The organism is Prevotella conceptionensis 9403948, from assembly GCF_000312305.1.
GTDB classification, from domain to species: Bacteria; Bacteroidota; Bacteroidia; order Bacteroidales; family Bacteroidaceae; genus Prevotella; species Prevotella conceptionensis.
The window spans coordinates 374,423-432,093 of record NZ_HE999444.1; the positions used below are offsets into that span (position 1 = coordinate 374,423).

Sequence of the window (57,671 nt, forward strand, 5' to 3'; positions counted from 1 at the left end):
GTGCAAGGGGAACATCGCGCTCTTACCAGCACCGCCGATGAACATGAAGAACAGGGCTACGGGCATCATTACGGCCGAACCAGCCACCTGCTCGTGGAGCGAAGGCATGGCGTTGAGGTCGTAGTTGAACGTTCCGACGTAGAAACTGTAAATCAAAATGCCGATAAGGAAGAACAAGTCGGCAAAGCGGGTTACGATAAATGCCTTCTTCGATGCGGCAACGGCAGCCCCTTGGGGGTAGTAGAAACCGATGAGAAGATAGGACGACACACCCACAAGTTCCCAAAATAGGTACATCTGGAAGATGTTCGTGGCCACAACCAAGCCCAACATCGACATGGTGAAGAGCGAAAGGAAGGCGTAATAACGCTGGAAACCCTTTTCGCCGTGCATGTAACCGAACGAGTAGATGTGCACCATGAGGCTCACGGTGGTGATAACCACCAGCATCATCACCGAAATGGGGGTGAGACGGAAACCTAGGTTGAACGTCAGCAGTTCGGAAAACTTCAACCACGAGAAGTTAAACGCCGTAACGTGGGGGTAAAGTCCGTCGGCTCCACGGCCTTGTCCGATAAAGTATTCGTACGCCGTATAGATGGAAAGGCAAAAGATTGTGCCCAAAACCGCCGTACCGATGGAACCTGCCACCTTATGCGGCATCTTCATGCCTAATAGCCCTAGCACGAGGAACGATAGCGCAGGCAGAAGAAGTATCAAAAATACAAAATTGTATTCCATTGTCGTTTATAGTTTCATGTTTTCAATACTGTTCACCTGATCACTGTGGAACCTGCGGTAAACGTTAAGGATGATAGCGATGGCCACTGCCGTTTCGGCGGCGTTGATGCCGATGGAGAACAAGGAAAAGAAGAAACCTTCGAGTTCGCCAGGGTAAAGTATGCGGTTGAATACGGCAAAGTTGATGTCAACCGAGTTGAGCACCAGCTCGATGGAGATGAGCATCGCGATGAGGTTACGCCGCGTTACAAATCCGAAAAAGCCAATGAAGAAGAGCAAAGTGCTCAGTCCCAATAACAATTCTACGGGTATCATTTCTTATCCTCCTTTCTTGCAATCATTATTCCGCCGATGATACATGCCAAGAGAAATACGGAAATGAACTCGAAAGGCAGCACGTACTGATACTTGCCTGCACCGACGAGCTTCTCTCCGATAACCGACATGGGCACTTCGGCATCGACCATGCTGGCCGACATGTCTATAAATTGGTTCTTAAGCAACACCAATGCCACGGTAACCAGTCCGATAAGGGCTACCAATGCCCCAGCAACAACGGTCTTTCCGCGTTGTCTTTCTTGCAAACCTTGCAAGGTGCGCTTGGACACTAGCTGGATGGCGAAGATGTAAAGCATCGTCAATCCGCCGGCGTAGATGGCAATTTGTGCCGTGCCTAAGAAGGTATAGTCTAACAGGAAGTAAACACCTGCCACGCCAAAGAGCACGAACAGCAGGAAAGTAGCCGCCCGCATAATTCTCTTTGTGAATACGCATACGATGGCCGAGCCGATAATTACCACGGCCAAGATGCAAAACATGATGATATTTGCCATAAAGATGTCTACTCCTATTTTTTTGTTTTAGTGTTGAAAGTTCCGATTTCACTTTCCGCACCGCCGTCAATGATGTTGGGCAAGGAGCTTTGGTAGTGTTCCTTGTCTAGCTCAATGACAAGCTTGTCGCGGTTGAATACGGCGTTCTCGAAGTCGTTGGTGAACTCGATGGCGTCGAAGTTGCAGGCGTTTGTGCACAGTTCGCAGAACATGCAGTCGCCCAAGTCGTAGTCGTACTTCACCAATTGGCGTTTCTTCTTGCCCTCCTCGTTGGTCACCATTTCAGAAACAATGCGAATGGTACCATTGGGACATGCTTTTTCGCACATCAGGCAGGCCACACATTTCACCACATCGTTCTCGTCGCGCTTCATAACGAGCCTTCCGCGCGAACGCTTTGCCACGTGCAAAGTGGTCTTTCTGTTTTCGGGGTATTGTTCGGTTACCTTCGGCGTAAAGTACTCGCGCAGCGTGACACGTAGGCCAGTGGCGAGCGACTTGATGCCATCTCGTATACCGCCAAAATATGATTTCTTGTTATCTTCCATGTCTTTTTCGTTATTTAATGTACCAGCCAAAGGCCACGACAATTGTCATGATCACGAGGTTGAGCAAGGACAGGGGCATCAGGTATTTCCATTCCAACTTCAATATCTGGTCGATGCGAAGGCGGGGGAACGTCCAGCGTATCCACATGAGTACCCAAACCAGGGCGAATGCCTTGCCTAAGAACCAAACGATGCCTGGAATATAGTCCATCACCTTATCAAAACCTTCCACGCCAATGTGTATCGGCATCCACCCTCCAAGGAAAACCATCGAGGCAACACCTGCTACAATGAAGAGGTTTAGATACTCGGCCAAGTAGAAGAAACCGAAACCCATACCCGAATACTCGGTGTGATAGCCTGCGGTAAGTTCGCTTTCGGCCTCGGCCAAGTCGAACGGACCACGGTTTGCCTCGGCATTTCCTGTGATGAGGAACACCACGAAGGCGATAATGGCGGGGATATGGCCTTGGAAGATAAGCCACCCAAAGGGGCCGCTCTGTGCTTCCACGATGCCGCTAACCTGCATTGTGCCCGTAAGAACCACGGCTGCGATGAGGCAAAGGCCCAACGACATCTCGTAAGAAATCATCTGCACCGCACCACGCATGGCCGAAATAACACTGTATTTGTTGTTGGAGCTCCATCCGGCGATGAAGATTCCAATAACGCCGATACTCGAAATGGCCGTCATCAGGAAGATGCCGACGTTGAAATCCAAGATTGTTGCGCCTTTGTTCCACGGCATGAACGAGAATGCACCTACCGAACCAATCAGCACCAGTATGGGAGCGATGGAGTAGAGCAGCTTGTCGGCCTTGTCGACTGCGAAGATTTCTTTGATAAGCATCTTCAAAACGTCGGCGATAACTTGGAAAATACCCCACGGACCAACACGCATCGGGCCAAGACGGCATTGGAAAGCCGCACACACCTTGCGTTCCATGAAGATAAGTAGGATAGCTAATATGGCGTAGGCAGCCAGTATGAATACACCCACGAGCACACATTCGATGAGTATGGCCCAAAAGCTGCTCAGTCCGCAAGTGTCTCGCAGCAGACTGTCAAACCACGTCGTAACGATTGAAAAGTCAAACATAATTATCTGTCAATATCGGGTATAACATAATCTAACGATGCGCCGACGGCGATAAGGTCGGCTATCTTCTCGCCACGTAGCATGGTGTCTAAGGCCGAAACCAAAGGAAGACCCATCGGACGGAACTTCAAACGATAGGGGCTCTTGTCGCCTTTGCTGTCAAGGAACACGCCAATCTCGCCGCGCGAACCTTCGCATGAGAAGTACCATTGGCCTTCGGGAACCTTGATGATGGGCTTTTGCTTGATATAGAAGTCGCCTTCGGGGATGTTGTCGATAAGCGTTTCCATGATATGAACGCTCTGTTCCATCTCCTTCATGCGCACCATATAGCGGTCGTAGCTGTCTCCGTTGTTGTAGGTAATCTCTTTAAAGTCTACCTTATCGTACACGCCGTAGCTGTGGTGCTTGCGAACATCGTTCTGCCAGCCCGTTGCACGACCTGTTCCGCCCGTACAACCATAGCTGATAGCATCCTCACGAGATAGCACACCCACACCTTTGAAACGGTTTTCGAGAATAACGTTGCCCGTAAACACATCTTGATATTCTTTGAACATCGGCTTGATGTAGGCGCAAGGTTTCTTTACGTTCTGCACAAAGTTGGGGTCGATGTCTGCTTGGCAACCGCCAATGCGATAGTAGTTCATGATGAGTCGGCCACCAGTGGTCTCTTCCATCACGTTGATAACCTGCTCGCGGTCGCGCATTCCATATATAAATGCTGTCAAAGCGCCAAGGTCTTGCGCACAGCAGCTGTAAAACAGCAGGTGCGAGTTAAGGCGTTGCAGCTCGTCCATGATGGTACGGATATATTTAATGCGGTCGGTAAGCTCCACGCCCTTAGCCTCTTCAATCACGCCCACCAGTGCATGGCGGTTCATTGTTGCGCTGAGATAGTCCAAACGGTCGGTAAATGCCAGTGTCTGGGGATAGACATAGCTTTCCGAAATCTTCTCCACGCCGCGGTGAATGTAGCCCAAGTGCGGGTAAATCTTCCTAATCACCTCGCCGTCTAGTATCGTTTGCAGGCGCAACACGCCGTGTGTGGCCGGGTGCTGCGGTCCGATGTTCACCACATAGTCGTCATCTCCGAACAGTTTATGGCGTGTTTCCACCAAATTCCCGTCTTTATCTAGGCTATATTGCAAGGTATAGTCGGGTTCGGGGTCGTCGTACATGTGAGCCTTGTTCTTCTCGGGGTCCATGTCGTAGTCTTTTCTTAGGGGGTAGCCCGTGAAATCGCTACGCAGATAGAGCCTTCGCATGTCGGGATGTCCGATGAACTTGATGCCGAAGAAGTCGTAAACCTCGCGTTCCAGCAGGTCGGCAGCCTTCCAAAGGCTAGTCACCGACGGCAAGTAAGGGTTCTCGCGGTCGGCGGCAACGACTTTAACCGAGATGCGTTCGTAGGTTTGAGTGTTCTCCAGAATATAGATACACCCGAAACCTTCCTCTCCAAAGTCTTCACCAACGATGGTGACGAGGAAGTCGAAATGTTTTTCATTTCTTAATTTTGCCATCTCGTTGGCAAAATCGTTCGCGTTTAATTCAATGTTATTTAGTTTCATAATAGCGTCTCATTCCTTGTCTTTATCGAAATCCTTTGGAACATCCATGATAACCAGGGGTTTCTTTTCCTTGCGGTTTGCTCCGCCAAAGAATTTCTCAACCTTCACTTTACGTTGCAGCTGCATCATTCCGTAGAGAATGGCCTCTGGTCTTGGAGGACATCCGGGAATGAAAACGTCTACGGGAACAATCTCTTCGATGCCTCGCACCACGTGGTAGCTCGACTTGAAAGGTCCGCCGCTGATGGCGCATCCGCCAACGGCGATAACGTATTTCGGGTCGGCCATTTCGTCGTATAGGCGTTTCATAACGGGCGCCATCTTGTTGGTGATGGTTCCTGCGCACATGATGAGGTCGGCCTGACGAGGCGAGTTGCGCGTTACTTCAAAGCCAAAGCGTGCGAAGTCGTAGCGGGCACATCCCACCGACATGAATTCGATACCGCAACAGCTTGTTGCGAAGGTGAGCGACCACAGCGAATTGCTGCGCCCCCAGTTGATGGCTTGGTCTAGCGAACCAACAACAACGTTCACGCCACCTTCGTGTAGTTCGTTCATGATTTGTTCGAGCGTGTCGTTGTCTTTAAATTCCGCGTAGGGAATACTCTTGATATGGGGTTGTTTCACTTCCATTCCAATGCTCCTTTCCGCCAAGCATAGGCCAGGCCAAATACAAGTACCACCAAAAAGAAACCAATGCTCGCCAGAGCCAAAGCTCCAAACTGCTTGACAACCACTGCCCACGGATAGAGGAATACGGTCTCTACGTCGAACATGAGGAAAAGGATGGCAAAGAGATAGTAACCGATGTGCACGGGAATCCACGAGGAACCGCGCGTCGGGATACCACTCTCGAATGGCTCACCTTTCACCGCATTGTACGACCGAGGCCCTATCGCCTTGGCTATGGCAAATGCCGCCACAACCAAAAGGACAGCCGTTATCAGAACGGTAATAAATAAAATAAAAGACATATAACGTTATTATATAATTGTTTGTATTCAGCTAAATATGCTGCAAAGGTAATAATAAATATGAAAATGGTTACATGTTTTCTCTAAAAAATGTAATCTCCATGTTGCAAAATATGGGTATAAGGGTCATCATTATTGAGTAGGGGCGGGTTCTTATCCCTGTCGACAAACTAGTAACAGACTCTTTTTTGCGTTTGTGGATGTGTAAGGCTTAAACCAAGCGTTTATGTTTCTTTATGTTCTTTCAATGTTAAATGTATAAGAAACATAAAAAGGTTACAGACCTAGTTTTAAGATACTTTGAGCACAGTTGCGCTGTCTTTTGAAACGATAAGAACGTGGTGGTTTAGGAAGAGTAATTTATCTATGGCTTTATTGTTCATGTTGTTTTTATTTAGAACGGAGAAACTCCCTTGATATTTGCCTTTGCATAAGTCGTATTTGTCTATTATATAATGAGCATGAGTGGAAATACGATAGGAAAGTACAAATAATGAATTACCTTTTGCAAATGCACCTACGTTAGAATTAAAAGTTTTACCCCTTTCAAAGATGTAGAAATCACCATACCTGATGATTGAAGGAGCCGGTACGTTATCTAGCGTTTTGACAATTCTAGTTAGTTTTCCTGTTTTGTCAAACACGTATATGTATGGAATATGCGTAAATGTGTATGTTATTGCCTCATTTGTATTAAGGAAATGGCCATCGTAAGCTAATACTTGTTCTTGATAAGTTTTGTATTTGTTATTTTCTGGCAAGTAACCTCCCTTTCCTAGCTGAGTGAATTGTTTTGTTTTCACATTTAGTATTCCAAAGCTCGTTCCATTATTATTGGTTATGGAATCATTTTTTATTACGAGTAATGTACTGTCATTAATTGGCGTTGCATTGATAAGTAGCTGGGATAACTTCACCTTATTAAATCTAAGTTGTTCAGTTGTGTCTGAAAGAAATAGAGAAGAGCGTGAAATATAATATATTTGATTGCCGAGTTGCCCGAAAATCTGTGTGTCAAATTTGGCAGATTTGTAGATTCTAGCTATTATCCCATTCCTTTTGAGTTGTTTTATTATCGTGTTTTTATCTGTTTTATATTGTACTAGGATGTTTTCTGGGTCACAACAGACTCCATTCGGTTTTGAAAAATCAATTCCTTTGCATGGGTTTGTACATTGTTTGAATGGATTTTTTATGTAGAACCTTTGAAAGGAGTAATTGTATTCTGCAGACTTACCTCTTATGGATAATAGTAAAAAGGACAATATACAGCATAGCAACAACAGGATTGTAGCTATGCTGTATATATGCTTTTCTTTTGTGTTCTTAAATTGTTTCATTTTTCTTTAGTAGATAGGTCAGTATGATAATAATACCTATGTTTATAGCCAGGTGCGTAGTAAAGGATAATCCATTGAGAATCCCGCCACATCCGCAAATTTCATATCTATTTAATAGGTGAAGGATAACAATATAAATGGAAAAAGTAGCCATCATACTTAACGATAGCCAAAGGCCCACTCTTTCTTTCACAAGTAAGCCTACAATAGAGACGCATTCAAAAGCCAAAGCTCCATATGCAACGTACTTAATGTGCATGGGGTGGAATAACCCCGTTTTTGCAATATTGAGTTCGAACGAAATTAGGTTAAGCAGCTTGTTGGCAAGTGTGTATGCGAAAAACAGAACGATTCCACACACAAGTACCCGATATGTAATGTTGCATTTCATGTTTATTGTTCTTTCGTTTTTGTGTCATCGTTGTTGATGTTTGTGCCAACTCGCCGTGTTCTGAAACTCTTACCAAAAGTAATGTTGGCAGAGAGTGATATTGATGAGGTGGATAGCTTGGACGTAATGGTTCGAAACCCTGTCTTGAAATGGTAGATTGTGGTGGTGCGTTGGTTCCACCCAAACACATCTTGGTAGTTGAGTGACAGCTCCAATAGGTCTTTAAGAAAGTTTCTTTTGACAAGAATAGAAAGCGAGGGGCGATGTGTAGTGCTGCTATTTAGGTCGAAAGACTTATTTATATAGTTTCCGTTTAGGTTGAAATACCATCCCTTAGGCGCAGAAAAGCTTAGGTTTAAGGCACTGTTGACAGTCCATCCGCTTTGTTGTATGTTTCTCATGAGCGTTTTCTCTGCAAAGCGGTTATAGAGTTTATATTGCTCATGGTTTACGCTCATGTTGAAGTTAATGTTGAGTTTGTGGCTCAACATGGGCAGATAGATGCCTGCTCCCATCCTGTAAATGTTGGCTCGTGCTGCATTTTCGTATGTGGAGCAGTCAAGATTATCACTGAATACCAATTCTATCAAATTTGTTGTGTGTGCGTATGTGGCGAAAGCATTGAGGTAGCTATTACGCAATTGTTTCCTAATTTGTAGTGAAAAGTTGTTGGTGTATTGTGGAGCGAGGTTGATGTTTCCTTGAAACTGTTCATGTTCGCTCACATAAAATGTTTCTGGATTGAGGTAATCCACGCTTGGCCTATTGATTTTGCGACTGTAAGAGGCAGAGATACTGCCTATTTTGCTGTTGGCATTTAGAACCAGTGTGGGTAGAAGTGTGTGATAATTGCTGTGTTTTGTTTCCATTCTGTTAGCGGTCCATTCATTCCTAACGGCCACGTATGCGTCAAACGGACCACCTAAGCTAAAACTTTCCGTAAGGAACAGGTTGTGTATGTTGGTATAGAATTTTCGTGTATAGGCACTCAGCAAGTGTTGCCTGTAAATGTTTTTGTAACCCATTTGCAGGTCGTTTCCTTTTCCGATAAAGTGCAAGTTGTTAGCTTGGTATGAAAGTTCCCCTGTAAGCTCGTTCATGCCTGTTTCGTATATTAAGGAGACAGGCTGGTCGTTCTCGTTGGTTGACTTGTATTTGCGAAAGCGGGCTTTCAAGTTTAGTAGTTTGTTCTTGCTTATTTCGTAGCAAGACACAATGTTTATGTTGTGGCTGCCGTATCCTTCGGTGATTTTTTGTTTACCAGAGAATCCTGCTTTACTCTCTGTCTGGGCGTTTATCTTGCTGTTGAAACCAAAGAAGGTATAGGCTATTGATGCTTTAAATTTCGGAGTGGCAAAAATGCTTAGTTTTGCATTTGCTGTGCATTGCCCCACTTTTGCGCTTTTGTCTGAATGATAGTTCTGTTCTTCGTTCCATGCTATAGTCTGCCACGAGTGTTGATTGGAGAGGTGTCCCGATAGGAATGCGGTGAACTCTATGCTTTGTGTACGTAGTGTTATTTGAGGGAACGTGCCGTATCGTTCTTGCGAAAAATTAGCTGCGCTTAGGCTCATCTGCCCCTTTACTAAGGACGGCAAGTGTTTTTTCTTGATGACATTTATCACTCCACCATCCGATGCTTCGTCTGTTCCGTGCCTTAGTACCTCAACTCTCTCTATATCTTTCAGGTCTAGAGTCATCAGTTCTTTTATGTCTACCTCCCTATCGTCTATGCGTAGGCTTGTAGGCTTGTTGTTCCCAGGAAGTGAAAAGGAATCTCCGCTTTTCATCACACCTGGTAAACGGCTCAATGCCATATCGGCCTTGGCATTCACAGGAAATCCTCTTCGATCAATGTCGAATGTTGTTTTGTTGGCACTAGTGCTGGCAATACGTTTGTATCCTGTTACTTTCACCTCTTGCAGCTCCAAGTGATTGAGGCGTATCTCGTGGATTTTGGTTTGCGAAAGAGTTAGTGTCGTATCCTTGGACTGGTACATAAAGGCGTGAATGCTCACCTTACACGTGTCTGTGTCTGGTACAGGAACAATTTGTGCAACAAAGATGCCATCCTCGTTCGTTTTGCCAATTGTCTTATTGTTGGCATAGTCTATGCTTACATTAATGTCGTTGAGTGACAATCCATTGTCTATTGTTATGTGAATTTTTAGATTTTGGGGTTGCTGTGCATGTACAAAAGATGAAGAAACTAACAGTAATACGGAGATAAGGCTTAATAATTTACGGCAGACAGATGTGCCTGCCGTAAAAAATGATAGTGAAACGGTAATCATTCTGCTACGTTTAAATTTCCACCCACTTTCCAACAAGTTGGGTCCCTTTCGTTGTTATTCCACAAGTGCCTTCCTCACCGAGACATCCACTGAATCCTGGCCCATAATCGACAGGTGGATTTGAGGGGTCTTCTACTTTTGCAGTTGTTGTACTAAACAAACTTGCTAGCACAATACCTGTGCAAATCATAGTTAATTTAAAAATTGTTTTCATGTTATTTTGTTTTTAGTTGTTATTTGCTGATGCCAGAAAAAGGCGCAGCAATTTTGATTAATTCTCATGGCAAATTTACAAATAAAATGCTTTATTGTCTTCTTTTTGGTGGTTAAAAAAGGTTAATGCCTATGTGCCTGTATGCATATTACTAAAAACCGAGGTGCTATCGGCCACCTTCCAGCGCTTACTGAAAGCGTTTCTTGATGGCTCCTATATAAATAAGGAGTGGGGGAGAAGGGGGCGAGTGCCTAACTTCCCATTATCAAACTGCCCACTTGATATACCGCGGCACTAACAACCCACGCCAGGCCTGTGGTGTAAAAGGCGGCGAACAATGCCCAACGCCACGAGCCGCTTTCGTTGCGAATGGCGGCAACCGTGGCAATACAGGGGAAGTAAAGCAACACGAAAATGAGGTAGGCATAGGCCGAGATGGGCGAAATGCCGTCGTTCAGCATTTGTCTACGCAAGCGTGTGTATTTCTCGGTGTCGTCGCCAGAGCTGTTGTCGTCGCTAAAACTGTCGTCGTCGGCATACAGCACGCCCATCGTTGAGGCCACAATCTCTTTTGCGCCAACGCCTGCAAGCAAACTGACGTCTAGTTTCCAATCGAAACCTTGCAGACGGAATGCCGGCTCAATGGCCTTACCCATCCTGCCGATGATGCTTTGTTCTTGTTGCTGTTGCTTGTCTAGCTCGTCGTTGTGTGGGAAATATCCCAATGCCCAAACAATGATACTGGCCACAAGGATGATGCCGCCCATCTTCTGCAAATATTGTTTGCCTTTCTCCCATGTGTGTCGGGCGATGGCTTTTTTTGTGGGGAAACGATACGGCGGCAACTCCATCACGAAGGGCGTATCTTCGCCTTTCACCAAGAAACGACTGAAAATCTTGCTCATTATCACGGCCATGAGTATGCCCACAACGTAAAGCGAAATCATAATTGCCGAGCGATACTTCAAGGCGAAGAACGTTCCCGTTATCATGATGTAGATAGGCAGGCGCGCCGAACAACTCATCATGGGCAGGATAAGCATGGTTATCAGTCGGCTACGCCTGCTTTCGATGGTGCGTGTGGCCATTACCGCAGGCACATTGCAGCCAAAACCCATGATAAGGGGTATGAACGATTTGCCGTGCAGCCCCATCTTGTGCATCAACTTGTCCATGATAAAGGCCGCGCGAGCCATGTATCCGCTGTCTTCCATGAACGAGATGAAGAAGTAGAGGATGAGAATTTGCGGCAGAAACACGATAACCGCGCCCACGCCGGCAATAATTCCATCGGCCAACATGGCCTTTACTGGCCCATTGGGCAGGGTCTGCTTTACCCATTCTCCCAGCCAATTTACGCCTTGGTCTATCCAATCCATAGGATATTGCCCCACGGTGAACGTTACCTGAAACATGATGTAGAGCAGCAAGAAGAAGATGGGGAACCCCCAAAACTTATGGGTAATGATGGCATCTAGCTTGTGGGTAAGCTTGTAGGTGTCGGTGGCTTTGCCCTCCTTGTAGCCTGCCTTGGCCAAAACGCCATGAATAAAGGCGTATTTGGCATCCATAATGGCTGTTTCGCAGTCCTCGTTAAGTTGTGTTTTTATGCTTTGTGCCTCCTTGTCGCGCGTGGCCAATATGGCCTTGGCGTTGCTTAACGAGGCCACTTCGCGTTCTGTTTCGGCATCGTTCTCCAACAGTTTGATGGCCAGGTATCGCGTATGGAACTTGTGCCTAACCTCTGGGTTCTGCTCAATTTGCAGTTTCAGGCGGTTGATACATAGTTCCAGCCTTGGGCCATGATTGATATGTACGTGTCTCGATACCTTGTTGTGCGGCTTAGCATCGGTTGTGGCAAAGTCTTCTTGGTGCTCGGTGGGCACGTCGTTCTTATAGTCCTCGTGCCACTTTTGCAGGTCGGCAGCCACTTCGGGGTTGATGTTGCCGTCCTTGTCGATAAAGTCCATTCCCTCATACATGTTGATGATGATGTGGAAAAGCAGCTGCACGCCGCGCCCAGTCTTAAATACGGTGGGTATCATGGGCACACCCAATTGCTTGCCCAGCATTTCAAGGTTTATGGTGTCGCCGCGTTTCTCAAACTCGTCGTACATGTTTAGGGCGCACACCATACGCAAGTTCATGTCTACGAGTTGGGTGGTGAGGTAAAGGTTACGTTCCAAATTACTGGCATCTAGCACGTTGATAACCACGTCGGGCGTTTTTTCAACGATCTGTTTGCGCACATATAGCTCCTCCGGACTATATGCCGAGAGCGAGTAAGTGCCTGGCAGGTCTACCAAATGAAACTCATAGCCCTCGAAACGTGCGACACCTTCCTTGGCATCGACGGTTACGCCCGAATAATTTCCCACCTTTTCGTGTGCTCCCGATGCGAAGTTGAACAGCGATGTCTTTCCGCAGTTGGGGTTTCCCACCAGTGCCACGTTTATCACGCGGCGCTTGTGGCGTGCCGCTTGTTGCATCTTTTCTTCGCTAACGGGCATGTCGGTTGCCGTTGGCTGCGGCATGTCGTCCCTTTCGGCGTTCGTGCCCAATGTGTTTTCGGTGTCTTTCGTTTCGTCGTTGGGCGTGTCGATAAGCTTGGCTTCTTCTTCCGAAACCACTTCAATCATTTGCGCCTCGTCGCGGCGGAGCGAAATTTCGTAACCAAGTATCTTGTATTTCACGGGGTCTTGAAGGGGCGCATTGAGCAACACCTCCACGGTTTTACCCTTAATAAAGCCCATCTCTACAATGCGTTTTCTAAAACCGCCGTGGCCCAAAACTTTCACCACAACGGCTTTTTCTCCCGTTCTTAGTTCCGATAATCTCATTTCCTATTTGTCTGTGTTACGTGTTTATGCCTACACAAAGTTATAACATTTCCGTTTGAGGGGTGGCAAATGGCGCGTTATCCTTTTTTAAAATACCTATAAATGGGTAGTGTTGGGCGTGCGCTTGCCACTTGGTTTACCTATTATTGATGATTTTTTCTGCCTTATATTTTGCTTTTCTCTTGTGCTGGTTAATGTAAGTAGTGCAGTTGTTGCACAGCATGTCACGGCATTTACACCCAAGCGGACTAATGCGCGATATGGGTTAAAATACGAATGTACCCATTTTAAGTGTCCATTTTACTCTCTTTTTACAATGGTAAGTATAACTATGATTTGTTAAATGGGTAATAATGTTTTACAAAGCACACTCTTTGTGGCACCACCTTCTAGACGAAAATGAGGTGAAAACATATATAAAACGCACCGAAAAAAATCAATTTTGCACACCGCTCCAACGCGTTTTCTCCGCCATTTTTTGCAATCTCATATAACATTGCATCTCTCTTTGCTGAAAATAATCGCCCACTTTGCACCCTCAATAACACGAAAATGTATGAATATCTCTCGCTAATATGTGGTAAATATGCAGCAAAACCTACTGCAATATGCACCAAAACGGACTGCGTTTAGCATCAAAACGCGCTGTATTTAGCACCAAAACACACTGCATTTAGCACCAAAACGCAATTCAATATGCTGCAAATTACCATATTTTGGTGTTGATTTGTGGTCTATATCCGGGATAAAATGGTTTAGAATGTATATTTGACGGCAGGTAGTGACAAAGAAATGAAAAATAGCTTGATGAGTGTTTGGCTGACCCTTTAACCGTATAAATATTCTGCTTGCCGACCATTAATGTGGGTGTTTTGCCTGATATTGGTGTAATATGCAATAAGTCAGGTTGTTACAAGTTTGCGGAATACGAGCGAAAATTCGCCTAATGTCCAGATTTTTTGCGGTGAGGGCACTCATAATGTTAAAAAATGGTACGATATTTTTACAATGTTTGTAGGGCAGCTAGTGGCAAGTAAACTCGTATTAGTGGTTCGCCAGCTGGTGCCTATGGCTTATAAACACGATGTGTTAGTGTCTATAAATACCAGTTTATCCGACTTATACACCTTTGTAGTTGGCATCGCTAGACCAGCAAAAGTTTGTGAAGAGGTACTTAAAGAATGGCTTGCCTTTGGTTAAGACTTATATAGTGAAGTGGGCAATGTGGGTGCGAGCAGTGTCACAGCGTGTTGCAACTATCTCCAAAGCATTTGAACAATCTGTGCTTCGGTATATTCAAAGTATTCGCCTTTATCGTTTATATTCCTTTCAAACAGCTTAGGGTCGTACGTATTAAAGTTTCTTTCCAAGAACAGCTTATAATACTCGTCTAGATGATATTTAAAAAGCTCTTTCAACGAACCATCTTCAGAGGATGTGTAGATGTCGGTTTTAAGCCTTTTTACAACCTCATAAAGTTCGTCCATAGTGATATTGTGTACGCATTGAGGTTCGGGCAGCACAATTTTGAAGGCCAAAACCTCGGCACCTTCTTCTTCCCACCATTCCCAAAGATTAAATTGCGACATGTCTTTCCCCGTAAGCTGATGAAGATAGTCGGCCAATTTGTTATATTCCACCAAATCTTCGTCCCCGTTTTCATCGCAATATGCTGTATAACTCATTATTGCTTTAAGGGCTATTGGGTAGCGTTTCTCAACCGTTTCGAAGTCGGGTTCTATCTCTTTTCTTAGTCGCATGTTCGCAATTGTGTTTATGTACGTCCTTTCTTATAGTGGGGCGTTTATCGCATATCTAGGTGCTTAAAGCCACGCCGTGCTTGGGAAAAACATTTTTGTAGAGGCTATTGGGCAGCGAAATAGTTTTCCAATTCGCGTATGGCAGCCGTATCAACAGTTTTGAAGTCGTTGATGATGAGGCCTTTTTCTAGTAAAACGATGCGTGTGGAAATGTCGATGGTGTGTTGTAGGTTATGGCTCGACACGATAACCGTTGTGCCTTCGCGTTGTCCAAACTTAGAAAGTATGGCCTTTAAGGCATTTTGGCTGGTAGGGTCGAGAAAGTTAAAGGGTTCGTCGAGAATAAGAAATTGCGGGTGTGCAAGCATGGCGGCAATGATGCCCACCTTTTGTTTGTTGCCTGCCGAGAGGTCGCGTATAAGTTTCTTTTGGCCAAGTATTTCGCCAGCCATAAAGTTTTCAAACTGCTGCAACGTTTGTTCTAGGCTTTCATTGTCCATGCCCGATATGCTTGCAACGAAGTCGAAATACTCTTCGGGCGTTAGGTAGTCGATGAGAAAGCCCTCGTCGAGGTACACGCCCGTGTGTTGTTTCCACGACTCGCTTTGCGTAGGGTCCACACCATTGAGGCTCACTTCGCCCGTGTTGGCTTTAACCAAGTCGGTAAGAAGTCTGAAAAAGGTGGTTTTTCCAGAGCCGTTGTTTCCCACTAGTCCTACAATTTCGTTGTCTGACATAGAAAAAACGGGGATAGAAACTGCCGTTTTATCCCCGTATTTTTTTGTAAGGTTGTTGATGTTTACTTGCATCTTGTGCTTGTTTATGGCGGGTTATGCAATGCCATAGGCTCAACTTAACCCGCTTTGTTGGTGTGTATTTTCCTCCCCACAAAAGCGTTTTGCAGGGAGAAAAATGTTGTTGCGATGTTGTATAGGCATGTTCTATAAATCCCCCACAAGGGGTCAATTGACGTTCGTTGTATTGCTCTTCACTGTCTTTTTGCTTTTATCTGGCATCTTTCGCTTACGCTTTCAGAAAGCATAGTTCACAATGCTCCATCAAGAAGTAAGCAAAACCTGCTGAGCTAAAAGCTAAAAATATAGCAAAGGTAATTTTTAGAACCAGCCTATAACTCTGTTAGTGGCTTACACGATGCCCCTTCCGTGGCAGTCTTTAAACTTCTTTCCGCTACCGCAAGGACATGGGTCGTTCCTTCTGGGCATGTGTTCCTTCATCACGGGCGTACGGTTTTGCGGTGCAGCACTCTCGCGTGTGTCTTGCTGCCTAGCAGCTCTTTGCGCCTGCTCGTCGAGGTCTTCCTTGCTCTCGGTGTACTGTTGTTGCTGGCGTACTTCGGGTGCGGCCTCTTGAACTTGTTGCTCAACGTGCAGTTGTGCGCGCATGAGCAAGCTTGTTATGCGGTCGTTCATCTCGTTAACCATATTGTCGAACAGTTTCACACTTTCGAGTTTAAACACCAAAAGCGGGTCTTTTTGCTCGTACGATGCGTTTTGTACGCTGTGGCGCAGTTCGTCTAGTTGGCGCAGGTTCTCTTTCCAGCAGTCGTCGATGATGTGTAACATCACATTTTTCTCGAACTGCTTAATCACCGATTTGGCCTCCGTTTCGTAAGCCTCTTTCAGGTCGCACACAATCTGTACGATGCGTTTGCCGTCGGTTATGGGCACAACAATGCGTTCAAAGCGGTCGCCTTGTGTTTCGTACACCTCCTTAATGGTGGGGTAGGTTACCTCTTGCAGGCGGTCGGTTTTGCGTTTGAAGGTTCCCATAGCCATTTGGAAGGTTCTTTCTTCCAATACGTCGTGTGGGGTATTGATGAATTCCTCTTCGGTGAAGGGGCATTCCATCGCGAATATCTTAATGAACGCCTCTTTGCAACCTTCGTAATCGTTGGTTTGTATGATGTTGATAACGCGGTCCCAAATAATGTTGGTGATGTCCATGCCGATACGTTCGCCCAGCAAGGCGTGGCGTCGTTTCTCGTAAATCACGGTACGTTGCTTGTTCATCACGTCGTCGTATTCCAGCAGGTGCTTACGAATACCGAAGTTGTTTTCCTCTACTTTCTTCTGTGCACGCTCAATACTCTTCGAAATCATTGGGCTTTCGATGCGTTCGCCCTCTTTAAATCCAAGGCGGTCCATGATGCTTGCGATGCGTTCTGATGCGAAAAGGCGCATCAGCTTGTCTTCGAGCGAAACGTAGAATACAGAAGAGCCAGGGTCGCCTTGACGGCCGGCACGTCCGCGCAGCTGTCTGTCTACACGACGGCTTTCGTGCCTTTCGGTACCGATGATGGCCAAACCGCCTGCAGCTTTCACTTCGGGCGACAGCTTAATGTCGGTACCACGACCTGCCATGTTTGTGGCGATGGTCACTGCTCCCAGTCCGTTGGTAGACTGTCCGGCCTTTGCCACGATTGATGCCTCCTTTTGGTGTTGCTTGGCATTAAGCACTTCGTGGTCTATCTTGCGCATGTTGAGCATCTTGCTAAGCAACTCGGATATTTCAACCGACGTTGTACCAACGAGCACAGGGCGACCTTGCTTGCGCAGGTCTTCAATCTCGTCGATAACGGCAGCGTATTTTTCTCTGGCCGTTTTGTACACGCGGTCGTCCATGTCGTTACGTGCGATGGGGCGGTTGGTGGGAATTTCCACCACGTCTAGCTTGTAGATGTCCCAAAACTCGCCTGCCTCGGTAGATGCCGTACCCGTCATACCAGCCAGTTTGTGGTACATACGGAAATAGTTTTGCAGGGTAATGGTTGCGAACGTTTGCGTAGCGGCCTCTACTTTCACGTGTTCTTTAGCCTCAACAGCCTGATGCAGTCCGTCGCTCCAACGTCTTCCTTCCATAATACGGCCCGTTTGCTCGTCCACAATCTTCACTTCGCCGTCGATAACCACGTATTCGTCGTCTTTATTGAACATGGTATAGGCTTTGAGGAGTTGTTGGAGGGTGTGCACACGCTCGCTTTGCACGGCGTAGTGGTTAAGAAGTTCGTCCTTAAGGTCAATCTTCTGCTCGTCGCTCATGGTCTTATCGGCTTCAAGTGCCGAGAGTTGGGTAGCGATGTCGGGCAAAACGAAGAGCTTGGCGTCGTTAACCTGCTTGGCCAACCATTCTGTACCCTTGTCGGTAAGGTCGCACGAGTTTTGTTTTTCGTCAACAACGAAGTACAACGGTGCAACGGCCTCTGGCATTTTGCGGTTGTTGTTCTCCATATAAATCTCTTCGGTCTTCAGCATTCCTGCTTTGATGCCCTCTTCGGAGAGATATTTGATGAGCGGTTTGTTCTTTGGTAGCGACTTGAACGACCGATAGAGCGAGAGGAAACCCTCGTCTAGTTTCTTTTGGTCGTTCTGTTCCTGGCCTTCTGTTATCAGCTGTTTGGCCTCGGCAAGGTATTGTGTGGCCAGCTTGCGTTGTACGTCTACAAGGCGTTCTACCAAAGGTTGGTATTCTTCGAACATTTGGTCGTCGCCCTTGGGGATAGGACCTGCGATGATAAGTGGCGTACGGGCATCGTCGACAAGCACCGAGACGACCTCGTCGACTATGGCGTAGTTGTGTGCCCTTTGCACCAAGTCTTCGGGCGAGTTCGACATGTTGTCGCGCAGATAGTCGAAACCGAACTCGTTGTTTGTACCAAACGTAATGTCGGCCATGTATGCCTTGCGGCGTTCGGGCGAGTTGGGGCGATGCTTGTCGATACAATCAACCGACAGACCGTTGAACTCGTAGAGCGGACCCATCCACTCGGAGTCGCGCTTGGCAAGGTAATCGTTCACCGTAACAACGTGTACGCCGTTGCCAGTAAGCGCGTTTAGGAATACGGGGAGCGTGGCCACGAGGGTTTTTCCTTCACCCGTTGCCATCTCGGCAATCTTTCCTTGGTGCAAGGCAATACCGCCGAAGATTTGCACGTCGTAGTGAATCATGTCCCACTTGGTGTCGTTTCCGCCAGCAATCCAGTGGTTAGAATATATGGCATTGTCGCCTTCGATGCGCACGAAGTCTTTGGTGGCGGCCAAATCGCGGTCGAAATCGGTAGCCGTTACCACAATTTCTTCGTTCTCGGTAAAACGTCTGGCGGTGTCGTGCATAATGCCGAACGCCACGGGCATCACCTCGTTGAGGGCTACTTCGTAAACTTCGAGAGCCTCTTTCTCCAACTTGTCAATCTGATTGAACAGCGATTCGCGCTCGTCGATGGGCGTTTCTTCAATCTGTGCTTTCAGTTGGGCAATCTTTTCTTTTTGTTCTTTTGCCGCGTTTTGCACATGCGCCTGTATTTCTTTGGTTTTGGCGCGCAGCTGGTCGTTGCTAAGGGCCTTAATTTCATCGTAAGTGGCCTTTACCTTTTCAACAAGTGGCTGGATAAGTTTCATGTCGCGCGTCGACTTATTGCCGAAGAGCGATTGTAGGATTTTATTTAAATTCATTTTCGTTGTATTATCTGTGTTGTGTGATGAAAGTTTGCATCATTGGCGTAAGCCTATGGTGTGCATTGGCACACGTTGCTTTTGGCGTTGCGCCTAAATGTCTGCAAAATTACAAATAAATTGGTTTATTTGGCTCGAAATTAGCCAACAATCCGCCTTTATCGTAGAATTATTTAAGTGGGAGCGGCGGTACAACACAGGCATTGGGCGCCCTAATGCGGATAAAACGGGCAATGGTGGGCGCAATGCGGTTGGTGGTTACGGGCGTGGAAATGGTATTGGGTTTCACGCCAGCCCCGTAAATGATGATGGGGAAGGGCAGGCTGGCAGTAGCAGGCAGATGCTCTTCCCTGGTTTCTTCGTTGTAAATCTTCCATCCCGGAGCCACTTTCACGATGATGTCTCCGCTTACGGCGTGGTTGAAAGCGTTGCGCACTTTCGACGAAACGCCGTTGCGAGCAGCAGCTGGTCGGCTGTGTATACTTCTTTCACGCCCGAAATCTGCACAAGAAACTCGCGTGCGTGGCGCAAAACCTCGCTGATGTTGATTCGCTTTTGCTCTAAGATGGTTTTGTTGAGATATATCTCGTTGTTCAAAACGCCGTCTACCAATCGGTTAATGCCGTAAATGGCGTTGAGGTACATGTTCAGGAGATTGGCCGTTCGGTTGATGTAGAACGTGCCAGTGGGTACGTTGTACTTGGCGTAGTTTTGTATGTTGCTCTCCGAACGCCCCGTGGCGGTAAGCACAAAGAGCACGTTTTCTTTGCCCACCTTTTGCTCGATGTTCTGAATTAAGTCAGACAGGTTCTTGTCTAGTTCCCTATACGTGTTCTCTCTGGCGAGCAAAGGGTTGCTCTCGGCAGTTGAGTTGCTGGCCGAAAGGGTGACGAAAAGCAAGTCGGCATGTGCGTCGCGCCCCATAACATGGTCGCTAATGCAGTCTAATGCAAATTGGCAAGTGGCCTGATTGGGGCTCTTCTTCGCCACATCTAGCCCCGGCATGCGCAGGTAAGTGTCGAGCCACGTTTGCGCGGAGCGAGGATAGAAGGCCGACGTTTTCCAATTTTTTGTGGCCTCGTCAATCCAAAACACCCCGTCGGCAGCATGTCCACCCTGCAATACGGCCGCATCTTGGTTGGCAGCTACCGAAAACACCAATGCGTTTCCGTTGCTGGCCATCTTCATTTCGTCGCCGATGGTAGACGATTTCACGTTGTTTGGCGAGACGAAAAACTTCTTGTCGAAGGTGCATCCCACGGGTCGGAGCGTTTCGCGACTAACCCATCGCTCGGCCGTTATGCCGTTGTCTACAGGCGATGCGCCCGTGGCAATGGCTGTTGTGGCCGATGCCAAGTTGATGGGAGCGAAGTCGTATTGGGCGTTTTCGTACACCACGCCTTCTCGGAGCAGCTTTTTGAAACCGCCATTTCCGTAAAGTGCGGCGAACTGTTCCATGTCGTCGCTGTTCAGTTGGTCAACGGTAATGCCCACAACAAGGCGCGGAACGGCCACGTTAGGCTGCGCCTTGCATTCGATGTTGGCCAGTGTGGCCAACGCAAAGAGGGTTATGTACTTGTTCATGCCCTTTTATGTCGATATATTAAATATATGTATCTAATGAGCAAAGATAGTGCCAAAAACCTCACTCCTTCGGCATAGTGTTGGAAAAAGCCGCCAATGAGGAAGAGCGAAATAAGTATGCACCATATCTTTATGCCGCGCAAAAACTGCGTTTCCTTGCCTTTTTTAACGGCCTTATATATATATAATAAGGTGTAAGGGCAGAAAAAGAGTATTTGGAGGTTGATGCTGACGGTGGGATGTTGCGAGAAAATCATCACAAACAGCAGGATGCCGATTAGTCCGCAGATAAGAAACCAAAAGCCATCAAACCATCTGAAACGCGTGTTAAGCTTGCTTTCGATGGCTGTTGTGCCGAGAATTATCGCCGCAAGAATGAGCATGAGGGCCGTGGGCGATAGGGGAAACGAAGACGAGGAGGTTTGGACGCCTGGCTGAGCAACCCATCCCGAAGAGGCAACAAGCTTGCGTTTGGTGGGCGAACCGTTGTTTAGCGTGGCGCGTTCGAAGTCGTTCATGAGGTTTGCAGGCAAGAACTGGCGTTGCGCTCTGTTGATGGGCAGGTCGGCCTTAATGCCTAGCAGCATGTCGTTACCAAACCTTATCCAAGGCGTTTGGCTGGCGCATTGGTGCACAATCTGGCGATAAGAGGTGGCATTCTCCGCTTTTTCGTTGCCATATTCCACGCTAGCTTGCAGGTGGTTGGTAATCATGTCGCGTGCACGAGTGGTGCAATTGTCGTAGAAGTAGTTGTACCTGTACACGCGATTTTGTGGTTCGTAGTTGGTGTCGATGGCCTTGGCGATGGCTAGTTTCTCTTCGGGCGTGAGGTTAAGCACCTGCTCGTACACGCCACTTCCATACGAGGCGTATTCTGCGCAGAAAGCGTCGAACGACTCGATGCCCATTTCGTAGTCGGTAAGTCCGGACACGAAACGCAGCACGAAGTAGGGTTTGTGAAACGAGAACATACCATAGTTCACGGCTATGTCTGTTCCGCGTGCCACATCCTGATACCTGATGGCCGTGTGTCCGTAAATGCTATATACTTCTTCGTGGGGCTGACAAGTGAGCAAGGATATGCGCACGGCGTCCATATCCTTTAATTCAAGAGTGCCTTGAGCCTGTGCCGAGAGTTGGAAAGCACATAACAAAACTGCGGCAAGAAGGTGCCGCAAAAGCAACATAATTGGTTTCACGATGCAAAAATAACCTTATTTTTGAACATTTGATGCGATTATATCGTTTTTTTTCGATAATTTTGCCCCTAATTTGGCGTACCATAACAAGTCTGTATGTTTTTCGCCACATTTAAAAACGGATAAATGGAGCCCCCAGCTCCGCAATAAACATATAACTCATAATGAAGAAAGTAATAGGCATTGTCTTGGCGTCTACTGTCAGTATGGCGGCTTTTGCGCAGAGTGGAACTAATTCTCCTTATAGTCAGTTCGGTTTAGGTGTGCTCTCCGAGCAGTCCAGCGGATTTAACCGAGGCATGAATGGACTGGGATTAGGTTTCCATGAAGGCAATCAGGTGAACTACCTTAACCCCGCATCTTATGCTCGACTGGATACGCTTACATTCCTTTTCGATGCCGGCATATCGTTGCAACTCACCAATTTCTCGGAGAAAGGTGTGAAGCGTAACGCTAAAAACGCCAATATAGAATATGTGGTTGCAGGCTTTAAGGCCGCCCGTAGGCTGGGATTGAGCTTTGGTTTGATACCTTTCACAAACGTGGGGTATCAGTATTCGGCCGCTCAGGCATTGACAGATCAGCCGGATGCTACCATATTAACCAACACCTACACGGGTACGGGCGGCGTGCGCCAAGCTTATTTGGGCATTGGTTGGGAACCCATTAAGGGCTTGGCCTTGGGTGCTAACATGTCTTACATGTGGGGAGATTACGATCGCAGGCTCATCAACAGTTACAGCGACGGCTCCGTCAACAACCTCGTGCATCAGTACACGATGGATATCCGAAGTTATAAGGTAGACTTCGGCGTGCAGTACACAGCCAAAGTGTCGTCTAAAGACAACATCAACTTGGGCTTAACGTTTAGTCCTACGCACAAGATTGGCGGCAAACCCAAATTGCAAGAGATACTTACCAACTCGCAAACGAACGTGTCGGACACCACCTCTTATGGCGGAAACTTCGACTTAAACTTGCCGAACTTCTTCGGTGTGGGGCTTATGTGGGACCACAACGGCAAATGGAAGGTGGGCGCAGACTACACTTTGCAACAGTGGTCGACTGTGAAATTCCCCAGTTACGAAACCAATGGGGGTGTTTCTAGCTTTGCCTTACGCGACAATATGCTTACCGACAGGCACAAGTTAACCCTTGGCGGCGACTTCTGTCCTGCGCCATTTAGTCGCAATTTCTTCAATCGCATACACTATCGCGCAGGTGTTTCCTACGCCACTCCTTATATAAAGGTGTACGGCAACGATGGTCCAACGGAGATGAGTGCCAGCATTGGCTTTGGCATTCCCATCATCAACCCATACAACAACCGCTCGTTCCTCAACGTTAGCGCACAATGGGTGCGTTCAACAGCAAAGAACTATATTCAGGAGAATGTGTTCCGCATCAACGTGGGGCTAACTTTCAACGAACTATGGTTCAAGAAATGGAAGTTGGAATAAGCCCTTTATCGTAAAAATAAACTGCGCATGTACACCTTGTTAAGAACTTCGGGCTTAGCGTTTATGCTGTGTTGCATCGTGGCATTGACCGCTTGCGAACAGGCGGTGGAGCATACCGCACCTGCGGTAAACCCCAAAGACTCGGTGCCAACGATGGTAACTTATGGCGTAAATACGCTTATTTCTGACTCTGGTGTGGTGAAATACCGCATCGTTACAGAGCGATACGAGGTGAACCAAGTGAAGAACCCACCACGTTGGACCTTCGATAAGGGCGTTTTTCTCGAAGAATTCGACGAAAACTTTCATGTGCAACTCTACATTCAGTGCGATACGGCCTACTATTACGACCAACAACGCCTATGGGAACTGCGTGGAAGAGTGCGCGTAAAAACCAAAGACGGCGTGCGCTTTTATAGTGAAGAGCTGTTTCGTGATGAGAACAGACACGAGCTTTACTCCAATAAGTTCTCCCGACTTATCACTCCCGACCGCCAGTTGCAGGGCAATTACTTCCGTAGCGACGAGCGTATGACTAAGTATTACGTGTCTAACTCGAAGGGCTCGTTTGCACGAACCGACATCGCCGGCAAGAACGACAGCCTCAGTTCCGCACCCGATACCCTCAAAGAAACCATTCGCCCCTCGGCCATGCCCCAGCGCAAGTTGGGTGGTTAGTAGTCATAGCCTGCGCCAACGCACGGCTCAACACATCAAACCATAACAAAAAGACAACTCTAAGTTCTATATGGACGACCCTATTAGTATAAGCCTTGTACTCGGAATAATCGTCACGATGGTGTTTTCCGCGTTCTTTTCGGGCATGGAAATAGCCTTTGTCACCAGCAACCGCATGCTTGTTGAGATGGACAAGGAACGCAACGGCCTTTCGCAAAAGGTTCAGGCCATCTTCTATAAAAATCCCAACAACTTTGTAAGTACAATGCTTGTGGGTAACAACATCGCGCTTGTGGTATATGGTATACTTATCGCTAAATTCTTCGACAATACCATCTTTCGCGGCATGGATGCCAGTTTCACCGTGCCGGCCGATACCATCCTCTCAACGCTTATCGTGCTTTTTACGGGCGAATTTCTGCCAAAGACCTTCTTTAAGAGCAATCCCAACAGGCTGTTTTCTTTTTTCGCCGTGCCGGCTTACCTCTGTTACTTGCTGCTTTGGCCTTTCAGTCGGTTCTCAACGTTTCTGGCACGCGTGCTTATGCGTATCTTTGGCGTAAGGATTGAGAAGGAAAACGAGAACATTCTCTTTTCAAAGACCGACTTAGACTACCTCGTACAGAGCAGTTTAGACAGTGCCAAGAACGAAGATGACATCAACGATGAGGTGAAAATCTTTCAAAACGCCTTGGAATTTAGAGATACCAAGGTGCGCGATTGCATGGTGCCGCGAACCGAAATCAATTCGGTAGACCTCAACGACTGCACCATCGACGAGCTTACTCAGAAGTTTATCGAAAGCGGAAACTCTAAACTCATCGTCTATCAAGAAGACATCGACCACATCGTTGGCTATATACACTCCTCCGAACTGTTTCGTAATCCCGACCAATGGAAACAGCACATCCGCAAAATGCCATTCGTTCCCGAAACGATGGCGGCCCAAAAGCTGATGCAAACGTTCTTGATGCAGAAACGTAGCTTAGGAGTTGTGGTCGACGAGTTTGGCGGAACCAGCGGAATTGTTTCGCTCGAAGACATCGTTGAAGAGATATTCGGCGACATCGAAGACGAACACGACAACCAAAAGTATGTGGCCAAGCAAACAGCAGAAGGCGATTATGTGCTGTCCGCCCGCTTGGAGATTGATAAGGTGAACAATATGTTCGACTTAGCCCTGCCCGAAAGCGATGATTACATGACCATCGGCGGACTTATTTTGCACCATTATCAGAGTTTCCCGAAGATAAACGAGGAGGTGAACATTGGTCCCTACCAGTTTCGCATTCTCAAAAACACGATGAATAAAATCGAACTCGTGAAACTAAAAGTGCATCAATAAAGCACTTTTTGCACGAAACGTTAAAGAATATCATTTCTTTTTCGTATTTTTGTGCGCATTTTAAAGCTCATTAGCCCTAGCCAATTGCTTTTGCCATGCAAGCGTCTACGGCGTGATGACAGCTTGGGGCTCGCCCCAACCAAAGCTCGAATAATAAATTAAACAACTAAAATAATAATGGCAGTATTAGGAAAAATTAGAAGCCGTGGCATGATTCTCATCGGAATCATTGGTCTTGGCTTGTTGGCATTTATTGCCGAAGAGGCATTCCGTTCTTGCGAGGCCACACGCAACAACCAACGACAACAGGTTGGCGAGGTGAATGGCGAGAAAATCAGCGTTCAAGAATTCCAAAAGATGGTTGACGAGTACGCCGAGGCTATCAAAATGCAACAAGGACAGGATAACCTGAACGACGAGCAACTTAACCAAGTGAAGGACATGGTGTGGACTAGCTATGTGCAAAACAAGCTCGTTGAGAAGGAAGCCAAAGAGTTGGGGCTCACCGTTACCGACCAAGAGATGCAAAACGTCTTGAACCAAGGAACCAATCCCATGCTGATGCAGACACCCTTTGTTAATCAACAGACGGGGCGTTTCGATGCAAGCTCGCTTAAGAAGTTCTTGGCTGAATACAAGAACCAACAAACAACCAATCCCCAGATGGCCCAACAATACGAATCCATCTACAAGTTTTGGACATTTATCGAAAAACAGCTGCGCACACAGCTACTTGCACAAAAATATCAGAGCCTGCTGGCTCACTGCCTGCTCTCTAATCCCGTTGAGGCTAAGATGGCTTTCAAGGAAGAGAACGAAGAAAGCCAAATACAGTTGGCCGCTTTCCCTTATTCGAGCATCGAAGACAGCAAGGTACAAGTTTCCGAATCAGACCTCAAAGCCAAATACGAAGAGCTGAAACCGCGCTTTAAGCAATATGTTGAAACGCGCGACATCAAGTACATCGACATACAGGTAGAGGCGTCTCCTGAGGACAAGGCTGGCTTGAAAAAGCAGTTTGCCGACTACACGAAGGAACTGACCGAGGCTGCCGACCCAACTAACGTGGTACGCAAGAGCTCGTCGCTCGTAAACTATTTGGGCTTGCCCGTTGGCAAAGACGCTTATCCAAGCGACATCGCAGCACGTCTCGACTCGATGAGTGTAGGCTCGGTGTATGGTCCTGTTGAGAATAAGCAAGACAATACGCTCAACCTGGTTAAGCTTGTTGCCAAGGTTCAGCTGCCCGATTCTGTTGAATACCGCCAAATCCAAGTGGGTGGTGCAACGCCAGAGGCTGCACACAAAACCGCAGACTCTATCTACACCGCCCTCACCAACGGTGCCGACTTCGAGGCATTGGCCAAGAAATACGGACAAACTGGCGAGAAAACATGGATGACCACACGTCAATACCAAATGGCACCCTCGATGGATAAAGACACAAAAGACTATATCAACAGTCTGAACACGATGGGTGTGAACGACATTAAGAACATCACCTTGGCGCAAGGCAACATCATTTTGCAGGTGCTCAACCGCAAAGGCATGGTTACCAAGTACCAAGCAGCCGTGGTAAAGCGCACCATCGACTTCTCGAAAGAAACCTATCGCAAGGCTTACAATCAGTTCAGCTCTTTCGTTAGTGCCAATGCCACAGCCGATGCCGTGGTGAAGAATGCCGTAAAGAATGGCTATCGCCTGCAAGAGGCTAAGGACGTTACCACCTCTCAGCACAATTTGGCTGGCATACGCAGTACGCGCGAGGCATTGAAATGGCTCTTCGATGCTAAGGAAGGCAGCGTATCGCCCCTTTACGAGTGTGGCGACAACAACCACTTGCTGCTTGTAATTCTCGATCACATCAATCCTATGGGCTATCGTAGCCTTACCGACTCCCAAGTGAAAGAGATGGTGAAGGCCGAAGTGATAAAGGATAAGAAGGCCGAACAGATTTTGGCTAAGCTCAATGGCGTAACAAGCATTGCCGCAGCAAAGGCAAAAGGTGCGGTAGTAACACCCGTTAACCAGGTTACTTTTGCTTCGCCCGTGTTCCTTACCGCAACAGGCGCAAGCGAACCAGCACTTAGCGGTGCCGTTGCAGCCACTGCCAAGGGTGCTTTCGATAAGACTCCTGTTAAGGGTAACGCCGGTGTTTACATGTTCCAAGTAACAGGTCGCACCATGCGCCCCGTGAAGTTCAACGCTAAGGAAACCGAAATGCGCCTCCGTCAGCGTGCCATGCAATATGCGGGCAACTTCATGAACCAGCTGTACATCAACGGCAAGGTTGTAGACAACCGCTATTTGTTCTTCTAAATCATTGCTACAAACGGGGGCAAAAGCCGTTAAGTTGTTTTAATAACCCAAACAGCTTTTATACCCTGCGATATAATCGCGCTGTTGTGTGTCAACGCGATGCACACAGTAGCGAGTAACAATCAACCCAATGGCTCCGAACATGTTTCGGGGCCATTTTTTACTTTATAAACAATGAAAACAAAAGAAATCTATCTTTGGCGCACGCTCGCCTCTTTCCTAGTTGTGCTGTTTTCCATGCCCTTGGGTCATGCGCTGATGATTATCATGGAGCATACCATGAATCCTTCTGTCATGCACGTTGCAGGTTTCCTTTTGGGGCTTGTTGGCCTTGTTATGGTTATTGTTGGCGTGTTCGTTAAGGGCGATACGCGACAAACCATTTGGGGTTTGATAGGTGGCCTGCTCTTTTGGACAGGTTGGGTAGAGTTCCTTTTCCTTTATTATGCTCGCCGTTATGGTGTTCAGCCCGAAATAGAGAATGGCGAAGTTGTTACCAAACCCGAATATCTCATCATGCCTGCATCCTTTGGCTTGTGGATGATGGTGATGGTGATGTACATTTTCAGTACGCGCAACGGTTGCGATTTCATCACCTGGATACAAAAGGTTTGTTTCCGCAACCAGCGCAAAGTAATCGTTGCACAGCCCATGACACGACACACCAGCATCGTTACCTTTATGGAAGTAAACATGATGCTTTGGGGTTGTTATCTGCTTTTGATGTTCTGTTACGACAAGAATTTCCTTGGCGACCACCATCCCGTTACCTTCCTCGTTGGTCTAGGCTGCCTTGTTGGCTCGCTTTTCATGTTCAAGCGCCAGTTGTATTTGGCCTCATGGGGAGCCAACATCCGCATGGCCATCGCCACGGTTATCGTCTTTTGGACGCCCGTTGAGATATTGGGACGTATCAATTTCTTTAAGGAGTTTTGGACCGAACCCCAACATTACGTCTTCGAGTTGTCTTCCATCCTTGCCGTTTTCCTGCTCCTCCTTCTGTATCTTTGGATGAAAGGAGCCAAGAAAAAGAAGGGATAACACGCCGCTTGTCTTGCTCTATGTAGCATAGGCATGGCTATACAAAATAACGATAAGTGCGTTACACACTTGCTTGTTGGGTGCAGCTAGCGTGTAAACGCACTTATCATGTTCTACTTACAGGTAGCTGTGCCAAAATGCCATCGAATTTATAAAACCATTGCAAGTGCTTTTCACTGCTTATGCCATGTTACTTACATCACAATAATACATGCTTGCGTGAGAAAGGCTTTGCAATACCGCTTTCCTCTTGCTTTTAGTCCAACAAGCATTCTTTATGCTTTGGCAATAGAAATTTAGCTGTCGGCATCTTTAAGTGTAATACCATATAATACCATTCTATATGAATGCGATGAAAGCTTTTGTTTTAGCGATAGTTGCTCTTGTTGTAGCTGCTGGATGCGCTCATACTGGTAAGCCTCGCACTTTTGATCGTGAACAAGCGAAACTTTACCCTCGTGTACTTTACAAAGCCATTAACGACAATAAAGATTCTCTTGACTTTATCCTGTCATTAGAAGCGTTTTATGAGGAGTTTGGGAAAGATAAGAAACCTTATCAATTATCGGTTGATGAAATGAAAATGGCCAAAAAAATATTGGAAAAATATGTGGAGAATGGGGGAAACCACCTCGTTGCCGATCCTAAGGCGAGCGCGAAAACGGGGAAAGAGGGGTGCGACGTAATGGAGAACATAAAGCCCTTACCTCTGACACATTATTATAAGCAGTACCTTGGGTATGAGCAAAAGGGGCATCTAATTGTGGAAATAAACTTGCTTGCTTTTGTTTATGTGAACTATGGGGAAAGTGTGAGTGCTTACCTTCAACGTGTTTACAGCCTCCCGCATGACGGTGGAAAGCATTTTGGCAGAGTGTTGGTCGACCTTACAGAAAAGAAGGTGATACGTTTCTCTTTGAATGCAGTTTCGTAAGACCGCTCGTTTGACACTTACTTCTAGAATGTGACAGTTTCCGTTTATGTTAGAACACGATGCAATAACGTTTTTGTGTCGTTTTTGAGAAGTTCTTTCCATGTTCTTATCAATGTCTCTCTCATACACCATGATAATGCCTTTGATAAGTTAGTGTTTTTATTGGGCGACATCATTTTTTTCGTATTTGCTTGGATTTTCTTCGTTGTTCCATCGTCAAACGAGCATTAATATTACCAAAACTGTGGTTTGGCGTAAAGATAACTCGCCTAACGTACATTACCTCGTTAGTATGTTAACCACATTATCAACTTTCTAATTTAAGTCATTGTGTCTTACACAATAAGGCCGTTTTGACTTTTAATATTTCTATAAAATACGAGAAGTTTATTGTCTTTGTGCCGTAAAACCGAGATAAACGCTCCTATCATATACGAAGAGGTGGACAAACCAACTCACAGGCTTATAATCCCACAAAAAAACAACAACACCCTAATACATCAATTCATCAACTTGCAAAGCCAAAGACCCATCAACTCAAAATCTTAAATTGTTGTCTTTTATTTTACAATCACTCTTTGTTTTTCACTTCGTTCTAGCGAAAAAACAGGTTAAAAAGTAGGTAAAAAGCCACTATTTCTAGCTTTTCAAGCATCTCGTTTTGTCTATTTTTAAGGACAAAACCTGCATTTTGCACCATTTTGCCTTTCTAGATTGCTTGCCAACTCATTATTTCTCACGCCCAAAAAAACACTTTTAGCCCCTGAAATGCCACTTTTTAGTGTCTATTTTGCCCTTTCCAGCCATGTTTTTAATGGTTCTAAAAGGTTTTGTTTATACATTTGCGGTGTATTTTTATGCTTTTCACCTTTCATTTAGCAGCATTTTGCCCTGTATTTAGCACCATTTTACCTTGCATTTAGCACCAAAACGCACTGCATTTAGCATCAAAACGCATTGCGTTTAGCGGCATATTGCACTGCGTTTAGCAGCAAAACGCACTATATTTTGCTGCAAATCGCCAAAAAACGGGTGTTAGTGGCGGTCGGTTTAAATAAAAATTCATTTTGCTGGCATGTACAACTAACCCCTTTTTGCATCAAAACGAACCTTCGCGAGAATCGATTTTTTGCGGCAAGGTGGACGATTGTTGGCGAAAACTGCACTCATAATGTTAAATTTCTTACTAAAAATAAGACAAAACAGATTATGCTGCGTACACATGCAAAGGCAACGGCGACGGAAAGCATGTACGCTTACAACCGCCAACGCGAGCAGTTGCAGGGCATGCTGCCCACGGTCAACGGAGACGGCATCATGCAAACACAGAAATAACCAGCCATTGGCAACCAGTTTTCAACTTATAGCAAATACATTGAATAACTTCCGCAAGTAACCTTTTTGAGGTATAACCACGTTCTGCCACAGACAAAAGGCGCAGAATTTCAGATTTTATCGTTTACTTGTCCAGTACTTCGTACATGCGCGGAGTGTTTATCTTGGTTTTACGGCACAAAGATAATAAGCACCCCTCACTTTGTAGAAATATTAAAAGCCAAGGTGAACTCAATAAACAAATTACTCAAATTATTTTGATAAAATTGGCGTATAGTTTGAAATATTGATTATATTTGTAGCGAATATCAGAAGATTCACAAACTTAAAATAAGATAGCTTTGATAATACATTGATTTTAGCAGCAATACTTATAATAAACTAATCAACCTTGACTATTAGAGTGGGTTTGATTCAGTTTAATAAGATGTTGATATTGATCATTGAGTATGACAAGAGAAAAACAATAACAAACTAATAGTATAGATATTATGTTTACAAGTGATAATCCAACTTCATATCGTGTGGAATACAAGTTTATTGTAGTGTATGATAAGTTTACTAAGCCTGTAGCTAACTCTATAAAGAACAAGGCTCGCGCTCTGTCTATCAGTAGTACAGCTTGGAGTGAGAAACAGTATCTTAGTCAAGAACCAAGTCTGAGTAACGATAACCATGTTCTTTTTCTGTCAAAGTCATTGTTAAAGGAAAACTTATCAAATCCTCAACTTCAATTAAAGAAGTTAACTAATGGCACTAAATACAAGAGTCAGGGAAATGTAGCGGGTATTTTTGTTGAAAAGGTTGATTTTATTGAAGTTGCAAGGCAGCTTAGTGCTAGTTTGAACGAAAAATGGTTATATGTTGTTACAACTCTAATTTGTACAACAACTATAGGTCAATTATTAGCTGCATGGCAGTACATGTCTAAGAAAAAGAAAGCAGAGCTGTACTTACTTTACAAGGCAACTGACAAGTTTGCGAAAGATAATCTTAAATCTTTTGTGGCTGGTAAATTGAAGTAGTTATGAAGTTATCTTTTGAAAGAGGATATGAATCTTTTTCCAACATAGTTGGTGCTGTACATGGAGTGCATAGTGCGGCAGGTTATGTTGGCAAAGTATCTGATGCTTGTAATGAATTGCAATCTAACATTAATAAGTTTAAGGGATTTGAAACAGGCATTAAACAGTTGAAAGGTGATGTTTTTGAGTTTCGTTCATCTGGAAGTTTTAATATTAGTGCTGCAATTAATGAATCTCAATATTGTACGATAGTTGATAGAAATCACGGCTATGCATCAGCTGATATAACAACGAATTGGGGTGAAGATTATGGATTAAAGGCTTTATTTAACGGAGTAGCTTCTGCTAAAGCGCAGTCTGTAAGCCATTTTCAGAGGTTCATAGAGTATAGAGCTGCATCGGGGAGAGCTGATTTGACATTTGAAACGTTTGTTACTGAAAAGGGATTAGATCCATTAGTCGTATTGAAAACAGACCCAATCTATTTAGGTCAAAAGCGTTTGTTCCCTTCAGACCAGTTGAAAGAAGCAGTAATTTATTTGAAAAAACAAATAGCAAACAGAACGATTACCAATCCTGATGAAGTAAGAAGGTACCAGGAAACTCTTGAAAATTTAACTTCAATGATTATTGCTCCAGATGGAACCACGTCTTATGCCGTTAGTACAGAACACTTGCTCGATATAGCAGAAAAGGCTAAGAAGGGAGAATATGATGCAGCAAGAGATGGTTTTTCCACTGAGCAATTAATAAAGATTGAACATGTTCTTAAACAGGGAAATAAAGCTGGGCTTACTTCTGCAACAATTTCACTTGTTCTTAAAACTGCTCCAGAGATTTATAAGTGTCTTGATGAGCTTATTTCTACAGGAGGAATTAATGAGCAGCAACTCAAGTCACTCGGCTTTGCAGCCCTTGATGGGTCTACCGATGGATATATCCGTGGTTTTGTTTCTGCAACAGTAACTGTATCTTGCACCGCAGGGTTATGGGGGGAAACGCTTAAATCAGTTAGCCCTGAAGTTGTAGGGGCATTGACGGTTGTAGTGATGAATACACTTAAAGATTCATTTTTGTTAGCTAAAGGTAGTATTTCACGACATGACTTTACGTATAATTTGCAAAGAAACATGTTTGTTACTGCTTGTGGCTTAGGAGGTGGAACGCTTCTTCAAAGCTGCTTGCCCATGCTACCATTTGCTTACTTACTTGGAAGTTTTGTGGGTTCAATGGTAGGCTCCTTTGCTTTTTTTGCGTATGACCAAGCGATACTTTCATATTGTGTTTCTTCTGGAAGTACTTTCTTCGGCATTGTAGACCAAGACTATAAACTCCCTGAAGAAGTCTTGAAGGAATTAGGCCTGTCATTATTTGAATATGAGAAGTTTCTCCCTCATGAAAGTTCATTCAGTACTTATATACCAGGCCGTTATGAGATAAATCAATACAGTTCATCAATGATTAAGGTGTTAAGAAGGGGGGTAATAGGAATTAGACAAATTGGTTATCTATAAAGGCATGAGTTTTGGTGTTCAATAATGAAAGCTCATGACTTCTGAACCTTGCATGTGTATATTGTTGAGATAACCTTTTGATTTGAATAAGTAGCATAGTTGCTGTTTAATAGAAAGACTCAAAAGAATTGTGGATAAGCAAACGGCATGCTTGTTTGCCATTTGCTTATCCCCAATAGCCTTAAATGTAATGCAATTTTATGCTTATTTACCCATTTCTAGTTCTTGTTTTAAGAACTTGGGGGTAAATCCTGCCTTGCTTTTGGCCACCTCTTCGGGTGTGCCAGCCGAGAGAAGGAGGCCGCCGTTGCGCCCACCCTCGGGACCCATGTCGATGATATGGTCGGCAAGTTTAATCACATCGAGGTTGTGTTCGATGATTAGCACCGTGTTGCCGCGGTCTACCAGTTTCTGTAACACGTCCATTAGGATGCGAATATCCTCGAAGTGCAGTCCTGTTGTGGGTTCGTCGAGGATGTAGATGGTCTTTCCTGTGTCGCGTTTGCTTAGTTCGGTGGCCAACTTTACACGCTGACTCTCGCCGCCCGACAGTGTTGTGGAGGGTTGCCCCAGTTTGATATAGCCTAAGCCCACATCTTGAATGGTCTTTATTTTCTGCAAGATGTTGGGCACGTTTTCGAAAAATTCCACCGCTTGGTTGATGGTCATGTCCAGCACATCGGCAATGCTCTTGCCCTTATATCTCACTTCCAGCGTTTCGCGGTTATAGCGTTTGCCGTGGCAAACCTCGCAAGGCACCATCACATCGGGCAGTACATTCATTTCAATGGTTTTGTATCCGTTGCCCGAACAGGCCTCGCAACGGCCGCCCTTGACGTTAAACGAGAAACGACCAGGCTTATAGCCCCTTATCATTGCCTCGGGAAGATTTACGAAAAGGTTGCGGATGTCGTTGAAAACGCCCGTGTAGGTTGCGGGATTAGAACGTGGCGTGCGCCCCAGGGGCGACTGGTCTACGTTTACTACCTTGTCAACGTTGTCAATTCCCTCCACATCATCGTATGGCATGGGTCTTTTCAGCGAGCGATAGAAGTGTTGCGAGAGTATGGGTTGCAGTGTTTCGTTGATGAGCGTCGACTTTCCAGAGCCGCTTACGCCCGTAACGACAATCAGTTTGCCCAAGGGTATCTCCACATCCACGTTTTTTAGGTTGTTGCCTTTGGCTCCGCGTATCCAAATGCTTTTGCCATTGCCCGCTCGTCTGTGGGCGGGCACATCTATTTTCATTTGTCCGTTAAGGTAATTGGCGGTGATGGTGTTGCCTTTCAGCATGTTTTGGGGCGTGCCTTGGTACACCACTTCGCCCCCTTTGCGGCCAGCCTTAGGTCCGATGTCTATGATGTAGTCGGCGGCCAGCATCATATCTTTGTCGTGTTCCACAACGATGACGGTGTTTCCAAGGTCGCGCAGTTCTTTAAGCGAGGCAATCAGCCGCTCGTTATCGCGCTGATGCAGGCCAATGCTTGGCTCGTCGAGGATGTAAAGCACGTTAACCAGTTGCGAACCAATCTGTGTGGCGAGCCTAATGCGTTGGCTTTCGCCACCCGAAAGCGACACCGACTGGCGGTTAAGCGTGAGGTAATCGAGTCCCACTTCGAGCAGAAAGCTCACGCGCGTTCGTATTTCCTTCACAATCTCGGCCGCAATCTTGCGCCCTTTGGTGTCAAGATGCTCTTCAACGTTGTCTAACCACGTCTTCAAGTCGCTGATATCCATGCTGGCTAGCTCGGCAATGTTCTTGTCCCACACGCGATACGCCAACGATTCGCGTTTTAGTTTCTGCCCTTTGCAGTCGGGACACTGGCATGTAGCCAAGAATTGGTCGGCCCATTTCTGACTGCTGGCCGAATCGTCGTTGTCCATCACGCTTTTAAGATACTTTATCAGGCCGTCGTAAGTGCTGAAAAAGTCGCTCGAAGTGTGTACGAGTTCCTTTGCAATCTTCACTCTTTCCATCGAACCATACAGTATTTCGTCGAGTGCATCGGCAGGAACATCCTTGATGGAGGTCTTTAATTCGCAGTCGTACTTTTTGAGAATGGCATCAATCTGCCAAAAAATCATTTGGTTTTTATACTTTCCCAACGGTGCGATAGCTCCTTCGTAGATGCTTTTATTGGTGTCGGGGATAACCTTTTTGAGGTCGATCTCATTGACATAACCCAGTCCCTTGCACTTAGGGCATGCGCCTTCGTGCGAGTTGAACGAGAAGTTGTTGGGTGCAGGCTCGGGGTAAGAGATGCCCGTAACGGGGTCCATCAGTCGTTTAGAGTAGCTTTTCAGTTCGTCGTTGTCCTTATCCAGAATCATAATAACGCCGTCGCCCTGTTTCATGGCCACCTCAACGGTCTTTTTTAGCCGTTGGTCGTCCTTGCCTTGGACCTTCAACTTGTCTATCACCACTTCTATATTGTGGTTTTTGTAGCGGTCTACCTTCATGCCGCGGGTAATCTCTGTTATTTCGCCGTCAACGCGCATGTAGAGATACCCCTTTCGCCGCATGCTCTCAAACAGTTCTCGATAGTGGCCTTTTCGTTGGTGAACCAATGGCGCGAGAATGTAGATGCGCTTGTTGGCATAGCGTTCCAAAATCATTTGTATCACCTTTTCCTCGGTGTACTTCACCATCTTTTCGCCCGTAGCATAGCTATATGCAGTGCCGGCGCGTGCATAAAGCAGTCGCAGATAGTCGTAAATCTCTGTTGTTGTGCCTACAGTAGAGCATGGGTTTTTGTTGGTTGTTTTCTGTTCGATGCTGATAACGGGGCTTAGGCCTGTTATCTTGTCCACGTCGGGGCGCTCCATGTTGCCCAAGAAGTTGCGTGCGTAGGCAGAGAACGTCTCCATATAGCGACGTTGACCTTCGGCAAAGATGGTGTCGAAGGCCAACGACGACTTGCCCGAACCCGACAGTCCGGTGATGACCGTGAGGCTATTGCGCGGTATTTCCACATCTATGTTTTTGAGATTGTGCACCCGCGCGCCCCACACATTTATCTTTTCGTCTTGCATTTTGTTGTCCTGTTGTTATTATTGTTGGGCGATGTGCTTTTTTGTTTGTCGCCCTTAGCCGGCCCATGTCTTAGGGGCACATTATTCTATATAGCTTCTTAGCAGGTTAACGTCTTTCTTGATGTTAAACACTTTGCCGTCGGCACCTTTGGCATTAACCTGTACAAAGTACACGCCCTCTTTCACATCTTGTCCGTTAAACTTGCCATCCCAACCGCCAGCAGGGTCTTTCCATTCGTATATTTTCTGCCCCCAGCGGTTGAATATGTAGGCCTTGAACTCCACAAGCGACTGATAACCGGGCTTTGCTCGGTACACATCGTTCACGCCATCGCCGTTGGGTGTAAAGGCATTGGGCATTTCCAGCTTGCTTTCGGCAATGCTAACGCGTATGGGGTCGGCCGTTTTCCAGTACTCTTGCGTATATTCTACGGTGTCTGTGCCTTGCACAAAGGTGGCATAAAGCTCCACATAATGGGTGCCGGCCACGGTGAACGTCACCTCGGTGTCCTTTTCAAAACGCGAGAGATATGGTGTTTGGCGTTTGGGGTCGGTGTAAAACCGCCACTCGTAGTGCGCGTTCCAGCCGTCGGCATTGGCAACGTTGGCCTGAAATCGTGCCCTAAGCGGTGCCGAACCTTGGTAATCGCTGCTTTGTTCTTCGCCGTTTGGGGTGAAGAATGTGGCCACGGGGCTGATGGTTGGTGCGCCGTCGGCAAAGGCGAAGGTTGCCATAGCCGCGAAAAGCAGTGTGAATGTAGTGCGTATGATGGTTTTCATCCTAATCGTTATTAATGTTTGGCGAGTTGTTTGCCTCCATTTCGTCGGCCACAATGTCTGTCAATATCCTTATGTCTATGGCCGAACGGTTGTATTTCTCGGCCATAGAGTCCAGCAAATGCAATATCTCGTCTATTCCAGAGCGGGTTTCGCTGGGCTTTTCGCCTGTTTTTTTGAGGAAGTTCACAAACAGTTCGATGGCCTTTTGCGTGTTGTTGCCCAGCCAATGGGCGGCCGCCAGGTAGAGAATGTCTCTTGTATCGCTTTCATTGTTGTTGTAAACAATGCTGTTCAGCAGGTCGATGGCGGTTTCGGCTCTGCCCTCTTGCAGTTGGGTTAGTGCCAACTGGCGTTTCACTTCCGTGTTGTCGGGGTGCTCGTAGTTGAGTTTGAACAACAGTTCGATGGCTTTCTCGGCCTTTCCTGTACGGGCATAGCCCTTGGCAAGGTACAGTTCTTGTTCGGGCGAGATGTTTCCTTTGCCCTGTAACCGTTCTAACACCTGCTCTGCTTGGGCGAAATCGTGGCTTCTGATGCATGTTTCCACATAGCCGTGAGCCACTTTGTCGTCTTCGGGCAAGCGGTTCATCAGTTCGGCGAAGTGCCTTTTAGCCTCGCCGTACTTACCTGTTTGCATGGCTGCCACGGCGCGAAAGTAGAGCCACTCGTTGCTGGTTAGGGTGGTGTCTAACTCGTATATCGAGGTAAATAGTTGCAGCAGCTGCCAAAGTCCTCTTTTATAAAGGAACTTACCAAAGGTTACGAACTGCGACGACAGCCCCACTTGTGCCAGCAGTTGGTTGCCGAAAAACAGTCCGCGCATCACAATTCCTCCGCCCCGGAAAGGGTTGACGAACTCTTCTTTCATGTTGTTGAGGAAGAAAAAGCGGTACAAGTCTTGCAAGTACATGCGCCTGATGTAGGCCGGGTTGCTTTTGTCGACGTCCATATCGCCTTGTATCTCGATGCCATTGGCATTGATGGCGTTTTTCAGTTCGGCAGGAATTTGGTTGGCAATCATGGCCATAGCCAATTCCAACGAATACTTATCCGAGTTGCAGAACGAGCTGTGCGCAAATATGTTTTGCTCTAAACGGGTTTCGTCTAGCCCTTCAAGGGGTTTCAGTTCGGGGTGTTCGGGGTAGTATGGCACGAACCAATTGCTGGCCCGATTGAAGAATGGGAAACGTTTCATTTGCGAAAAGCCCCCGAAATACACGTCCACGCCCTTTTGTTGCATGTCCATCATGCGCATATAGCTTTTCTCCAACTCTTCCATTGCCCGTTCCTCGGCATCGGGGTTGAGGATGTCTTGCAGCTTTTGTTCTTCTGTTTCAGTGCCCAAGACGATGTTTTGGCCGCGCATCATTGTGGGGAGAATGTCGCGATGTATTTCTTGCATGGCCTTTTCGGCGTTGATGCAATACACTATTTGGTATTGTAGTTCAAGCAATTCGCGCTGAACGGCTTGCGAACTGACAGTTTTGTGCAGCTGTTCGGCCAGGTTGGGATAAAGCGTTATCTCTATTTTTGGCAGCGTAAGCGCCCATCCCACCAAGGCGCGTTGCTTTACTTGCGGGTCTGTGGCGTACTGATAGAGGTAGAGTAGGGTGGAAAACTTACGCGCATCGAAGGCTAAGAGCAAGGCTAAGAGTAAGGCGGCGGCAAGTAACTGCGCATCCATGCTGTCGATAGTGGGCGACAGCAGCAGTTCTTGGTAGAACTTCTGTGTCTCTTCATTCCAATGCGTGTCGGTCATCAGGTGATAAAACAGGGCTGTCGTCAGTTCGTGATGCTCTGCGTATATAGTCTTTTTCTTTTCGCTGTTGGTTGCCGATGGGTCGAGCGAAAGTAGTGCGGTGTCTTGCACGAAACTTTCCAATCGTTGCCTAATATCGTCTAGCGACATGGCGGCCACGTTGAACGGCGAGTAATAGTTAAAGCCCGTCGTGTTTTGCTTTCTGTGCGTTATCATCACGTCGCAGTGCAGATGGTACAGCCTTTTAAGCAGACTGTTGTACACTTCCTCGCGCTTGGGGTCGTCGAAACCGCGCTTAATGAAGTCTTTCATCAAGCGATAGTCCTCCTCGATGCTTTCCAAACGTTCGTAAAACTTCCTTAGTCCGGAGCTGTTTATGTCGTTACGCATCCTGTTGAGTGCCTCCCCTAGTTCTTTCGACAAGAGAATAAGTCCGGGGATGCTCTCTTTTTCGGGCGTAATATTCCACCTTATGTTGTTAATGTCGTCTTTATTCATTGCGTTGGAAAGTCTTTAATGGCGTTTCTGTCTTTCTCTCTCACGGCCGACATCTTGGCAAAGGCTGTTTTAGGCAGTGCCTTTACGGCAGCGTCGTTCAGTTGGAAGTGGGTCTTCAGCAGGTCGGCATAATGCTGTATGCCCCTGATGTTGAGCGAATCGCACGCCCTATCGTATGCCTTAACAAAGGCAGGCAGTGCTTGGCGCACCTTCTTTTGGTCTTTGGCGGCCATGCTGAACACGGCCACGCCTAGCCTAATGTCCTTCGTTTTGGTGTCGGCCAGTACGTTGTTTTTGCCCATTCGGGCCACAGTGGCTTGCGGTTCGGGCATGAAAGCGGCGTCTATTTCGTAGCCAACGAGCATCTTCAAGCGGATAAACACATTGTTAACCTGTATGCGGAAAACCTCGTTTTTGGGCTTACTGCGGTCGATGAGGTCGGCAGTAAGAAAGTCGGTTGCCGAGAAACGGGTCATGCCCACCATCTTGTCTCCTAGTTGTTGCACGTCCTTTATGCGCGCATTGCGGTTACTTATCAGCTGCCAATGCAGGTTTGTTGCACCCACTTCGTGCAGATTGGCCCCCTTTTGGCGCAGGCGTTGGGCACGAACCAAGTCGGTGAACACGCCCTGAACCCTGCCTCTAAGTATGGCTGTGTCGCAATCCATCTGTGCCGTGTATTTCATTAATCGCACGTTGAGGTGCTCTTCGCCGAACAATCCCGTTGCATCTGCCACGTAAAGCGGCAGGCAATCGAGTGTGGGCATCACCGCAATTCGCAGTGTCGAGTCGTTTGTCGTTTGCCGTTCGCTTTGCTTTTGCGGCGCATTGCCCTTGCCGTTGCAGGCAAAGAGCAGCGTGGTTAGCGTGGCCAAGGCGAGCGTGCGAATGTGAAATAGGGTCATTATAATTGGTGTTTGCAGTTAAATACCTTGTTTGCCGTATTCAAGGCGGCCTCTTCGTGAGGTTTTATCCTTGCAAATTTAGCAATAATTTTGTTGCGAAAAAAAGATTTAGTAATTTTGTAGACCATGGCAAAAGATAAAACAGCATACGTTTGCGACAATTGTGGACACGAGTCGGTGAAATGGATTGGCAAATGTCCGAGTTGTGGGCAGTGGAATAGCTTTAAGGAAATACGCGTAGCTCCTTCGGTATCGGGAGGAGGGAAGCGGCTAACAGCGGGTGGAGTTGGCAACACTTCGTCCACGCGTAACACGCCCATGCCCATCTCGAAGGTGCAAGCCAAAGACGAACCACGTATCGACCTGCACGACGATGAACTGAATCGCGTACTTGGTGGCGGACTAGTGCGTGGCTCTATCGTTTTGCTTGGTGGCGAGCCAGGCATTGGAAAGAGTACCCTAGTGTTGCAAACCATTTTGCGAATGCCCGAAAAGCGAATACTCTACGTTAGCGGCGAAGAGAGCACGCATCAGCTGAAGATACGTGCCGATCGCATAGAAGAAAACGTGGCAGACAACGTTATCGTGCTGAGCGAAAACGCGTTGGAGAAGATTTTGATGCAGGTAGACGATGTTAAGCCCGACTTGCTTATCGTGGATTCTATCCAAACCATCGAGAGCGAAGCCATCGACAGCTCGCCAGGAAGTATCGTTCAGGTGCGCGAATGTGCCTCGGCGTTGCTTAGGTATGCCAAAACGTCGTCTGTTCCTGTGCTGCTCATTGGCCATATCAATAAAGAGGGGGTGCTGGCTGGCCCCAAAATATTAGAGCATATTGTAGACACAGTGCTGCAATTTGAGGGCGACCAGCATTATATGTACCGCATATTGCGCTCTATCAAGAACCGTTTTGGCTCTACTTCCGAGTTGGGCATCTACGAAATGCAGCAAAATGGACTCCGCCCTGTGTCTAATCCCAGCGAACTACTGCTCACTCGCGACCACGAAGGGCTTTCGGGCATTGCCATTAGCTGCGCCATCGAGGGTGTACGGTCGTTTTTGGTGGAAACGCAAGCCCTGGTTTCGACTGCCGCCTACGGCACACCGCAACGCAGTACCACGGGTTTCGACCAACGCCGACTGAACATGCTCTTGGCCGTACTTGAAAAACGCGTGGGTTTTAAGCTTATACAGAAAGACGTTTTTGTGAACATCGCCGGTGGTTTGCGCGTAACCGACTTGGCAATGGACCTTAGTATCATTGCCGCCGTGCTGTCTAGCAATGTAGATACGCCCATTGATAAGGAGTGGTGTATGGCAGGAGAGGTGGGACTTAGTGGCGAAGTGCGCCCCGTGAACCGCATAGAACAACGCATTGCCGAGGCCGAAAAGCTTGGCTTTACCGATATGGTGATACCCAAAAACAACCTTTCGGGCATCGACCCATCGCGTTATCACATCAAGCTGCACCCCGTCCGTAAGGTAGAAGAGGCATTGCGCATCTTGTTTGGATAAGGTTGTAACGACGTTATTTTGATTATTGATGGTCTTTTCAACCTGTTATGTCGAATGTAAAAAAGCTTTGGCATGACATGTTGGTTTGGAATAAAAGCCTATGTTGGCCTGAATAAAACGTTCTTTTTTCGTTCCTCAAAAGTGCGTTTTGCCTTTCCACTTCGCCCAAAGCTCCGTGTTGGCGATTTCCAATTCTCGCCATGACAATGTCCGAGCAAGCTCGACATTGTTCATTTGGCTTAACGAAAACGTTGAGATAGTAGTTGGAATTGTGCCAACCGCATTGCGGTTGTTTACGCATTGTTTCCCTTGGTAGAGCATACAATATAAAGAATATAGTTTGCAAGCTCTAAGTTTGTAAAACTTTCAGCACGTTTTTTAACATTATGAGTGCCCTTTCTCCTCACCAATTGCCCACCTTGCCGCAAAAAATCGATTCTCGCGAAGGTTTGTTTTGATGCTGAATAGGGTTAGCATGGGAATACTGCAAAATGAATTTTTATTTAAAAAGATTGCCATTAGTACTTGTTTGGGGGCTATTTGCTGCAAAATAGAGTGCGTTTTGCCGCTAAATGGAGTGCGTTTTGGTGCTAAACGCAGTGCGTTTTGGTGCAAAATGGAGTGCGTTTTGGTGCTAAAGGCAAGACAAAATGCTGCAAAATGCAGTGCGATTTGCCCCTAAATGCGCGACGAAAAGCATAAATATCCACTGCAATTGTATAAACAAAACCTTTACTAACCATGAAACACATGGCTAGAAAGGGCAAAACGGCCATTAAAAAGTGGGGTTTTAGGGGCTAAAAGCATGTATTTGGGCTTGAAAAATTACGAGCCGGTGACCAATCTAGAAAGGCAAAATGGTGCAAAATGCAGGTTCTAGGCTTAAAAACATACGAGCTCCAAGGCATGAAAGGGTAGAAATAGTGGCTTTTTGCCTACTTTTTAACCAATGTTTTCGCTAGAACGGAGCGAAAATTAGAGCTGGTTTGTAAAGTAAAAAATAACATTTTAAGTTTTTGAACTGGTGAGTTGATGAGCTCGTTAGTTCTTGGCTTGATAAGTTCGTTAGTTCTTGAGTTGATAAGTTTATGAGATTTTGAGTTTGTAAGTTGATGAGTCGATGTATTCGGGAGTTGTTGGGTTTTCGTGAATTTATGAGTCTTGTTTCATTTTTTTGAGTGTTTTTTATGTGAATACATCAATGAGTTGTTTTAAGAACAAGCCTTTATCCCGAACAGGCTAACCATACATTTGCTTGCGCCTATATCGTTTTAAGTAATTCAATAACCTTGTGGATCTCCGAATAAGCCTTTAAATCTTCGGGCGACTCTTGGCATAGTTGGCATAGTTTCTCAGAGTTTTGCACGGCCCTTTCTAAGTCGCCATGCTCAGTTAGATACTTATATAGGTTTGTTTTGGTGAAGTAGCGTTTCGTTTTCTCGTATCCCGGCATGTGTTTCTGCAGTTCGGGCAGCAACTGCTCGTAGCTTTCGTATTGCCGACACACCACATTGGGCAAGAAATGCAGTAAGAACCAAAACTCCGTACAAGGATTTGTTTCTATGAACATCACTCTTCCCGCATATTTCTTTGCTGCGTATTTCTTTTTGGCGTTGTTGTAAAGCCGCATTTCAGAGGGCTGTTGTAGAAGTCTATCCATGTCGAACAGACAGACGATGAAATCGTATTGTTGTTTGTTAAGGTACGATTCTACTAGCTTTAAAATGTGTTTGACGTCACTGTGTTGTGGAAAATCGGGAGCCACTTTGAAGGGATAGCGGCACGTTATCCTCAGCGAATCGAAGTAAAACCACTCTGTTTCTCCTTCGCCAATGATGGCTACACTCTTTGTAACAGTCCGTTTCATGGGGCTAATCGTTAAGGTTCAGATATTGGCTGCCTAAGAAAGGCAACTTAACCAGCTTTCCTTGGCGGTAAGCATTGTATGGCGAAAGGTTTTTATGGAGACCAAGCGATGAGAGACGAGCTAGTTTTGTTTCTCCCAGTTCGTCTTTATCGGTAAACCAAATTGTGTCGCGACGGATAAAGTCTTCGTTGAGAAGGTTGATGTCGTGTGTAGTCAATAGCAATTGGGATGTTTGGTTGCTATTGGCCAAAAACACCTTGATGAAGTAGGACAGCAGCTCATAATGAATGCTAGCCTCCACTTCGTCGATAGCCACAAACTGCTTTTCTCTCAACAGTAAGTTCAGTATAACAGCCATTCCTAATAATCTTATTGTGCCATTCGATTCGTTTTCTTCGGGCAAGGTGTATTTTTTTTCACCAGCATGGTGGGTGAACATCAGTTCCAAGTTTGTTGTTCTCCCCTTATTTAGTATTTTCTCTTTCGTCTTGTCGTCTATGGGAGCTTTCGAAATCAGTTGCCTTAGTTCGGAAGTAAACATCTTATTGCCCTTATGTAGGGCAATGTCTTCGATGTTAAAGTCGGATGCTCTCAGAAAGTTCAATAAAAAACGTTTCAGCTCTCCACGCTCGTCTGTGCTCAAATGCACCTTTACGTAATCAGACAACCGTATGTCTGGTGTCAACACCTCCCTAATATGGTAGGCAAAATATTCGTAAACCTCGTTCAATCTGGTTCTTTCCACATTGCTTTTCCCGAATGCGGCAAGCACGCTGCAATTGTTGATGGTGTTTCCTAAGATAACATCTTGGCTCTTTTTTGTAAGTTTTAGATTGGCCCCAAACGCAATTGTTGTAGAGTCTGTGCTCTTGTCATAGCTACGAATGTATAGCTTTGTAGGTCTGTTTGAGTCGTAAACAATTAATGTTTCAGCACAGATGCGCTCTTCGTCTAATTCAAAATTAAGCACGAATTTGGTTTGATTGACATAAAACGCCATAGACATCTTTGTTGTTTCGTTCCTTGAAGTGTCGTTCAACAGAAAAGGAACAACGCCCGTTTTCTCATTGCGGTCTTGTGGCATTCTTAGTACGAGCGTCTTAAAAAAGTCGATAGCGTTCAGTATGTTGCTTTTTCCCGAAGCGTTCGCGCCATAGATGATGCCAATCTTCAGCAATCTTACTCCATCCTTAACTTCACACGAATACTCGTCAGACATAAATGTATCTGACGTAGGTTCAAAGCTAATGGTTTGAGGTTTCTTTATAGAAAAGAAATTCTCAATAGTAAATTCTGCAATCATAGTGATGATATGTGATAGGTAATGATGATGCAAAGGTACAAATAAAACCGTGATATTTGAATTATATTAATGTATTTCGTAGTTTTATTACGGATTTTTAATTTAAAAACAAACGCTTGTCGATTGTGCTAAGGGTTTTGGTTGAGCCTTTACACTTGTACACATAGGAAGATTTCTTCCTTATTTCTTGCGTGTTTAAGTTATTTTTGCGAAATTCGCAACTTAGTTGCATGCGGTGCCGTTGCTTAGCTTTAAGTTTTGTTCTGCAAGTGTTATGCAGTACGTAGGCATGTATGCGCGGTTTTGAACAGTTTGGTTTGGTGGCTAAATCCACCAATCAAGTTTAATGATATAATAAGCAAATGAAAGATTCGGTAATTGTAGTGAGTGGCGGAATGGACAGCGTTACGCTGCTTTACGAAAAGAAAGACGAGATTGCATTGGGCATTTCTTTCGACTATGGCAGCAACCATAACCACAACGAACTGCCTTTGGCGGCCTTGCATTGCCAACGCTTGGGCATTGAGCATGTGGTTGTTCCACTTGGCTTTATGCACCAATATTTTAAGAGTAGTTTGTTGGAGAGCGGCGACAGCATACCCGACGGAAGTTATGACGAGGAGAATATGAAGTCGACCGTTGTGCCTTTTCGCAACGGCGTGATGCTCGCAGTGGCGGCAGGCATAGCCGAAAGCAATGGCTTGACTAAGGTTCTTATTGCCAATCACGGTGGCGACCACACCATTTATCCCGATTGTCGCCCCGAATTTATCGCCGCTATGGATGCTGCTGTTGAGGCAGGCACATTCGCTCGTGTACGCGTTGTGGCACCATATACCAACATCAGCAAGGCCGACATTGCGCGCCGCGGCAGGGCTTTGGGCATAGATTATGCCGAAACGTGGTCGTGTTATAAGGGTGGCCACGTGCATTGTGGCACTTGCGGCACTTGTGTTGAGCGTAAGGAGGCTTTGCGCGAGGCCGGAATAGAAGACAACACCACATACCAATCGTAATGCCGATGTTTGCGAAAGCGTAGCTTGGCGCGTGATTTTCGCGAGTTGATGATAACCAACACAGCACATATATATAATGAGTAAACCGGCAAAATGGCAACAACTGCTAAGTCTTATCACCTGTTTTCTGCTTGTGCTTGGCGTGAGCATTCGCAGGGATGGTAAGATACAAGGACACGACCTGTTGCAGAAGGGAAAGGCAATTGCAGCCGGCGAAGACACGATAAGGACGTTGGACGACGGCACGGTGGTTGTTAATACCACTGCCCTAGGCAAAGACATTATTGGGTATAGCGGAACAGTGCCTTTGGAAATATCGTTGAAAGACGATCATGTGGTTGGGGTGAAGGCACTGGACAATGCTGAAACGCCTGAGTTTTTTGAAGAGGCTTCGCAACTGCTCACCAAGTGGAACGGTAAATCTATTGATGAGGCACAGCGCATGCAGGTGGATGCCGTGTCGGGTGCAACGTTCACTTCCAAAGCCATTGTAGAGAACATGCAAAGGGGATTGCAGTATGCGGCCAAGGCAAAGGCCGAGGCTAGTATTTGGTCTAAGTTAGACCTTTCTGCCAAATCGCTTGTTGCGTTGGGCGTTGCATTGATGGCAGCCATACTTCCGCTCTTCATTAAGAATAGGCTTTACCGACTTGTGCAGCATGTGTTGAATGTGGCGATACTAGGCTTTTGGTGCGGTACGTTCCTCAATTACACCTCAATGGTGGGCTACATGTCTAACGGCATGAACGTTCTTGCTCTGCTCGTTCCTGTTGTGATGCTTGTCACGGCTTTTGTTTATCCACTTTTTGGTAAGAAATCGTACTATTGCACCAACGTGTGCCCCTATGGCTCGTTGCAAGAACTAGCAGGCAAGTGCGTGCGTTACAAGATAAAGATGAGGCCCAGGGCTATGAAACGCCTAGACCTGTTCAGGCAAATACTTTGGGCCGTGCTGATGTTTTGTTTGTGGACAGGCGTGTGGTTCGATTGGATAGACTACGAACCCTTCTCTGCATTCATCTTCGGGTCGGCCTCTTGGGTGGTCATTGGCATAGCCTTAGCTTTCGTTTTGCTTTCAACGGTGGTTGTTCGTCCCTATTGCCGTTTCGTTTGCCCAACGGGTTCGCTCTTTAAATATAGCCAATATTCAACTCCGTCTGGTAAGAAATATAAGTCATGAAGATTTCAACAATACTCAATTTTGCGCTGGCCTTGGCTTTGGTGTTTCTTTGCGCCAAGCTAGCCATGAGCGGTGGGGCCGGTTCGCAAGCCGCTGCTGGCGATGATGTGGTATACAACAACATCCTTTCGCGCACATCTGTTCGTGCCTATCAAGACAAAGCCGTGGAGAAAGATAAGGTGGAAAAGTTGCTCCGCGCTGGTATGGCGGCACCTACGGCTGTGAATAAGCAGCCGTGGCACTTCGTGGTGGTTACCGAAAAGAAGTTGTTAGCGGCTCTTGCCGAGACCGATGCCCACGCAGATTTTGCCAAAGATGCACCCCTTGCCATCGTGGTTTGTGGCGACATGACCAAGGCCATTGAGGGAGCAGGGCGCGAATTTTGGGTTCAAGACTGCGCTGCTGCCACCGAAAACATCTTGCTTGCTGCCCATGCTATGGGGCTTGGGGCGGTGTGGACAGGCGCTTATCCCCTAGAAGAACGTAGTTCTGAAATGAGCAAAGTGCTGAAATTGCCCGAAACGATGGTGCCACTAAGCGTTGTTGTTATTGGTTATCCCAAGGGTGAAGCGAAGGCAAAAAACAAGTGGGATGCCCAAAAGGTATCGTATAACGTGTATGGGGGACAAAAGATGTAACGGAGCAAAGCGGAAACGAACGGCATAAAAGGTGGGACATCGCGCCTGGCATAATGTGGCTTTCCCCCACGTTCAGCGTGCGTGGTCTGCACATGGGGCGGTGTTGTTTCGCTTGTCTGCTTGGCGAATGGGTTTGGCAAGTGTACATTGCAAATTACGTTTGGTGGTGCCAGTAAAGCCGTATCTTATAAGCTAAAAGGCGAATTTCCTATCAAAAAAAGCTGTATATCAAGATAAATCACTAACTTTGTGCATGTCAATTCAGGCATAAAACAAAATATTCATAACATTAATAAAGATGAAAATCGAACAATTCAACTTTGCCGGCAAAAAGGCAATTGTACGTGTGGACTTTAACGTGCCATTGGACGAGAACGGAAACATCACCGACGACACCCGTATTCGTGGTGCTCTCCCCACTTTGAAGAAGATATTGGCCGACGGTGGCGCCGTTATTATGATGAGCCACATGGGCAAACCCAAAGGCAAGGTGAACCCCAAGTTGTCGCTCTCGCAAATCGTTAACAAGGTATCAGAACGTTTGGGCGTACCCGTAAAGTTCGCCGACGATTGCGCTAACGCCACCGAAGCAGCCGCCAACCTCAAGATGGGCGAGGCTCTGTTGCTAGAAAACCTACGATTCTACCCCGAAGAAGAGGGCAAGCCTGTGGGCATTGACAAGGCCGACCCCGCTTACGATGAGGCAAAGAAAGAGATGAAGGCTAAGCAAAAAGACTTTGCCAAGAAGCTGGCCTCGTATGCCGATGTATATGTTAACGATGCTTTTGGAACGGCTCACCGCCGTCATGCCTCGACTGCTGTCATCGCCGATTACTTCGATGCCGACTCGAAGATGCTGGGTTACCTGATGGAAAAAGAGGTGACAGCCATCGACAACGTGTTGAAGAATGCGCAACACCCCTTCACCGCCATCATCGGTGGCTCGAAAGTAAGCTCCAAGTTGGGCGTAATTAAGAACTTGCTTGACAAGGTAGACAACCTCATCATTGGCGGCGGCATGGGCTATACCTTTGTAAAAGCACAGGGCGGGAAGATTGGCGACTCGCTGCACGAGGACGATTTGATGCCCGAAGCACTGAACGTTATCGCTGCTGCAAAGGAAAAGGGCGTTAACCTAAGCTTGTCTGTGGCTACCGTTGCTGCCGATAAGTTTGACAATAACGCCAACCGTAAGGTGGTGCCCATCGACCAAATACCCGACGGATGGGAAGGTATGGACGCCTCGGAAGAGTCGTTGGCCATCTGGAAGAAAATCATTCTCGAATCTAAGACCATCCTTTGGAACGGTCCCGTAGGTGTATTCGAGTTTGAAAACTTTGCTCACGGAACGGGCGAAATTGCCAAGTACGTTGCCCAAGCAACACAAGAAAACGGCGCATACTCGCTTGTAGGCGGTGGCGACTCGGTTGCTGCGGTTAACAAATTTGGTCTTGCCGACAAGGTTTCTTACGTTTCTACGGGTGGTGGTGCCATGCTCGAGGCCATCGAAGGTAAGGTTTTGCCCGGCGTTGCTGCCCTACAAGGCGAATAAGTTTCCTCGGAAGGGCGATGGTTTTGGCAGCACTTTGCGGCCTTGTTTGGCCAAAGCGTGCCTGCATAACACGCCTTAAACGATAGAAATGAATATGTATCGGCAAGCCTAAACCCATGTGTTAGGCTTGCCGATTTTTCTTTCTCCTAACCCCCTTACACCTTTTATCGCATGCTTATGCGCCCATTACGATTTGCCCTTTTTATGCTCTGCCTGTGGCTTTCGCTTGCAGGCTGGGCTCAGCGCAACCGCATTTTAAACCCCGACATCGCCTCGTTGCAGGTGGTGGCCGGCAATAATTGGCTCTCAATGCCTGTTATCGGCTTGGGGGAATGCGTGCCGGTGAACATCGCTTTCGACGACCTGACGCACGAATATCGACGTTATGCCTATAAAGTGGAGCATTGCAACGCCGATTGGAGCACGTCTGGCGACCTCTTTGTGAGTGATTATATCGACGGATTTAATGCAGATAATGTGATTGAGCATGTGGAACAGTCGATAAACACAAACATGCTGTACACACATTATCGGTTTCAGATTCCCAACGAGCGGTGCAAACTGACGATGAGCGGCAACTACCGCGTTACCATCTACGATGCCAACGACGACGATAAGGCCGTGGCCGAATGCTGTTTCATGGTGGTTGAACCGCGCGTGGGCATTAAACTCAGCGTAGATGCCAATACGGATAAGGGCATTAATAGCCGGTGGCAGCAGGTGGCAATGGAGGTGAAGTATGGCGGAGGCCTCTCTGTAACCGATGTTCAGCGGCAAATTTACACCGTGGTGATGCAAAATGGACGATGGGATAATGCCGTGGTGAACGCCAAACCCCAGTTTGTGATGGGCGACGGACTGCGTTGGTCGCACAATGCACAGCTTGTTTTCGAGGCAGGTAACGAGTATCGCAAGTTCGAAATGTTGGATGTGCGACATGCCAACATGGGTGTTGAGAAGATTGATTGGGACGGCGAGGCCTACCACGCCTACCTTTGGCCCGACGAACCACGCGGCAGTTACGTGTTCGACGAAGATGCCAACGGCGCGTTTTACATCCGCAACAGCGACAATAGGGAAAACAACAGCACCTCCGAATACATTCATGTGCACTTCACTTTGCGTTCGCCGCGTTTGGCTGGCGATGTGTTTGTGAACGGCGTGTGGACAAACGACCAACTTTCCGCGCCTTATAAGATGCAGTTCGACGAGGGGGCGCAGTGCTATCGCTTGTCGCTTTTGCTCAAACAGGGTTATTATTCGTACCAATACGTTTGGCAACAGTCCAACGGACAGACAGCGACTGTACCTTCGGAGGGTTCGTTTTACCAAACTGAGAACCGCTACCAAGCCCTTGTTTATTATCGAAAGCTGGGCGAAAGGGCTGATAGGCTGGTGGGTTTTGCAGAGATAAGGCGGTAGGTAAAGGAGTTATGGAGTTAAGGAGTTAAGAAGTTAAGGAGTTAGGGAGTTAAGGGGTCAAGGTGTTGAGGGAGTTAAGGAGTTAGGGAGTTAAGGTGTTGAGGAGTTAAGGAGTTAGGGAGTTAAGGAGTTAAGGAGTTAGGGAGTTAAGCCAAATGCGTGGTTATAGAGTGCTATGTAGCCTTGTTAACACGTTAACACGTTAACTCGTCAACTTATCAACTCGTCAACCCGCCAACCAGTCAACTTGCCAACCCGTCAACCCGTCAACTCGTCAACCAATAATCCGACATTGAAGTCATCTAGACTTTTTAAATCTCGACAAATTGAGAGGAGTTTGTTATCTTTGAAGTCGTCTTGACTTTTAATGTTTCTATAAATTGAGAGAAGTGCTTGACAAACCAACTCACTGGCTTATAAACTCACAAAAGCCCAACAACTCCCGAAGACGTCAACTCACAAATTCACAAACGCCCCAACTCCAAAGCCCATTAAACCAAAACATCATCAACTTAAAAGTTCATCAACTCAAAAGCTTCCCAACTCCAAAGCCCATTAACTCCAAAGCCCATTAACTCCAAAACATCATCAGCTCAAAAACTTATCAACTCAAAAGCTCCCCAACCCAAAAACTTAAATCGTTATCTTTTATTTTACAATACCGCTCAAATTTTCGTTCCGTTCTAGCGAGAATATTGGCCATAAAGTAGGTAAATTGCCACTATTTTGGGTCTTTTACGTCTTCCGATATGTTCAATTTTAAGAAAAATACCTACGTTTTGTACCATTTAGCCTTTCTAGATTGGTTGCCAACTCATTATTTTTTATCCCCAATTACCCACTTTTAGTCCCTAAAACCTCACTTTTTAACCACCATTTTGGCCTTTTCTGCCATATGTTTCATGGTTCTTAAAGGTTTTGTTTATACCATTTCGGCGTATATTTATTCTTTTCGTCTTGCGTTTAGCCGCATTTTGCACTGCATTTTGCACCATTTTACCTTGCGTTTAGCATCAAAACGCACTGCATTTTGCACCAAAACGCACTGCGTTTAGCGGCATATTGCACTGCGTTTTGCTGCAAATTGCAGTACATTTAGCCGCAAATGGCCCCAAATGTGGTACAAATGGCGGTTTCTTGAAATAAATATTCATTTTATCGAATTCACAGACCAACCCCTTTTTGCATCAAAACAAACCTTCGCGAGAATCGATTTTTTGCGGCAAGGTGGACGATTGGTTGGTAAAAAGGGTACTCATAATGTTAAATTTCTTGCGGAAAAGTTGACAGAGTATGGTAAGTTGACAAGTTAACAAGAAGACAAGTGGACAAGTGAACGAGTTGATTGTTCTTTTCTCGTTCCTCTAAAAGTGCGTTTTCTCGCCATGACAACGTCCGAGCAAGCTCGACAGCGTTCAATTGACTTACTTAAAACGTTCTTTTCTCGTGTGTTGGCATAAACACGTCCACTTTTGACATAAGAACATAAGAAACATAAAGAAACGCTCTTTACTTTTTCCTCATTATGAGCCACTGACAGTCTGTTTTCAACTTGTAGCGGATGCACTGAATGGCCTCCGCCAGGTTGCTTTTAGTAACACAACAGCGTTTTGCCACCGACAAATGTGGCAAGATTACAGTTTTTATTGTATCTTTGTCCAGTACTTCGTACATGAGAGGAGTGTTTGTCTTGGTTTTACAGCAAAGGATAATAAACTCCTCTCAACTTGTAGAGATTTTAAAAGTCTGGCTGACTTCATTTATAAAAACAAAACAGGCAATGAAATTTATAGGCATAATTCCCGCCCGCTATGGCTCTTCGCGCTTTCCGGGCAAACCGCTGGCACAGCTTGGAGGGAAACCAGTGATACAACGCGTGTACGAACAGGTGGCGCAAGCGCTAGACGAGACCTATGTGGCCACAGACGACGAGCGTATATATAATAAGGTGTTGGCGTTTGGCGGAAAAGCCGTGATGACTTCAACCGAACACCAAAGCGGTACCGACCGCGTGAACGAGGCTGTGCAAAAGATTGGCGGCAACTACGACGTGGTGGTGAACATTCAGGGCGACGAACCCTTTGTGCAGCGTTCGCAGATAGATGCCATTTGCCAGTGCTTCGACACCGATGGCGTACAAATAGCCACACTAGGCATTCCCTTTAAGACCATCGACGAGGTGCGCAACCCCAATTCGCCCAAGATTGTGGTGAGCAATGGCGGCTTTGCGATGTACTTTTCGCGTTCGGTTATTCCTTTCGTACGTGGCACAGAGCCCGAACAATGGCTTGAGGCTTACCCTTTTCTTAAGCATTTGGGCATATATGCCTATCGTCCGGAGGCACTTAGGGCGATAACGGCCTTGCCGCAATCGTCGTTGGAGAAGGCCGAGAGCCTCGAACAGCTGCGTTGGTTGCAGAATGGTTATCAGATAAAGGTGGGGCTTACGCAGGTTGAAACCGTGGGAATAGACACGCCCGAAGATTTGCAGCGCGCCGAAGAGTTCTTGAAAGCGCACGCTGCGGGTTGTTAATACCTCGTGTTCAGAACGTCATTGCTCACACCATTGAACGTTTTCGTTAAGCCAAATGAACAATGTCGAGCTTGCTCGGACATTGTCATGGCGAGAAAACGCACTTTTCGAGGAACGAAAAAGAACGTTTTTTGTTCCATATCCACGATAATAATTACAAAAGGTCAAGGTGTTCGCGATTTTTTTCAGTACCTTTGCAAAGGGCAGGCAAACGTTAACGGAAGTGTGGCGACACGCCGTGACAACGCTTGACGCGCTTGCCCATTGTTTACATTTATATAAAGGACATTTCAATAAGATATGAAACAGACAAAGATTGTGGCCACCATCAGCGACCGCAGGTGTGATCAGGAATTTATACGAAAGCTTTTTTTCGCTGGGATGAACGTGGTGCGAATGAACACTGCGCATGCCCCCGAAGAGGGAATGAAGGAAATCATTAAGAATGTGCGTGCCGTTTCGTCGCATATCGCCTTGATGGTAGACACCAAAGGACCGGAAATAAGAACCACCAGTGTTGCAGAACCCATACAATATAAGAGTGGAGACATCGTGAAAATATTCGGTCGCCCCGAAATGGAGACAACGCACGACATACTGAACGTGTCTTATCCCGACATCGCCAACGACGTGAAGGTGGGTGATAGCATTCTCTTCGACGACGGCGAGCTGGACATGAAGGTGCTCGACGTGCAAGGTCCGATGCTCGTAACGCAGGTTCAAAACGACGGTAAGCTTGGTGCACGCAAGAGTGTGAACGTGCCTGGCGAGCATATCGACCTGCCTGCGCTCACAGAGAAAGACCGAAACAACATTCTTTTCGCCATAGAACAAGACATCGACTTTATCGCACACTCGTTTGTTCGTTCGGCCGAAGATGTTCATGCGGTGCAAAAGGTACTAGACGAGCACAACAGCGACATCAAAATCATATCTAAAATAGAGAACCAAGAGGGCATCGACAACATCGACGAGATTATAGACGCATCGTATGGCATTATGATTGCGCGCGGCGATTTGGGCATTGAGGTTCCATTGGAGTGCATCCCCGGGTTGCAAAGGGAAATTATACATAAGTGTATATTGAAGAAAAAGCCTGTAATTGTGGCCACGCAGATGCTGCACACCATGATTAACAACCCACGTCCGACGCGTGCCGAGGTAACAGACATTGCCAATGCCGTGTATTATCGCACCGATGCGCTGATGCTTAGCGGCGAAACGGCATCGGGAAAGTATCCCGTTGAGGCCGTAAAGACTATGGCTGCCATTGCAGAGCAGGCCGAGAAAGACCGCCTGCGCTTAAAGGGCTTGCAGATTTCGCTTGCACCCAATTGCAGTCAGAAAGAGTTTTTGGCCTATTCGGCCATCGAGTCTACGCGTCGGTTGGGTGTTGCGGGCATCATCACCGACAGCGAAACGGGCGAAACGGCGCGCATCCTAGCTTCGTTCCGCGGTTCAACGCCCATCTTGGCCATGTGCTATAAGGAGAAGTTGCAACGTTGGCTCAACCTAAGTTACGGTGTTATTCCCGTTCATCAGAAAGAACACCTTGCGCCCCAATTCATATTTACGGCAGCCATTCGTATGTTGAGGCAAAAGGGCTACATCAACTTGGAGGATAAGATAGCTTACCTTAGCGGTAGTTTCGGCGAGGGCGGTGGCACCACTTTCGTTGAAATCAACAAGGTGGCTAAGGCACTTAACGCCGACAGCAACTACCGTTTCCACCTGCCCGAACACCCTTCGAAAAAACAAACAGGTGAACCTGAGGCCGAAGAAACCTGGGCTGGGGAAAACTAAACCAATGGCATAGTTTTGCATCCCAACGCTAAGAGGCAAGCTCTTGTGGCGGATGGAAACGTCGTTCAAGCGGGTAGGCACGTAAAGCAAAGCGTGTTTGCCCGTTTTCCTATTTTGTTAGTCCCTTTTTATAAGTGTGATGAGCAAATTGTAAAAGATAAATTCTTGTTAACCAAGCGTATTATATAGACTTTAACGCCTCTTTGCAATGAATAAGTTAAAAAAGTCTGTATGCTTTGCACCGCTAGTACGAATGTTATAACTTTGCCCCCAGAAAAAGATTAGTACGTGTTTTTTTTAATACATCAGTTGAATTTAATCAGGAATAAAGATGAAAAAGATTTTGATGACCTTGGTTGCAGCGGTGATCGCTGTTAGTGCAAGTGCACAACAAGTTTATGTAGGAGGTACCCTTGGAATAGGTGTTAGTAAGGTAAAAGGTGGTGATGAAGTAACCACTTACAAAGTTTTGCCCGAAGTGGGTTACAGTTTCAACGACGATTGGGCCATCGGTACGGTGCTCGGATGGGGTAAAGGAAATCCCGTTTCGGTTGCAGATGCCAAAACAACGCAAGCCCGGTTCTTCACCGTTTCTCCTTATGTGCGTTACACTTTCCTACATTCTAAGTATGTGGACGTCTTTGTCGACACGGGCTTAGACTATCTTCGCTACCAAGGAGGCGACAACGAGTTGGGAGTTGGCGTAAAACCAGGTGTGGCCATAAACCTTAACAGGCACTTCACGTTCTTGGCAAAGGTGGGATTTGCTGGTTGGAAGAACGAAAGAGGAACATATACGGACCCTCGAGTCGGCGAAGTAAAAATCAACAACCAGGCATGGGGTGCATCGTTTGATGGCAACAATTTAAGTTTCGGTGTATATTACAACTTCTAAAAAACAGCATAACCCTTTGGGTTAAAGCCTAAATGCAATGGCGCGCCAGTTTGCTGGCGCGCCATTCGTTTTATAGTAAACGCCATAAAAGTTAGCCATAGAATTGCCTTGGCATGGGGGATTTTATGCGGCATGCCTTTATCAGTTCGATTTCTTTTCGTAAATTTGCACTATAAGAAATTTTTTAGCGTCGCATGCGTGTCCTTATATAATAAGGTATGTTGTTCGACGAACGTTTTGTTAAGAAGAGAAGATAAGGATGAAAGAAATAAGTTGGGGATTTATAGGTTGCGGCGAAGTGACCGAGACAAAATCGGGTCCTGCCTTTAACGAAGTGGAAGGCTCGCACGTGCATGCGGTGATGAGTCGCACTGAAGACAAGGCACGTTCGTATGCCGAGCGGCATCGCATACGCAAATGGTACACCGACCCAAACGAACTTATCGGCGACCCCGACGTAAATGCCGTGTACATCGCCACGCCGCCATCCAGCCACGCCACCTTTGCCATCATGGCCATGAAAGCAGGAAAACCCGTGTATGTGGAAAAACCCCTGGCTGCGAGCTACGAAGACTGCGTGCGCATTAACCGAGTGAGCGAACAGACGGGCGTGCCTTGTTTTGTGGCTTACTATCGCCGTTACCTGCCTTATTTCCAAAAGGTAAAAGCCATAGTTGATAGTGGTGCCATTGGCAAAATCACCAACGTGCAAATTCGTTTCGCTGTTCCGCCGCGCGATTTGGACTATTCCACCAACAGCAACCTGCCTTGGCGACTTCAGCCCGACGTGTCGGGAGGCGGTTATTTCTACGATTTAGCCCCACATCAGCTAGACTTGATACAAGAACTCTTTGGCGTTATCACCCGCGCGCACGGCTATTTGTCGAATAGGGGGCGATTATACGGCGTTGAAGACACCGTGAGTGCGGCCTTCGAGTTTGAAAGTGGCGTGGTGGGAAGTGGCAGTTGGTGTTTCGTTGCACACCAAAGTGCAAAGGAAGACTGCATCGAGGTGATTGGCGAACGTGGTCTGCTGTCGTTCTCGGTGTACACCAACAACCCCATTCAACTTGTAACAAGTGATGGCGCAACAAGCTTTAACGTAGACAATCCTGCATACGCACAACTGCCCATCATAAAGGCAGTTATCGAAGACTTGCAAGGCATTGGCCATTGCTCGTGCACCAGCGTGAGCGCAACACCGGTAAACTGGGTGATGGACCGAATACTCAACAAATTCTGACATGCTTAAAACCCTACTCACATCGTTTCTTCTCTGCTTGTTGAGCGTGGTTGCCAGGGCCGAAGTGTCCGATACTGCTGCTGCACTACAACCGGCCAAACGTTCGTTGGTGAAACGAATGGCAGACGGGGTGAAACAATTTGTTAACAGTTTCAGCGATGTGGATACCACTTACATCGAGCCGCAACGGTACATTTATACCGTCATGTTGCAGAACACCT

45 protein-coding genes and 1 pseudogene (1 of these 46 cut by a window edge) are annotated in these 57,671 nt (G+C 46.6%); 20 read left to right on the forward strand and 26 right to left on the reverse strand.

Annotated features, from left to right (window positions below; genetic code table 11):
- The 19 genes from BN93_RS03750 to BN93_RS03835 all read right to left on the reverse strand — a co-directional run.
- The coding region (locus BN93_RS03750) for a proton-conducting transporter transmembrane domain-containing protein (RefSeq protein WP_044259712.1) at window positions 1-741 on the reverse strand (741 nt) is incomplete at its 3' end.
- A 6-nt stretch (window positions 742-747) separates the two neighbouring features.
- The gene (gene nuoK, locus BN93_RS03755) at window positions 748-1,056 is read right to left on the reverse strand and encodes an NADH-quinone oxidoreductase subunit NuoK (RefSeq protein ID WP_009162889.1); all 309 of its coding nucleotides are present in this window, start codon (window positions 1,054-1,056) and stop codon (window positions 748-750) included.
- Window positions 1,053-1,574 carry an NADH-quinone oxidoreductase subunit J family protein gene (locus BN93_RS03760; RefSeq protein ID WP_009235977.1) on the reverse strand — a complete coding sequence of 174 codons (522 nt, stop codon included), beginning with the start codon at window positions 1,572-1,574 and terminating at the stop codon, window positions 1,053-1,055. Before BN93_RS03760 ends, nuoK begins: the two co-directional genes overlap by 4 nt.
- Before the next feature lie 14 nt (window positions 1,575-1,588).
- Entirely contained in the window at window positions 1,589-2,122 is a 534-nt protein-coding gene (locus BN93_RS03765; protein WP_044259816.1) for a NuoI/complex I 23 kDa subunit family protein, read from the reverse strand.
- Window positions 2,123-2,132: 10 nt separating this feature from the next.
- Window positions 2,133-3,221: an NADH-quinone oxidoreductase subunit NuoH gene (gene nuoH / locus BN93_RS03770; protein WP_019187017.1), complete on the reverse strand. Its 1,089-nt coding sequence runs from the start codon at window positions 3,219-3,221 to the stop codon at window positions 2,133-2,135.
- A gap of 2 nt (window positions 3,222-3,223) precedes the next feature.
- Window positions 3,224-4,792, reverse strand: coding sequence for an NADH-quinone oxidoreductase subunit D (locus tag BN93_RS03775; protein ID WP_019187018.1), 1,569 nt, complete (start codon window positions 4,790-4,792; stop codon window positions 3,224-3,226).
- 9 nt (window positions 4,793-4,801) lie between these two features.
- Window positions 4,802-5,425 (reverse strand): NADH-quinone oxidoreductase subunit B, encoded by a 624-nt coding sequence (locus tag BN93_RS03780; RefSeq protein WP_009230142.1) that lies wholly within the window; start codon window positions 5,423-5,425, stop codon window positions 4,802-4,804.
- Window positions 5,416-5,766 carry an NADH-quinone oxidoreductase subunit A gene (locus BN93_RS03785; RefSeq protein WP_009230141.1) on the reverse strand — a complete coding sequence of 117 codons (351 nt, stop codon included), beginning with the start codon at window positions 5,764-5,766 and terminating at the stop codon, window positions 5,416-5,418. Before BN93_RS03785 ends, BN93_RS03780 begins: the two co-directional genes overlap by 10 nt.
- Before the next feature lie 290 nt (window positions 5,767-6,056).
- Window positions 6,057-7,106: a hypothetical protein gene (locus BN93_RS03790; protein WP_009230140.1), complete on the reverse strand. Its 1,050-nt coding sequence runs from the start codon at window positions 7,104-7,106 to the stop codon at window positions 6,057-6,059.
- Window positions 7,093-7,497, reverse strand: coding sequence for a MauE/DoxX family redox-associated membrane protein (locus BN93_RS19045; protein ID WP_019187019.1), 405 nt, complete (start codon window positions 7,495-7,497; stop codon window positions 7,093-7,095). Before BN93_RS19045 ends, BN93_RS03790 begins: the two co-directional genes overlap by 14 nt.
- A 2-nt stretch (window positions 7,498-7,499) precedes the next feature.
- Entirely contained in the window at window positions 7,500-9,791 is a 2,292-nt protein-coding gene (locus BN93_RS03800; RefSeq protein WP_084768677.1) for an outer membrane beta-barrel family protein, read from the reverse strand.
- Between the two features lie 10 nt (window positions 9,792-9,801).
- Entirely contained in the window at window positions 9,802-10,005 is a 204-nt protein-coding gene (locus tag BN93_RS17320; protein ID WP_157462648.1) for a hypothetical protein, read from the reverse strand.
- A gap of 251 nt (window positions 10,006-10,256) precedes the next feature.
- Window positions 10,257-12,845: a ferrous iron transport protein B gene (feoB, locus tag BN93_RS03805; RefSeq protein ID WP_019187021.1), complete on the reverse strand. Its 2,589-nt coding sequence runs from the start codon at window positions 12,843-12,845 to the stop codon at window positions 10,257-10,259.
- Between the two features lie 1,256 nt (window positions 12,846-14,101).
- Window positions 14,102-14,605 carry a hypothetical protein gene (locus BN93_RS03815; protein ID WP_019187024.1) on the reverse strand — a complete coding sequence of 168 codons (504 nt, stop codon included), beginning with the start codon at window positions 14,603-14,605 and terminating at the stop codon, window positions 14,102-14,104.
- A 104-nt stretch (window positions 14,606-14,709) separates the two neighbouring features.
- The gene (locus BN93_RS03820) at window positions 14,710-15,414 is read right to left on the reverse strand and encodes an ABC transporter ATP-binding protein (RefSeq protein ID WP_019187025.1); all 705 of its coding nucleotides are present in this window, start codon (window positions 15,412-15,414) and stop codon (window positions 14,710-14,712) included.
- Between the two features lie 336 nt (window positions 15,415-15,750).
- The gene (gene secA / locus BN93_RS03825) at window positions 15,751-19,074 is read right to left on the reverse strand and encodes a preprotein translocase subunit SecA (RefSeq protein WP_019187026.1); all 3,324 of its coding nucleotides are present in this window, start codon (window positions 19,072-19,074) and stop codon (window positions 15,751-15,753) included.
- Window positions 19,075-19,243: 169 nt separating this feature from the next.
- A complete protein-coding gene (locus tag BN93_RS18415; protein ID WP_232211096.1) occupies window positions 19,244-19,510 on the reverse strand; it encodes a hypothetical protein in 267 nt (88 codons plus the stop codon).
- Complete coding sequence (locus tag BN93_RS03830) at window positions 19,483-20,658, reverse strand: alkaline phosphatase family protein (protein ID WP_232211097.1); 1,176 nt, start codon at window positions 20,656-20,658, stop codon at window positions 19,483-19,485. The genes BN93_RS18415 and BN93_RS03830 overlap by 28 nt, the downstream gene beginning before the upstream one ends.
- Entirely contained in the window at window positions 20,655-21,845 is a 1,191-nt protein-coding gene (locus BN93_RS03835; protein WP_019187027.1) for an Lnb N-terminal periplasmic domain-containing protein, read from the reverse strand. Before BN93_RS03835 ends, BN93_RS03830 begins: the two co-directional genes overlap by 4 nt.
- 176 nt (window positions 21,846-22,021) lie before the next feature.
- Between BN93_RS03835 and BN93_RS03840 the strand changes: the two genes are divergently transcribed.
- From BN93_RS03840 to BN93_RS03880, 9 genes are all read left to right on the forward strand, one after another.
- Window positions 22,022-23,317 carry a membrane protein gene (locus BN93_RS03840; protein WP_044259716.1) on the forward strand — a complete coding sequence of 432 codons (1,296 nt, stop codon included), beginning with the start codon at window positions 22,022-22,024 and terminating at the stop codon, window positions 23,315-23,317.
- Between the two features lie 27 nt (window positions 23,318-23,344).
- Complete coding sequence (gene lptC / locus BN93_RS03845) at window positions 23,345-23,995, forward strand: LPS export ABC transporter periplasmic protein LptC (protein WP_044259718.1); 651 nt, start codon at window positions 23,345-23,347, stop codon at window positions 23,993-23,995.
- Between the two features lie 70 nt (window positions 23,996-24,065).
- Entirely contained in the window at window positions 24,066-25,340 is a 1,275-nt protein-coding gene (locus tag BN93_RS03850) for a hemolysin family protein (protein WP_009230130.1), read from the forward strand.
- Between the two features lie 177 nt (window positions 25,341-25,517).
- Complete coding sequence (locus BN93_RS03855; RefSeq protein WP_009230129.1) at window positions 25,518-27,659, forward strand: peptidylprolyl isomerase; 2,142 nt, start codon at window positions 25,518-25,520, stop codon at window positions 27,657-27,659.
- A gap of 174 nt (window positions 27,660-27,833) precedes the next feature.
- Entirely contained in the window at window positions 27,834-28,700 is an 867-nt protein-coding gene (locus tag BN93_RS03860; protein WP_019187032.1) for a hypothetical protein, read from the forward strand.
- Window positions 28,701-29,043: 343 nt separating this feature from the next.
- Window positions 29,044-29,634, forward strand: coding sequence for a hypothetical protein (locus tag BN93_RS03865; RefSeq protein WP_019187033.1), 591 nt, complete (start codon window positions 29,044-29,046; stop codon window positions 29,632-29,634).
- A gap of 1,008 nt (window positions 29,635-30,642) precedes the next feature.
- Window positions 30,643-30,969: a hypothetical protein gene (locus tag BN93_RS17880; RefSeq protein WP_198007489.1), complete on the forward strand. Its 327-nt coding sequence runs from the start codon at window positions 30,643-30,645 to the stop codon at window positions 30,967-30,969.
- Window positions 30,970-31,460: 491 nt separating this feature from the next.
- Window positions 31,461-31,994: a hypothetical protein gene (locus tag BN93_RS03875; RefSeq protein ID WP_157462650.1), complete on the forward strand. Its 534-nt coding sequence runs from the start codon at window positions 31,461-31,463 to the stop codon at window positions 31,992-31,994.
- 2 nt (window positions 31,995-31,996) lie between these two features.
- A complete protein-coding gene (locus BN93_RS03880) occupies window positions 31,997-33,508 on the forward strand; it encodes a hypothetical protein (protein WP_019187037.1) in 1,512 nt (503 codons plus the stop codon).
- A gap of 204 nt (window positions 33,509-33,712) precedes the next feature.
- Here BN93_RS03880 and uvrA read toward each other — a convergent pair whose 3' ends face one another.
- The 4 genes from uvrA to BN93_RS03900 all read right to left on the reverse strand — a co-directional run bounded on the left by uvrA (window position 33,713) and on the right by BN93_RS03900 (window position 40,483).
- Complete coding sequence (uvrA, locus tag BN93_RS03885; RefSeq protein WP_019187038.1) at window positions 33,713-36,541, reverse strand: excinuclease ABC subunit UvrA; 2,829 nt, start codon at window positions 36,539-36,541, stop codon at window positions 33,713-33,715.
- An 81-nt stretch (window positions 36,542-36,622) separates the two neighbouring features.
- Entirely contained in the window at window positions 36,623-37,321 is a 699-nt protein-coding gene (locus tag BN93_RS03890; protein ID WP_019187039.1) for a gliding motility-associated C-terminal domain-containing protein, read from the reverse strand.
- Window position 37,322: 1 nt separating this feature from the next.
- On the reverse strand, window positions 37,323-39,578 hold the full coding sequence (locus BN93_RS03895) for a tetratricopeptide repeat protein (protein ID WP_019187040.1): 2,256 nt from the start codon (window positions 39,576-39,578) through the stop codon (window positions 37,323-37,325).
- Window positions 39,575-40,483 (reverse strand): ABC transporter substrate-binding protein, encoded by a 909-nt coding sequence (locus tag BN93_RS03900; RefSeq protein ID WP_019187041.1) that lies wholly within the window; start codon window positions 40,481-40,483, stop codon window positions 39,575-39,577. The genes BN93_RS03895 and BN93_RS03900 overlap by 4 nt, the downstream gene beginning before the upstream one ends.
- 126 nt (window positions 40,484-40,609) lie before the next feature.
- Between BN93_RS03900 and radA the strand changes: the two genes are divergently transcribed.
- The gene (gene radA, locus BN93_RS03905; RefSeq protein WP_019187043.1) at window positions 40,610-41,998 is read left to right on the forward strand and encodes a DNA repair protein RadA; all 1,389 of its coding nucleotides are present in this window, start codon (window positions 40,610-40,612) and stop codon (window positions 41,996-41,998) included.
- Window positions 41,999-43,259: 1,261 nt separating this feature from the next.
- On the opposite strand, the gene BN93_RS03915 is transcribed toward radA, so the two are convergent.
- Window positions 43,260-43,865: an RloB family protein gene (locus tag BN93_RS03915; protein WP_019187046.1), complete on the reverse strand. Its 606-nt coding sequence runs from the start codon at window positions 43,863-43,865 to the stop codon at window positions 43,260-43,262.
- 4 nt (window positions 43,866-43,869) lie between these two features.
- Window positions 43,870-45,168 carry an AAA family ATPase gene (locus tag BN93_RS03920; protein ID WP_019187047.1) on the reverse strand — a complete coding sequence of 433 codons (1,299 nt, stop codon included), beginning with the start codon at window positions 45,166-45,168 and terminating at the stop codon, window positions 43,870-43,872.
- A gap of 362 nt (window positions 45,169-45,530) precedes the next feature.
- Here BN93_RS03920 and queC point away from each other — a divergent pair, with 362 nt between their 5' ends.
- The 5 genes from queC to BN93_RS03945 all read left to right on the forward strand — a co-directional run bounded on the left by queC (window position 45,531) and on the right by BN93_RS03945 (window position 50,976).
- Window positions 45,531-46,184 (forward strand): 7-cyano-7-deazaguanine synthase QueC, encoded by a 654-nt coding sequence (gene queC, locus BN93_RS03925; protein WP_044259719.1) that lies wholly within the window; start codon window positions 45,531-45,533, stop codon window positions 46,182-46,184.
- A gap of 76 nt (window positions 46,185-46,260) precedes the next feature.
- A complete protein-coding gene (locus BN93_RS03930; RefSeq protein ID WP_019187050.1) occupies window positions 46,261-47,364 on the forward strand; it encodes an FMN-binding protein in 1,104 nt (367 codons plus the stop codon).
- Window positions 47,361-48,002, forward strand: a complete 642-nt coding sequence (locus BN93_RS03935; RefSeq protein ID WP_019187051.1) for a nitroreductase family protein — start codon at window positions 47,361-47,363, stop codon at window positions 48,000-48,002. The genes BN93_RS03930 and BN93_RS03935 overlap by 4 nt, the downstream gene beginning before the upstream one ends.
- A gap of 298 nt (window positions 48,003-48,300) precedes the next feature.
- Window positions 48,301-49,554 carry a phosphoglycerate kinase gene (locus tag BN93_RS03940; RefSeq protein WP_019187052.1) on the forward strand — a complete coding sequence of 418 codons (1,254 nt, stop codon included), beginning with the start codon at window positions 48,301-48,303 and terminating at the stop codon, window positions 49,552-49,554.
- Window positions 49,555-49,725: 171 nt separating this feature from the next.
- Window positions 49,726-50,976, forward strand: a complete 1,251-nt coding sequence (locus BN93_RS03945) for a type IX secretion system plug protein (RefSeq protein ID WP_456238374.1) — start codon at window positions 49,726-49,728, stop codon at window positions 50,974-50,976.
- A gap of 1,521 nt (window positions 50,977-52,497) precedes the next feature.
- Here the strand turns inward: BN93_RS03945 and BN93_RS18425 are convergent.
- Window positions 52,498-52,650 (reverse strand): annotated as a pseudogene (locus tag BN93_RS18425) (IS5/IS1182 family transposase); the annotation flags it as partial.
- 106 nt (window positions 52,651-52,756) lie between these two features.
- On the opposite strand from BN93_RS18425, the gene kdsB reads away from it, so the two are divergent.
- The 5 genes from kdsB to BN93_RS03975 all read left to right on the forward strand — a co-directional run.
- A complete protein-coding gene (kdsB, locus tag BN93_RS03955; RefSeq protein WP_019187057.1) occupies window positions 52,757-53,509 on the forward strand; it encodes a 3-deoxy-manno-octulosonate cytidylyltransferase in 753 nt (250 codons plus the stop codon).
- A gap of 300 nt (window positions 53,510-53,809) precedes the next feature.
- Entirely contained in the window at window positions 53,810-55,312 is a 1,503-nt protein-coding gene (pyk, locus tag BN93_RS03960) for a pyruvate kinase (RefSeq protein WP_019187058.1), read from the forward strand.
- 331 nt (window positions 55,313-55,643) lie between these two features.
- A complete protein-coding gene (locus BN93_RS03965; RefSeq protein ID WP_019187060.1) occupies window positions 55,644-56,207 on the forward strand; it encodes an outer membrane beta-barrel protein in 564 nt (187 codons plus the stop codon).
- A 259-nt stretch (window positions 56,208-56,466) separates the two neighbouring features.
- Complete coding sequence (locus BN93_RS03970; protein WP_009230107.1) at window positions 56,467-57,450, forward strand: Gfo/Idh/MocA family protein; 984 nt, start codon at window positions 56,467-56,469, stop codon at window positions 57,448-57,450.
- Between the two features lies 1 nt (window position 57,451).
- Window positions 57,452-57,671, forward strand: the start of a protein-coding gene (locus tag BN93_RS03975; RefSeq protein ID WP_044259721.1) for a DUF4421 domain-containing protein. It continues 875 nt past the right edge of the window; 220 of the gene's 1,095 nt are visible here — the first part of the coding sequence; the start codon lies at window positions 57,452-57,454; its stop codon lies off the right edge, out of view.

Excerpts from the sequence above, each read along its gene's own strand:
- nuoK (WP_009162889.1), bottom strand. The coding sequence starts at position 1,056 with ATGATACCCGTAGAATTGTTATTGGGACTGAGCACTTTGCTCTTCTTC.
- BN93_RS03760 (WP_009235977.1), bottom strand. The coding sequence starts at position 1,574 with ATGGCAAATATCATCATGTTTTGCATCTTGGCCGTGGTAATTATCGGC.
- BN93_RS03765 (WP_044259816.1), bottom strand. The coding sequence starts at position 2,122 with ATGGAAGATAACAAGAAATCATATTTTGGCGGTATACGAGATGGCATC.
- nuoH (WP_019187017.1), bottom strand. The coding sequence starts at position 3,221 with ATGTTTGACTTTTCAATCGTTACGACGTGGTTTGACAGTCTGCTGCGA.
- BN93_RS03775 (WP_019187018.1), bottom strand. The coding sequence starts at position 4,792 with ATGAAACTAAATAACATTGAATTAAACGCGAACGATTTTGCCAACGAG.
- BN93_RS03780 (WP_009230142.1), bottom strand. The coding sequence starts at position 5,425 with ATGGAAGTGAAACAACCCCATATCAAGAGTATTCCCTACGCGGAATTT.
- BN93_RS03785 (WP_009230141.1), bottom strand. The coding sequence starts at position 5,766 with ATGTCTTTTATTTTATTTATTACCGTTCTGATAACGGCTGTCCTTTTG.
- BN93_RS03790 (WP_009230140.1), bottom strand. The coding sequence starts at position 7,106 with ATGAAACAATTTAAGAACACAAAAGAAAAGCATATATACAGCATAGCT.
- BN93_RS19045 (WP_019187019.1), bottom strand. The coding sequence starts at position 7,497 with ATGAAATGCAACATTACATATCGGGTACTTGTGTGTGGAATCGTTCTG.
- BN93_RS03800 (WP_084768677.1), bottom strand. The coding sequence starts at position 9,791 with ATGATTACCGTTTCACTATCATTTTTTACGGCAGGCACATCTGTCTGC.
- BN93_RS17320 (WP_157462648.1), bottom strand. The coding sequence starts at position 10,005 with ATGAAAACAATTTTTAAATTAACTATGATTTGCACAGGTATTGTGCTA.
- feoB (WP_019187021.1), bottom strand. The coding sequence starts at position 12,845 with ATGAGATTATCGGAACTAAGAACGGGAGAAAAAGCCGTTGTGGTGAAA.
- BN93_RS03815 (WP_019187024.1), bottom strand. The coding sequence starts at position 14,605 with ATGCGACTAAGAAAAGAGATAGAACCCGACTTCGAAACGGTTGAGAAA.
- BN93_RS03820 (WP_019187025.1), bottom strand. The coding sequence starts at position 15,414 with ATGCAAGTAAACATCAACAACCTTACAAAAAAATACGGGGATAAAACG.
- secA (WP_019187026.1), bottom strand. The coding sequence starts at position 19,074 with ATGAATTTAAATAAAATCCTACAATCGCTCTTCGGCAATAAGTCGACG.
- BN93_RS03830 (WP_232211097.1), bottom strand. The coding sequence starts at position 20,658 with ATGAACAAGTACATAACCCTCTTTGCGTTGGCCACACTGGCCAACATC.
- BN93_RS03835 (WP_019187027.1), bottom strand. The coding sequence starts at position 21,845 with ATGTTGCTTTTGCGGCACCTTCTTGCCGCAGTTTTGTTATGTGCTTTC.
- BN93_RS03840 (WP_044259716.1), top strand. The coding sequence starts at position 22,022 with ATGAAGAAAGTAATAGGCATTGTCTTGGCGTCTACTGTCAGTATGGCG.
- lptC (WP_044259718.1), top strand. The coding sequence starts at position 23,345 with ATGTACACCTTGTTAAGAACTTCGGGCTTAGCGTTTATGCTGTGTTGC.
- BN93_RS03850 (WP_009230130.1), top strand. The coding sequence starts at position 24,066 with ATGGACGACCCTATTAGTATAAGCCTTGTACTCGGAATAATCGTCACG.
- BN93_RS03855 (WP_009230129.1), top strand. The coding sequence starts at position 25,518 with ATGGCAGTATTAGGAAAAATTAGAAGCCGTGGCATGATTCTCATCGGA.
- BN93_RS03860 (WP_019187032.1), top strand. The coding sequence starts at position 27,834 with ATGAAAACAAAAGAAATCTATCTTTGGCGCACGCTCGCCTCTTTCCTA.
- BN93_RS03865 (WP_019187033.1), top strand. The coding sequence starts at position 29,044 with ATGAATGCGATGAAAGCTTTTGTTTTAGCGATAGTTGCTCTTGTTGTA.
- BN93_RS03875 (WP_157462650.1), top strand. The coding sequence starts at position 31,461 with ATGTTTACAAGTGATAATCCAACTTCATATCGTGTGGAATACAAGTTT.
- BN93_RS03880 (WP_019187037.1), top strand. The coding sequence starts at position 31,997 with ATGAAGTTATCTTTTGAAAGAGGATATGAATCTTTTTCCAACATAGTT.
- uvrA (WP_019187038.1), bottom strand. The coding sequence starts at position 36,541 with ATGCAAGACGAAAAGATAAATGTGTGGGGCGCGCGGGTGCACAATCTC.
- BN93_RS03890 (WP_019187039.1), bottom strand. The coding sequence starts at position 37,321 with ATGAAAACCATCATACGCACTACATTCACACTGCTTTTCGCGGCTATG.
- BN93_RS03895 (WP_019187040.1), bottom strand. The coding sequence starts at position 39,578 with ATGAATAAAGACGACATTAACAACATAAGGTGGAATATTACGCCCGAA.
- BN93_RS03900 (WP_019187041.1), bottom strand. The coding sequence starts at position 40,483 with ATGACCCTATTTCACATTCGCACGCTCGCCTTGGCCACGCTAACCACG.
- radA (WP_019187043.1), top strand. The coding sequence starts at position 40,610 with ATGGCAAAAGATAAAACAGCATACGTTTGCGACAATTGTGGACACGAG.
- BN93_RS03915 (WP_019187046.1), bottom strand. The coding sequence starts at position 43,865 with ATGAAACGGACTGTTACAAAGAGTGTAGCCATCATTGGCGAAGGAGAA.
- BN93_RS03920 (WP_019187047.1), bottom strand. The coding sequence starts at position 45,168 with ATGATTGCAGAATTTACTATTGAGAATTTCTTTTCTATAAAGAAACCT.
- queC (WP_044259719.1), top strand. The coding sequence starts at position 45,531 with ATGAAAGATTCGGTAATTGTAGTGAGTGGCGGAATGGACAGCGTTACG.
- BN93_RS03930 (WP_019187050.1), top strand. The coding sequence starts at position 46,261 with ATGAGTAAACCGGCAAAATGGCAACAACTGCTAAGTCTTATCACCTGT.
- BN93_RS03935 (WP_019187051.1), top strand. The coding sequence starts at position 47,361 with ATGAAGATTTCAACAATACTCAATTTTGCGCTGGCCTTGGCTTTGGTG.
- BN93_RS03940 (WP_019187052.1), top strand. The coding sequence starts at position 48,301 with ATGAAAATCGAACAATTCAACTTTGCCGGCAAAAAGGCAATTGTACGT.
- BN93_RS03945 (WP_456238374.1), top strand. The coding sequence starts at position 49,726 with ATGCTTATGCGCCCATTACGATTTGCCCTTTTTATGCTCTGCCTGTGG.
- kdsB (WP_019187057.1), top strand. The coding sequence starts at position 52,757 with ATGAAATTTATAGGCATAATTCCCGCCCGCTATGGCTCTTCGCGCTTT.
- pyk (WP_019187058.1), top strand. The coding sequence starts at position 53,810 with ATGAAACAGACAAAGATTGTGGCCACCATCAGCGACCGCAGGTGTGAT.
- BN93_RS03965 (WP_019187060.1), top strand. The coding sequence starts at position 55,644 with ATGAAAAAGATTTTGATGACCTTGGTTGCAGCGGTGATCGCTGTTAGT.
- BN93_RS03970 (WP_009230107.1), top strand. The coding sequence starts at position 56,467 with ATGAAAGAAATAAGTTGGGGATTTATAGGTTGCGGCGAAGTGACCGAG.